We start from the raw sequence: 54429 nt of genomic DNA on the forward strand, positions 1-54429 counted from the left end.
GCCGACCGTTGGTCGGCTGCTCCCACATCGCGCCCAAAGCAGCCGACCAACGGTCGGCTCTACCCCGGAGCGCGACGGCCGCCGACGCGGCCTCTCAGCCGCCCCAAACCAGCGCCAGCTCCAGCGCCACCCAGCCCAGGAACGCCACCAGCAGCACGCCGCCTTCGCGGCGGCTGACGGTCAGGTCGCCACGCAACATCGGGTACAGTACCAGCACGAAGGCGATCGCCGCCGGCAGCTCCAGGCGCACGAACGACGCCGGTACGGCCAGCGGCCGCAGTGCGGCCATGCCGCCCACCACCACCAGCAGGTTGAACAGGCTCGAGCCGATCACGTGGCCCAGCACCATGTCGCCCTGCCCGCGCCGTGCCGCCGCCACCGCCGCCGCCACTTCGGGCAGCGCGGTGCCAATGGCCACCGGCAACAGGCCCACCAGCAACGGCGACCAGCCCAGCCCCGCGCCGAACACCGGCGCGGCCTGCACGATCCAGCGCGCGCCGTAGTACAGGCACACCCCGGCGAACACCACCCGCACCAGGTTGAGGAACAGGCCGGTGCGGGTCATCGCATAGCCGGCGATGGCCTCGCGCACGGGGTCCGATTCCAGCCGCGCGCGGCGCAGCACGAACACCAGCGACGCCACGAAGCCGAGCAGCAGCAGGCCGCCTTCCCAGCGCGTCACCACGCCGTCCAGGCCGAACACGATCAGCGCCAGGCTCGCCAGCGCCACCAGCACCAGCAGCGGCGACAGCAGCCGCGCGCGCACCAGCAGCGGGGCCGCCAGCGCGGCCAGGCCCAAGGTCAGGCCGACGTTGACGATATTGCTGCCCACCGCGTTACCCAGCGCGAGCTCTTCGGCTCCCACCACGAACGCACGCGCGTTGACCACCAGTTCCGGCAGCGAGGTGCCGAAGGCCACCAGCAGCAGCCCGGCCATGAACGGCGAGGCGCCGAAGCGCTGGGCCAGGCCGGAGGCCGCCTTGACGATCGAATCGCCGCCCAGTGCCAGCAGCAGCAATCCCAGCAGGAACCAAGCAGTGGCAGCAATCATCGGCAATCCCCAGGCATCAATGGGCCGATTCTAGAGCCAGACCGCACGCAGGGGGTGAGGAATCGGGCGCCCCTCGGCAGAAGCGGCGCGGCCTGCCCACGGCGCGCGCCGCAGCAGGCTTACGAGCAGCCTTCGACGTAGTCCACCTGCGGGGTCTGGCCGACCCGCCAGGCGCTGACATTGCCGTCGCCGTTGATCTCGAAGTTGATCAGCGCGCCGCCCTCGGTGGCCGGCCGCACGCGCAGGTTGTGGCCCTTCTCGTCGTACTTGTGCGGGGTGACATCGCCGCGGTCGGGGTACAGGGTCTGCAGCTGGCCCAGCGACATACCGACCTTGCCGCCCCCGGGCGCGGTGATGCGGTCGTTGCGCACGTCGTAGCGGACCAGACGCTTGCCTTCGATCATCAGGATCACGTCCTCGGCCTGTGCCCCTTCCGGGCGCAGTGCATGGCAGTAGTCGTCCGGCACCTCGCCCTGCAGCGGCGCCTTCCAGGCGGCTCGCACCGCGTCCAGGGTGCTGCCCAGGGTCAGCGGGCCATAGCCATCCAGCCGCGCCGGGCCGGCGGCGGCCGGGTCCTGCGCTGCGGGCGCTGCGGGCGCTGCAGGCGGTGCGGCGGGCGCGGCCGGCGTTGTGTCGACCGGCGTCGGCACGGCGGCCTCGGCGTCCTTCGACGGGGTTTCAGGGGTGCGGTCGCAGCTGCTCAGTGCCAACGCGATGCCCAATGCCAGAACGCTTCCCAGCTGCTTCATCTGCACTTCCTCCAGTCGGTGGTCGGCAGCCTAGCGCGAACGCTGTGCAGTGGCTGCATGCAGGAACGTGATTGTCATCGCGGTTTCACCTGCCGCGTTCAGGCTCGGCCTGCACCGCATCGACCCCACGCCCATGCAACCGCGCAAGACCGACCTCGCCCGCACCGCCCTGCAGGCCCACCGTGCGCCCCTGGACATGCGCCAGCGCCGCCTGCTGATCCTGTGCGACGGCCAACGCGATCTGCCGCAGCTCACCGCCATGATCGGGCCGGAAGCGTCAGCAATGGTGATCCAGCTGATCCAGGCCGGGTACTTGGTGTCCAGCGCCGCAGCCGAGCCCACGCCACCGCCCGCCCCTGAGCCCGTGCCGACGCCCGCGGCACCGGCAGCAGTCCCGACCGAGCGCCGGCGCTCGCTGGTGGCCGCGCGCATCTACCTGCTGGGCATCCTGGAACTGCAACGGCACCCCCACGCGGCCGCGCTGTTGCATGCGCTGCAGCAGGCACGCAGCGACGAGGCGGTGATCGCCGGCCTGCATACCGCGCTGGATGCGCTGCCCGCGCTCACCTCGCCCGGCTATGCCGAGCGGGTCCGCCAGCGCCTGCTGGAAGTGCTGCCGAAGGAGCAGGTCGACGGGTTCCAGACGCTCGCCGTTTGATCACGCATTGCGCGATGCTGGTTGTGATGAAGACCTTGAATTGGACATGGCCGGACGCTGCGGGCACGGTGTCAGGCATCGCCCGAGCCAGAGGATTCATTGATGTATGATTCCCATGTAACTATTGATTGGGAGTCCATCATGGTCAGCACAATCAAACTGGCGACTGTCCGCGAGCTGGCTGGGGCCGGCAGCGTGCGGGAAACGACCTTGGTTGCGGCAGCCGATGGCTACACGATCACCTTCGCCTTGGAAAACAGCGAGCGGGCCTTGGGCACCAAGGATGGTGCGCCGCGTCTGTTCTCCGGCGTCCAGGCCGCTGCGCGGGTGCTTTCCAAACTGGGCATCACGCGGTATCGCGTGGATGCCACGGCAACGGCAGGCGCCGATCCCATTCGTCGCTCCCGTCCGGATCGGGCACGTGCACTGAAGCAACTGCATGACGATGCCGCGTACCTCGATCAGATCAGGGACGCCGTAGCGGAATCACGTGCAGACGCACGACCCGCATTGTCCAGCACCGAAGCACGCCAGCAGATGGATGCACTGAAGACACGGCTCAGCCGCGATCTTCAGTCGGCAATGAAGCGCCACGCACGCACGAAATGACGGTTGCCTGGAGCAGGCGCGCCATCGAGGACAGAACAGCGCGGTTGGTCGAGGCGCTTGAGCGCGCCTGTGAAGTACCCGACCCGCAGCTGTTCACTGCAGCTGTTGAGCGCGATGACGCGATTGAGCAGGAAGGCAACGCACTGGACGGTGCCGCGCGTTATCGGTCGGGCTGGGTGGAAGGAACGTTCATCTATGCAACTCGCGACGGTAGGCACCTCATTGCCTACCAGCGTGAGGCAGATGAGGTTCGCATTGATCGCGTGCTATTGACCCGACGCCACTTGAACCGCGACTGAGGGCTGGCCCGAATCTCTCCTGGCGTGGACCTGCGGCGTCCCGACGCAACACCCCGACCAACGCGGGGAGAGAATGAGCAGTCAACTGCCCTGCGGCGCCTCGGCGATGACGGCGCTTTCGCACGTTGCCTGCGGTGGCACCTCAGGGCGCGGTCAGCGCCACAATCAACGCCTCTGCAACCGCCGGTTCTTCCACATGGCGCAGGTTGTCCACGTTGAGGATGTCGCCCTGCATCTGCGCGTAGCGGCGAAGGCGGCGCGTGAGCACCTTGGTGGCGGCATCGGCCGGTGCCGCGGACAACGCCTCCAACGCCCGGCGCGCACGTGCGGCGATGTCCGGCAGGAAAACATGGCGCGGATCGCGTGGCGGAATGACGTTATCCAGCCGGCAGTTCTCGAAGGACACGTAGTCCAGAACGCAGGCGCTGAAGTCCGCATCCAGCAAGGCCGGTGTACCGGCGGCAACAAACCTCACGTCCTTCAGCACGCCCTCGAACCGGCAGCCGGTGGTGGCGTGTGCCGGCATGCCGGTGTCGACGATCCGGCAGTTGATGAAGGTGCAGCCGTCGAGCACGCAGGCATCGAAACGGCTCTGGCGGAAATCGCAGGTGTCGAAGACGCAGCCGCGAAACACGGTGTCATTGAGGCCACTGGCGCGAAAGTCGACACGGGTGAACTTGCACGCCTCCATCACGGTGCGCTCGAAGAACCGCACCTCGGACATATCGCAGCCCTCGAAGACGGTACGTTGCAGCGTGCAGCGCTCGAACAGCGGCGCTTCCAGGCTGACGCCGCGCAGGTGCAGACCCTCGATATGCTCGCCAACGAAACRCGCTCTGGCGGGCAGCCGCAACGAGATGGCCGCCTCGTGCAGCAGGTTCAGTGACGCGTGCGGCAGGGTCGCGCTCACGCGGTGAAGTTCGCCTTCAGGCCCTGCCAGCACTGCTGGTAATCGCGCTGCCGGTGCGCGGCGTCCATGGCCTGCGCGGTCGGGCGGATCACCCCACGGGTTTCGAACATGAAGGCCATGGTGTCCTTGATCACGTCCGGTTTGCTCAGGTCAGCCGCAGAGGCCTTGTCGAACGTGGCCGCATCCGGGCCGTGCCCGCTCATGCAGTTGTGCAGCGAGGCGCCCCCGGGCACGAAGCCGGCTGCCTTGGCGTCGTAGGCACCGTGGATGAGGCCCATGAACTCGCTGGCGATGTTGCGGTGGAACCACGGCGGCCGGAACGTGTCCTGCGCCACCAGCCAGCGCGGCGGGAAGATGGCGAAGTCCATGTTGCTGGTCCCCGGGGTGTCGCTGGGCGAATGCAGCACCAGGAAGATCGACGGATCCGGATGGTCGTGGCTGATCGAGCCGATGGTGTTGAAGCGGCGCAGGTCGTAGCGGTACGGTGCGTAGTTGCCGTGCCAGGCGACCACGTCCAGCGGCGAGTGGCCGATGGGCGCGCGCCACAGCTGGCCGCCGAACTTGGCGATCAGCTCGAAGTCCCCCTCGATGTTCTCGAAGGCGGCCTGCGGCGTTTCGAAATCACGCGGGTTGGCCAGACCGTTGGAGCCGATGGGCCCCAGGTCGGGCAGCTTCAGCAGGGCGCCAAAGTTCTCGCAGATGTAGCCACGTGCCTGGCCGTCGGGCAGTTCAACCCGGAAGCGCACGCCACGCGGAATCACCGCCACCTGCTGCGGCTCGATCTCGACCACGCCCAGCTCGGTGAGCAGGCGCAGGCGACCCAGCTGCGGCACGATCAGCAGCTCGCCGTCGGCGTTGTAGAAGTAGCGGCCCTGCATGTCGGCGTTGGCCGCGTACAGGTGGATGCCCACGCCATGGTGCGCGTCGGGCGCGCCGTTGCCGCCCATGGTGTACAGGCCATCGATGAAATCGGTGGGGGTGCCGGGCAGCGGCAGCGGGTCCCAGCGCAGCTGGTTGGGCGACACCGCCCCCGCGGCGAAGTCGCCGTGCAGGTGCGGCTGGGCGTAGACAGTGAACTCACCGTGCGCCAACGCCGGGCGGATCCGGTACAGCCAGCTGCGCCGGTTGCTGCCGCGCGGTGCGGTGAACGCAGTGCCCGACAACTGTTCGGCGTACAGGCCATGCGCCACCCGCTGTGGCGAGTTGCGCCCTACCGGCAGCGCGCCGGGGACGGCCTCAGTGGCGAACTCGTTGCCGAAGCCGGTCTGGTAACCGCGGGCGGTGATGGAGGTGCTCATCTGTGCGTGTCCTGGCGGAGCCTGGGAGGTGTGCGATGGTCGTGCGTTGGAGCAGCCGGGCAGAGCCCGGCTCTACGGGTATGTCCGGCCTTGCAGCAGCCGGGCAGCGCCCGGCGGTACGGAGGGTCCGGCGTGGCGGGCGCCGCGCCGGACCTATGCCGGGTTACGTTACAGCACGCCGCGCTTCATCTGGTCGCGTTCGATGCTCTCGAACAGCGCGGTGAAGTTGCCTTCGCCGAAGCCTTCGTTGCCCTTGCGCTGGATGATCTCGAAGAAGATCGGGCCGATGCAGTTGGTGGTGAAGATCTGCAGCAGCTTGCGCTGCTTGGTTTCCGGATCGGCGTCGATCAGGATCTTGTTTTTGGCCAGGCGCGCCACGTCTTCGCCGTGGCCCGGCACGCGCATGTCGATCACGTCGAAGTAGGTGTCCGGGGTATCCAGGAATTCCACGCCCTGCGCACGCATCGCCTCGACGGTGTCGTAGATGTTGTCGGTGAAGCAGGCGATGTGCTGGATGCCCTCGCCCTTGTAGGCGTCCAGGTACTCGTTGATCTGGCTCTTCGGATCGGACGATTCGTTGAGCGGGATGCGCACGATGCCGTCCGGGGCGGTCATCGCCTTGGACACCAGGCCGGTCTTGAGGCCCTTGATGTCGAAGTAGCGGATTTCGCGGAAGTTGAACAGGCGCTCGTAGTAGTCCGACCACTGCTGCATGTTGCCGAAGTACAGATTGTGGGTGAGGTGGTCGATGAAGGTCAGGCCGAACCCGGTCGGGCGCGTGTTGACGCCTTCGATCGGCGCGTAGTCGGCATCGAACATGCTGCCGTTGGCGCCATAGCGGTCCACCAGGTACAGCATGCAGTCGCCGATGCCCTTGATCACCGGGGCCGGCACGGCCTTGCTGTCCGGCTTGAAGTCGATCGCTTCGGCGCCGTTGCCCAGCGCCATCTGGAACACGTCGTCACCCGGCTTCTGGAAGCGGATGGCGAAACCACAGGCGCACGGGCCGTGCTTTTCAGCGAAGTCCGAGGCGAACGAATCGGGTTCTTCGTTGACCAGGAAGTTGACGTCGCCCTGGCGGTACACGGTGATGGCGCGGCGCTTGTGGCGCAGCACGGCGGTGAAGCCCATCTTGCGGAAGTAGTCGTGCAGTTCGGCGGCGCGGCCGGCCGGCGCGGCGAACTCGACGAACTCGAACCCGTCGATGCCCATCGGGTTTTCGAAGGTGGTGACCTGCATGCCCGGATCGGGTGCGTGGGACGCGGTGCTCGGTTGGCTGTTCATGATGTGGCTCCAAAGCAAAGTCCGCATCGGAAAAAACCAGGTGCGGGAGGCGGGCAGACCCGCGAGAATGCGGTGTCCGGAACTAAGGTTTATAGTTTCACATGAAACCACCATCAAGGTGCACCGCAGCATGAACCCACCCGATCCCAGCAGCCACAGCATCCGTGCCTCGCACGCCCTGCTCGACCTGGAACAGTTCCTGCCGTACCGGCTGAGCGTCCTGTCCAACCGGGTCAGCGGCAATATCGCCAAGCTGTATGGGGACCGTTATGGTCTGGCGATCCCGGAATGGCGGGTCATCACCATTCTGGCGCTGTATCCGGGCTCGTCGGCCAGCGAAGTGTCCGACCGCACCGCGATGGACAAGGTGGCCGTCAGCCGCGCCGTGGCCAGACTGCTCGAGCGTGGCTTCATCAAGCGTGAAACCCACGGCGACGACCGGCGCCGCTCGGTGCTGGCGCTGTCGGCGGCCGGCTTCGAGGTGTACGAGACCATCGCACCGCTGGTGATCGAGATCACCCGCAAGCTGATGTCCGTGCTGAGCGAGGAGGAGGAACAGATGCTGGAGACGCTGATCCTGCGCCTGGCCGGGGAAGGCCTGCAGAAGATGGACCAGGGCTGAGCGACAGGCGTACCCACCAACGGTGGGTACCTACGTAGCGATTGCGCATTCGCGCTTCCGCTCCCACGCTTTGCTGCGCAAAACGCGGGCCCCCCTCACCATCACCCACATCCCCGCGCCTTCGGCGCGCCCCCTTGGACTCCAAGGGGGCTTTCCTCCAGACAGGGTTCCCATCAACGGTGGGTACCTACGCCGGTAGGCAACGACCGTTGGTCGTTGCGCGTCAGCTCAGATGCTTGCGCCGCGCATGCACCCACGGCGCAGCCAGCGCACCGATGGCGCCGCCGGCGAAGGCGAGCGAGGCGGCCACTACCGCCGCCTCGATGGCATTGGGCAGGGCCAGCGCGGCCAGCACCAGCAGGGCCGAGGGCAGGCCGATGAAGGTGGCCATGAAGTAGCCCCAGCGCGGCGCCCAGGTGCCTACCTGGAGCAGGCTCACCGGCATCCACGTTTCGGCCGAGGCGTCCTGTTTGACCTTGGCCGCCACCTTGGTCAGGTCCACTTCCACCGGCCCCTTGCCGGTGCGCGCCACGGCCAGCATCTGCGCCACCTCCTCCACCGGCGGGAACGAGGTCGGCCACGTCATCGGAGCGGTGACCCCGTAAGCGGTCAACAACGGCACGCTGATCCACGGCGCCAGCAGCGGGCGCAGCTTGCGCCGGTCGAGCACGCACCAGAGCTGGCTCACGCCATGGGCCACCACCGCGTACAGCGCCAGCTGACCCGGTTCGGGGTACGGCAGCATGCTCACCCGGGCGGCCATGCTGTCGTAGCCCATCTGACGCAGGAAGCCAGGACGGGTGCGGCCCTCGTGCGCCCAGGCCAGGCCCAGCGCCCCCACCAGATAGGCCTCGGCCGGATCCTTCACCCCGGCACTGGCGCGGTCGTCGCTGGCCAGGAAGAAGGCCAGCGACTTGGGCTCGTCCACGTCGTCGCGGTCCCAGCGGCCGGCGTCGCCCAGCACATGCTTGAGCGGCAGCCGCGCCGGGGCGGTCTCGGCCTTGGCCGCGTTCTGCAGGAACGGCAGCACCGACAGCACGAAGCTCTGCAGGTCCAGCGCGCGCAAACCGCTTCCCTGCCATTCCGGCGGCAGCAGCCCGGCCAGGGCCGGGTTGCGCGCCAGCAGGTCCAGCTGCGCCTTCTGCTCGACCAGCTTCTGCACCGCGGCCTTGAGCATCACGTTGTCGGGCACCGCCACCAGCGGCAGCCGGTAGCGGATGGCGCCAGGGGCCGGCGCATCGTCGTGCGCATCGCCGCCGTCCAACGTGCCGTGGTCGTCCAGCAGCACATCCACCGGGGGCAGGCTTACCCCGCCGGTGACATCAAGGCTGGTGTCCGAAGTGCTGTCGTTGGTGCCCGGCTGCATGCGTATCCGTCCATTGGTGTGCGCCACGAAACACGCGCGGCATGAGGTCCTTGGAGGTAACGGCAGCGGCCTGCGGAAGTTGAGGGGCGGTTTCGGTGCCGGAGCGGTTGATGCGACCATAGCGGCTGGAACAGCGTGCACAGCAGGAAGCCAATGACCTTCTCCAACCGGATGCGATGGGCGTGCTGCACGCTGCTGCTGGCAGGACTTCTCACACCAGGATGGGCGATGGCTTTTTCAAAGACGCTGTATCTGTTTTCCGAGGTGCACGGCACGGTACTGCTGAACGGGCAACCGGCGCAGGGCGTGGAGGTCGAGCAGGACTACCACTGGCGCTGGGGCGAACAGAAGCGCACCACGACCGTGACCACCGATGCGCAGGGGCGTTTCCACTTTGCGGAAGTGACAGGCACGTCATGGACCGCCCGCCTGCTGCCGCATGAGCCGGTGATCGTCCAGCGCATCACGCTGCGCTACCAGGGCAAGGAGCACAAGGGCTGGTACATGGCCAAGCACAACTACGACCGTCTGGGCGAAGTGCCGGGCCGGCCGTTGACGCTGGTGTGTGACCTGGCCGATGAGGCAGTGGCCCATCCGGACACGGAAACCTTCGGCATCTGCGTGCTGCGCTAGCGGCACGCCAGGCCTGGAATCCGGCAGCGGGTCAGAGATGCCGTGATGCATTTGCGACTGCGTTGACAGCCGCTGCGGACGGCATTACGCGGGCGTTGGGGCCCAGCGCCCGACCCRCCGACAGCGCCAGAAAAGCCTGGCTTCCCCTGCTTAYCGCAAGCCGAGCCCCGTAGCGGCCGGTAGGCTCCTGGGCAAAATAAAGGAGGAGGCCGCCCCGCGGCCGGGGGACATTTGCGCCAGGGGCCTACCGGCTGCTACGGGGCCCTCACACGCGCGACCAGCCCGGTCAAAGACGCCGGCCGATCCAAGGCGCCTGCACACATGCCCACCCGCGTAGCGTCGTGCTCACGCTGCGACGGCCCTTGCAACAACACGCTCCCCTCAGATGAGAGAAGAACCAAAAAAAAGCCCCGATGCCGAGAGGCATCGAGGCGTTCTTCTTGACCGATCCACGTTACGTGGACTGCCGCAGCGCTTGGATCACGGCGCCTTGGCAGGCGCCCAGTCCTTCATGAAGGCGAAGAACCGCGTGCGGTTGTACCCCTTCGGCTGACCCTTGTCGGCCTCCAGCTCGCCGGTGAACTGCGAGTGCAGCAGCTTGCCGTCGGCGTCGAGCACGAACAGGTGCGGGTAGCCCTTGATCGCCGGGAACTGCGACAGGAATGCCGCGTTCTCGTTGTCTTCGCTGTAATTGACCTTCATCCACACGAAGTTGGCGTCGCGGAAGCTGCGGATCTCCGCATCGCCCTCGATGAAGGCATCCATCAGGTGGCACCACGAGCACCACTCCCCGCCCACGTCCAGCACGATCCGCTTGCCCCCGCGCTGAGCCTCGACCTTGGCCGTGGCCAGGTCGGCGACCGGATCGCGGGCCGGGTCGAACTGCGCGTTGAGCGCCGCCACGGCGGCGACATCCGCCGCGGCCGGGGTATTGCCCGAGGCCACCGGTACGCTGGGATCAGCGACCGGCGCCTTCTGCTCGGTGGTGTCCACCGGCTGCGCAGGCGCGGTAGCAGGCGCCGACGACGGCGAGCAGGCGGCCAGCAGGCCGGCCACGATCATCGCACCACCCCATGCGTGCATGCGCATCATCGACCTCACTTGACGCCGTGCATCAGCTTGTTGATCAGCGGGGCGAGCAGGAACAGCAGCGCACCGGAAATGATCAACGCCCAGAAACCGAAGGTGTAGCCCTTCAGGGCCGATTCCACGGTCATGCCGCCTTCGCCACTGACCACGCCGGCAAAGATGCCCGACAGGTTGTTGCCGATGCCGGTGGACAGGAACCAGCCGCCCATGCCGAAGCCCACCAGGCGCACCGGGGCCAGCTTGGTCACCATCGACAGGCCGATCGGCGACAGGCACAGCTCACCGACCGACTGGATGACGTAGACCATGAACAGCGTCCAGAACGGGATCTTGCCGTCCACCACCATGCTCGACAGGGCCAGCATCAGCAGCGCGAAGGCCGCGCCGTTGAACAGCAGGCCCAGGCCGAACTTGCGCGGGATCGACGGGTTGGCGCGGCCGAGCTTGATCCAGATCCAGGCAATGATCGGGGCCAGGGTGATGATGGCCACCGAGTTGACCGACTGGAACCACGCGGTCGGGAAGGTCCAGCCGCCGAGCTGGCGGTTGACGATCTCATCGGCCAGGAAGGTGAACGAGCTGCCGGCCTGTTCGAAGAACATCCAGAACATCACGTTGAAGACGAAGATGATCAGCATGGCGATCACGCGATCGCGCTGGACCTTGCCCTCGCGGATGCCTTCAACCAGCAGCAGCACGCCAAGCGCGATGAACATCACGCCCAGGATCCAGGCCAGCGCGGTGGCGCCGGTGGACAGCAGGAAGTAGGCCACCGGGATGGCGACGATCGCGCCCACGAACACCATGATGATGCGGCCGAACCCTTCGGCGCCCACCGGCGGTGCGCCGATGCCCTTCAGGCCGGCACGGCCGACGTAGAACCACGCCAGGCTGATCAGCATGCCGATGCCCGAGGCGATGAAGACCATCTTGTAGGACGGCATCGCCTGGGTGCCGAACACCCGTTCGGCCAGGTACTGGGTAAGCACCGGGGCGATCATCGCGCCGATGTTGATGCCCATGTAGAAGATGGTGAAGCCCGAGTCGCGCCGCTCATCCTTCAGGCCGTACAGCTTGCCGACCATGGTGGAAATGTTGGGCTTGAACAGGCCGTTGCCGATGATGATCGTGGCCAGGCCCAACTCGAACACTTCCTTGTTGGGCATGGCGACCATGAACAGGCCGGCGGCCATGATCACCGCGCCGGTCAGGATCGAGCGTTGGTAGCCCAGCACCCGGTCGGCCACGTAGCCGCCGAAGATGGCCGCGGCGTAGACCAGCGCCAGGTAGGCACCGTAGGTGCGGCTGGCGGCAGCCTGGCCGGCCGAGTCGCCCTCGAAGAACTGCGACACGATGTACAGCACCAGCGCCCAGCGGACGCCGTAGAACGCGAAGCGCTCCCAGAATTCGGTCATGAACAGCATCCACAACGGGCGCGGATGGCCCAGCGTGGTCTTGAAATCCGGCAGCGCCGGGTCGGGAACGGATTTCGCGGCGGCGTCTACGCTCATGCGGGATTCCTGGGTTCGGTGGAAGACATGCACGTCCGATGTGCGAACAGCGCGGGAGAATCCCAGACCAACGGCGTTCACGTCAAATACACGCTGATCCGTGCAGGTGACGGCATGCTCGCTGAACTTGCACCTGCAACCGTCGGGGAGGGCCCGCCAGCGCAGCAACGGCGGGGGCTGCGGGCAGCCCCGTGGTCATCCGGGTGTCATGATGAATAGGGCGATCGGTGCCCGCGCGGACTCAGGCGTCCGGCGGCATCGGGTCGTCGTTGCGGATCGTGGTGCGCACCTGGAACAGCTCCGGGAAGAAGGTCAGCTCCAGCGCCTGGCGCAGGAAGCCGACCCCGCTGGAGCCGCCGGTGCCGCGCTTGAAGCCGATCACCCGCATCACCGTGCGCATGTGACGGAAGCGCCACAGCTGGAACGCGGTCTCCAGGTCCACCAGGTCCTCGCACAGCGAATACTCGCGCCAGAAGCGGTCGGTGTTCTGGTAGATCCGCTCGAACACCGGGTGCAGGGCGTCGTCGGCCACGTGCGGCTGCTGCCAGTCGCGGCCGGTGTACTCGGCCGGTACCGGGTGGCCGAAGCGGGCCAGGTAGCGCAGGAATTCCTCGTACAGGCTGGGCGCGTCCAGCACTTCCTGCAGCTGCGCCTGGCCGGCCGGGTCGTGCGAGAACACCTGCAGCATCTGCGCGTTCTTGTTGCCCAGCAGGAACTCGATGTAGCGGTACTGCAGCGACTGGAAGCCCGAGGACGGGCCCAGCACGTCGCGGAAGCCCATGTACTCGGACGGGGTCAGGGTTTCCAGCACCGACCACTGCTCGGTGAGCTGGCGCAGCACCTGCTTGCTGCGCGCCAGCACCTTGCGGCACTGCCAGACCTCGTCGCGCTGCAGGAAGCCGATGGCCGCGCGCAGTTCGTGGGCCAGCAGCTTCAGCCACAGCTCGGAGGTCTGGTGCTGGATGATGAAGAGCATCTCATCGTGGTGCGGCGGGTTGGACAGCGGCTGCTGGGCGCTGAGCAGCTGGTCCAGCCGCAGGTAGCCGCCGTAGGTCAGGCGCCCCTGCAGATCGGTGTGGATACCGGCTTCGAGGTCGCGTTGGTTCTTCTCGACGGACATGGCGTGGGCCAAATGAGGGGGTCAAAGGGTAGCGCACAGCATGCGCTCCCGGGCGGCGGGTGCCATGCGCCGGCGTGTGGTGCCCAGGCCGGGCCCGGATTCTGCGCGGGCCGACCGGCGGCGGCGGCCACCCGCCCTGCCCCGGCAACCGCCGCTCATGCCCGGTTGCAGCAACTGAATACGTTGCAGTCATTGGCATTTCGCGCCCCTTACGGGGTATATGGGCGTATTGTCCACCGGGACACTTGCTGCGCCGCAGGACGGCTTTTTCGTACGCCTTCCTTAACATGGCAATTCATATCATTTGTAACTTCCTGTCGAAGGTGCAGTACGCAATGACGGTTGCCGCTGAGTTCAAGATCGAATACCTGCAGTACCTGGACACGGACGGCACGCTCGTCCGCGATGACCTGCCCGAGGCCCTGCGCGATCCACGCGCGCTGCTGCCGATGTTCAAGCAGATGCTGTTCGTGCGCGTGTTCGACGGCAAGTCGATCGCGCTGCAGCGCACCGGCAAGCTGGGTACCTACGCGGCCTGCCTGGGCCACGAAGCCGCGCACGTGGGCATTGGCGCCTCGATGCAGAAGGACGACGTGTTCGCACCGTCCTACCGCGAGTACGGCGCGATGTTCATGCGTGGCGTGCGCCCGCACGACGTGCTGATGTACTGGGGCGGCGACGAGCGTGGCAACGACTACGGCGGCAACGCGGCCAAGGACTTCCCGTTCTGCGTGCCGATTTCCACCCAGTGCCTGCATGCGGCCGGCGCGGCGCTGAAGTTCAAGCTCAACAATGAAAAGCAGATCGCGGTGGCGGTGTGTGGCGATGGCGGCAGCTCCAAGACCGACTTCTACGCTGCCCTGAACTCCGCCGGTGCCTACAAGCTCCCGCTGATCCTGTGCATCGTCAACAACGGCTGGGCCATCTCGGTCCCGCGTTCGGCCCAGACCGGCGCCGAAACGCTGGCGCAGAAGGGGCTGGCCGGTGGCCTGTTCTGCCTGCAGGTGGACGGCAACGACCTGATCGCGGTGATGGCCGCCATGCTGCAGGCGCGCGAACGCGCGCTGGCCGGCGACGGCGGCACCGTGCTGGAACTGATGACCTACCGCCTGTCCGACCACACCACCGCCGATGACGCGCGCCGCTACCGCGACGACGCCGAAGTGAAGGATGCCTGGCAGCGCGAGCCGATGCTGCGCCTGCGCAAGTACCTCACCAACGCCGGTGTGTGGAGCGAGGAAGAGGAAGCCGCCTGGACCGCCGAGTGCGGCAAGCGCGTGGACGAAGAAGTGAACCTGTACCTCAATACCCCGGTGCAGCCGGTGGAGGCGATGTTCGACTTCCTGTATGCCGATCCGCCGCAGGACCTGCTGGCCCAGCGTGCGCAGGCGATCGCCCTGGAGCAGCGCCATGGATGAGATCAAGAACGGCGCCTCCAGCGCGCAGACCAACGCCGCCGACAGCGCCGCCGTCGCGCGCGGAGAAGACATCATGACCACCACCCCGATCACCCTCATCGAAGCCATCACCCAGGCGCTGGCCTGGGAGCTGGAGCACGACAAGTCGGTGCTGGTGCTGGGCGAAGACGTGGGCGTCAACGGCGGCGTGTTCCGCGCCACCGCCGGCCTGCAGCAGCGCTTTGGCGCCGACCGCATCCTGGACACCCCGCTGGATGAAACCACCATCGCCGGGCTGACCATCGGCCTGGCCGCACAGGGCATGAAGCCGGTGGCCGAAGCCCAGTTCGACGGCTTCATGTACCCGATGGTGGACCACATCATCTGCCACGCCGCGCGCCTGCGTTACCGCACCCGTGGCCGCCTGCACTGCCCGATGGTGCTGCGCGTGCCGTGGGGCGGTGGCATCCGCGCGCCGGAGCACCACAGCGAAGCCAACGAGTCCATCTTCACCAACGTGCCGGGCCTGCGCGTGGTGCTGCCGTCCTCGCCGCAGCGCGCCTATGGCCTGCTGCTGGCCGCGATCCGCGAACCGGATCCGGTGATCTACATGGAGCCCAAGCGCATCTACCGCCAGTACAAGGAAGTGGTCGTCAATGACGGCGAAGCCTTGCCGCTGGACGTGTGCTTCGTGCTGCGCGACGGCACCGACGTGACCCTGGTGACCTGGGGCGCGCAGGTGAAGGAAGCGCTGGAAGCGGCCGACAAGCTGGCCGGCGAAGGCATCAGTGCCGAAGTGATCGACGTGGCCACGCTGCGTCCGCTCGACTTTGCCACCATCGCCGAATCGGTGGCCAAGACCGGCCGTTGCGTGATCGTGCAGGAGGCGCCGAAGACGGCCGGCTTCGGTGCGGAAATCGCCGCGCGCCTGGCCGAGGAATCGCTGTACGACCTGCTGGCACCGGTCGAGCGCGTCACCGGCTATGACACCCACATTCCGTTGTTCCGCCTGGAAATGAAGTACCTGCCGAGCGTGGACCGGATCGTCAGCGCGGCCAAACGCGCCATTGCGGCAGGCTGACGTGCGGGCCCGCCTCCTCGGCCCGTACCGCAGCCAGTACCCCAACCCGCTCCGGTTCCGCACCGGCCAGATCGTCGAACTGGGTGTTCGTGACGAGGAATGGCCGGCGTTTGCCTGGGTACGCACCGATGACGGGCGTGCCGGCTGGGCACCGGTGGCGTGGTTGCAGTTGCTGGACGAAGGTCGCGCAGAAGCCCTGCGCGACTATGACGCCCGCGAACTGGATGTGGACAGCGGTGAACTGGTCAAACTGCATCATGAACACGGTGGTTGGTGGTGGTCCGAGCGCGCGAACGGCGCGACGGGCTGGTTGCCGGCCCGCGATCTCGAACTGCTGGAAGAGAACTGCACATGAGTGAGAACAAGAATTTCCACCTGCCCGACCTCGGCGAAGGCCTGCCGGACGCCACGATCGTGGAGTGGTTCGTCAAGGTAGGCGACGTGATCGCGCTCGACGCGCCGCTGGTGTCCATGGAGACCGCCAAGGCCGTGGTCGAAGTGCCCTCGCCGTTCTCCGGCAAGGTGCTGGCGCTGGCCGGCGGTGAAGGCGACATCATTCCCACCGGCAGCGTGCTGGCCCAGTTCGAACTGGACCCGAACATGCCGCAGCGCGCCGATGGCCAGGACACCGGCCACAGCCACGGGCATGCCGCGCCGTCGCCCACCCCCAGCACCGGCCAGACCGCGGCCGCGCAGCCGGACAAGGTAGTGGCGTCGGACAACGGTGGCGAGATCGCCAAGCCCGGCGCCGAGCGCGATGACGCCGGCACCGTGGTCGGCGCCATGCAGAGCTCCAATGCCGTGCACGCCGAACAGGCCGTCGCCGTGGGCGGGGTCAAGGCCGTGCCGGCCGTGCGCGCCACCGCGCGCAAGCTGGGCGTGGACCTCACCCGCGTGCGTGCCACCGGCACCGATGGCGCGGTGACCATGGCCGACGTCAAGCAGGCCGCCGCCGATGGCAGCGCCAAGGTCGGCGCTGCGCCGGCACGCGCCGCCGTGGCCGCACCGGCTGCAGCTGCACCGGCACCGGTGGCGCGCGCCGCCGAATCGCGTACGCCGCTGTCGGCCGCCGGTCGCCCGATGCGCACCCAGCCGCCGGGCGTGGTGGCCAAGGGCCAGCCGGAACCGCTCAAGGGCGTGCGCCGCAACATGGCGCGGGTCATGGCCGATGCGCACAGCAAGGTCGTGCCGACCACGCTCAACGACGACGCCGACATCCACGCCTGGGTGCCGGGCAACGACGTCACCGCGCGCCTGGTGCGCTCGATCGTGGCGGCCTGCCAGAAGGTGCCGGCCCTGAACGCGTGGTTCGACGGCGATGCGCTCACCCGCACGCTGCACAACCAGGTGGACATCGGCATCGCGGTGGACACCGACGACGGCCTGTTCGTGCCTGCCCTGCGCAACGCTGACATGCTCGACGCCCGTGGCATCCGCGAGGGCGTGAACCGCCTGCGCGAGCAGGTGGAATCGCGCTCGATCGCCGCGTCCGAGCTGAGCGGCTACACCATCTCGCTGTCCAACTTCGGCATGTTCGCTGGCCGCTACGCGACCCCGGTCGTGGTGCCGCCGTGCGTGGCCATCGTCGGTGCCGGTCGTGCCCGCCACCAGATGACCCCGGTGATGGGCGGCGTGGAAGCGCACAAGGTGATCCCGCTGTCGGTCACCTTCGACCACCGCGCGGCGACCGGCGGTGAGGCGGCGCGCTTCCTGCGGGCGATGCTGGATGATCTGGCGCTGGCCAGCTGATCTGCGCGAGCGGGTAGCTGCCGACCGTTGGTCGGCGGGCAATGACGGATACGACAACGGCCACCGCAAGGTGGCCGTTGTTGTTTGCGCGCCCGGTAGTGCCGGCCGCTGGCCGGCTCCTCCGGATACCGTGCAGCCGACCAACGGTCGGCTCTACCTCGGTGGGTTTCCTGCAGCCGACCAACGGTCGGCTCTACGTCGGTGGGTTCCTGCAGCCGACCAACGGTCGGCTCTACCTCCGGGTGGGGTTCTGTGCAGCCGACCAACGGTCGGCTCTACCCGGCCAGGGCTGCTGCGCCTACGATCTGGACGCCCGGGCGCGGGGCCAGTGCTGCCTCCACCATCGCCGCGGCGATGTTCACCGCCGGGTTGATCCGCCAGGCGCGTGGCAGCACCGGGCCGAGCGCTCCCAGCACCAGGCTGGCCAGGTGCTCGCCGGTGCGGCGTTCGCTGCGTTCGCCGCCGATCAGGCCGGGGCGTACCAGCGTCAGCGAGCGGTAGCCCAGCCCGCGCAGGTCCTGTTCCAGCCGGCCCTTGACCTGGTTGTAGAAGATCCGCGACTGCGCATCGGCGCCCATCGCCGAATTCAGCACGAACGCGTGCGCCCCGTGGGCCTGGGCCAGGGTGGCCACCTGCAGCGGGTAGTCGTGGTCGATCCGGGCGAACACCGCGCGGCTGCCGGCCTGCTTGATCGTGCTGCCCAGCGCGCAGACCACCGCATCCACCGCCCACCAGGTCGCGTCCACCGGCAGCCGCTCGAAGTCGACCACCGGGTTGTGCAGGGCCGGGTCGGCGTGCGCCAGCGGCCGCCGGGTGGGCGCCACCACCGCATCGCAGCGCGGGTCATCCAGCAGCTGCTGCAGCACCTGCCCGCCCACCAGCCCGGTTGCCCCCACCAGCATCACCTTCATCGCACGCTCCCACCGTCAGATTGCCTACCATCGTGGCACAGCTGCCGTGCCCGTCCCGCGTTCAAGCCGGCCTGCACCGCGCCGATACTGTTCCAACCTCTTCCACCCGCCCGGCTGCCCCGCCGGTGACCCGCCAAGGATCCGCGCATGACCGACCCGCACGACGCTCCCCCCAGCCCCGGCACCGCCGTGGGCCGGCTGCTGTCGCGGCGCCAGGTGGAGAGCCGGGTGATCGACACCGCCAGCGTGGACGCGCCCGGCCCCAAGGGCGGCACCAGCGCCATGCTGCAGCGCCTGTTCGCCGGCATCGACAGCCCCGAACCGTTGCTGGCCGCCTTCGCCAACGGCATGTCCACCCTGCCCGGCGAACTGGGCGACATGGGCCTGCGCCTGCAGTCGGCGCAGCGCAGTGCCGACTGGGTCAGCTACGGCCGCGCGATGCGCCAGCTGATCGACAAGTACATCCGCACCATCGAGCAGGACAGCCCCGACGGCCAGCCCGACAGCCTGCGCCTGCGCGAGCTGCTGCGGCACACGCTGGGCGTGACCGTGGCCAGCCTGCTGCAGAACATGCCCGAGCTGCGGGAGGAGCCGGCGCAGATCGCCGCCGACCTGCGCCACTGGCACCCCGGCCAGCCGCTGCAGCCGATCGAACTGCGCCTGCGCGAGCTGACCCACCAGATCGGCGTGCGCAGCGATGGCTGGCAGGAACAGCAGGAACTGCTGCTGAGCCTGTTCGACCTGCTGCTGGACAACATCGGCGAGCTGCTCGACGACAGCAGCTGGCTGCATGGCCAGGTGCATGCGGTGCGCCAGCTGATCAGCGGCCCGCTGGACCGCGACTCGGTGGACCAGGCGCGCGCCAACCTACGCGAAGTAATCTACAAGCAGGGCCTGCTCAAACAGGGCATCGTCGAATCCAAGGCGGCCATGAAGGGCCTGATGGGCGGCTTCATCGAGCGCCTCGACGGCATGGCCGTGAGCACCGGCGAGTACCACGACCGGATCAGCAGTTATGCGCTGGCCCTGAAGGAAGCGCGCAGCATCGCCGATCTCAGCCAGCTGCTGCAGGGCGTGCTGCAGGACACCGGCCGCGTGCAGGAGCAGGCACTGCAGGCGCGCGACCACCTGGGCAATGCACGCCGCGAAGTGGAACAGGCCGAGCAGCGCATCGCCGAGCTGGAGCAGGAACTGCGCGATGTGTCCGGGCTGGTCCGCACCGACCCGCTGACCGGGGCGCTCAACCGCCGCGGCTTCGACGAACTGGTCGAGCGCGAGCTGGCACGGGCCGGCCGCCATGGCCACCCGCTGGCCCTGGCGCTGATCGACCTGGACGACTTCCACCAGACCAACACCGCCCACGGCCACGCCGGCGGCGATGCCGTGCTGCGCCACCTGGTGGCGGTCTGCCAGCTGCACCTGCGCAGCACCGATGCGATCGCCCGCATCGGCGGCGATGAGTTCGTGCTGCTGCTGCCCGAAACACCGGCCGCCGACAGCATGTCCACCCTGCTGCGGCTGCAGCGCTCGCTGGCCCAGCGCCCCTTGCAGCTGGATGACACGCGGGTGCCGGTGCACTTCAGCGCGGGGGTGGCGCAATGGCAGGCCGGCGAACCGGTGGATGGCCTGCTGCGGCGTGCCGATGCGGCCCTGTATGCGGCCAAGCGGGTCGGCAAGAATCGCGTGCAGGCGGCCGACGCACCCCGGTGACCGGCATAACCGCCGAGGCGCTGTGATAACTGCCGCCTCCGCGCGAATCACCCGGGTATGGACATGAACACCCCTGCCGCCCACGACCCGCGCCTGCGCTTCGCCGCGTTGCTCGACCAGCATCGCGGCATCGTGCTGAAGATCGCACGCGGCTACTGCGCGCACCAGGAAGACCGGCTCGACCTGATCCAGGACATCAGCGTGCAGGCCTGGGACGCGTTCGACAGCTTCGACCCGGCGCGCGCCCGCTTTTCCACCTGGCTGTACCGGGTCGCGCTCAACGTGGCCATCTCGCAGGTGCGCCGGCAGCAACTGCGCCAGCGCCACCACGCCGCGCTGGATGAGGACACCTTGCCGGTGGACGAGGGTGCACCGGCCGAACAGCAGCACGCCGTACAGCAGCTGGAGGGTGCGATCCGCGCGCTTCCGCCGCTGGACCGCGCCTTGATGCTGCTGCACCTGGACGATCACGACCACCGCCAGATCGCCGACATCCTCGGCATCAGCACCGCCAACGTGTCCACCCGCCTGCACCGCCTGCGCCAGCAGCTGCGTGCGCGCTTCGACCCCACCGCCTGAGGCCACCGTCATGCATACCGATCCACTCAAGCAGCTGTGGCACCAGGCCGGCGGCGATGCCGACGACAGCGAGGCCACCGCCGCTTTGAACAGCTGGCGCCGCCACCGGCAGTACGCCGCGCAACGCCAGTTGTCGGCATTCAGTGCGGTGCAGGTGGTGCAGCTGCTGTTCTGGCTGGGGCTGTCGATGTATTGCGGCAGCGTGTGGTGGCAGCAGCCACCGCTGGCGGTGATGCTCAGCGCCGTGGCGCTGCACATTTACTGCGTGGCGGTGATCATCGTCAGCGCGGCCCGGCTGCACCTGCGCGGGCAACTGCAGCCCGACCAGCCGGTGCTGCAGCAGTCCCGGCAATTGGCGGTGTTGCGCATGCAAACCGCCGTCGGCGAACTGTTGCTGGGGCTGCCCTGGTGCTGGCTGTGGCTGGCGGTGCCGGTGCTGGTGGCGTGGCAGGCGTGGGGCATCGACCTGTCCGCCTTCGCCGCACGCGCGTTGCTGATCTCGCTGGTGGCCGGGGCGGCGCTGATGACCGCCCTGCTGCTCCTGGCCCGGCGCTGGCAGCGGCAGGCCCCGGCGTCACCCCGCCTGCAGCGCGCGATCGATGCCTTGTCCGGGCGTCGCCTGGCCCGCGCACGCGCCGAGCTGGAGGCGCTGCGCGACTGGAACGGCAGCTGACAGACCGCGCGCCTGTCAGTGCGCCGCTTTCTTGCCGCGCAGCTTCTGGAAGCCCATCACCGCGGCCAGCACGATCGCACCGGCGATCACGCCGACCACCATGTTGCCCAGCGCGTTGATCAGCCAGCCCCACTGGCCTTCACCCCCCAGGGCGACCACGGCGTGGTGCAGCGCCGGCACGTTGTGCACCAGGATGCCGCCACCCACCAGGAACATCGCCGCGGTGCCGGCCACCGACAGGAACTTCATCAACCAGGGCGCGGCGATCAGCAGACCACGGCCGAATGCGGCCAGCCCGGCGCCCTTGCGCGACAGGTACAAGCCCAGGTCATCCAGCTTCACGATACCGGCCACCAGCCCGTAGACGAACACCGTCATGGCCAGCGCGATCACCACCAGCGCGGTGACCTGGTTGAGGAACGGGGCGGCCGAGACCACCCCCAGCGACAGCACGATGATCTCGGCCGACAGGATGAAGTCGGTGCGCACCGCGCCTTTCACCTTCTCGCCTTCCCAGGCCACCATGTCGACCTTCTCGTCGGCCAGCGCCTTGACCCGTTCGGCCTTGTGCTGCTCGTCCTCCTGCTTGGAATGCAGGAAGCGGTGCGCCAGCTTCTCGACGCCCTCGTAGCACAGGAACGCGCCGCCGATCATCATCAGCGGCACCACGATCGGCACCGGGTACCCCTTGCCGCGCAGCCAGGCTTCCAGCGCGCTGATCGCCAGCGCGGCCGGCACCAAGATCGCCTTGTTCACCAGCGAGCCCTTGGCCACCGCCCACACCACCGGCAGCTCGCGATTGGCATTGACCCCGGTAACCTGCTGCGCGTTCAGCGCCAGATCGTCGCCCAGCACGCCGGCGGTTTTCTTGGCCGCGACCTTGGTCAGGACCGACACGTCGTCCAACAGCGTGGCAATGTCATCGAGCAACGCAAACAGGCTGGCACCGGCCATGGCAATCCAATAGATCAAGCGGGAAGCGTGGATTCTGCCCGATCCTGACCCGTTCGCGGTAGATGCCGGCGGATTCACCGCCCCACTACCTGCCCGCCCGCACACTGCCGGGGACACCCGTCCTGGAGCCCTGCTTGAATACCACGCCCGTCGCCCCCGGCTCGCCATCGCTGGTAAAAGGCATGAACCGCCGCAGCCAGATCCTGCGCCTGCTGCTGCGTTACCGGAACTCCGGGGTGTTTTCGGGCATGAACCTGGACGCCCGCGCGGTGCACGACATCCCGCCGGAGGGCAATCCGGAGCAGTTCGTCACCGACCTGGAATCGCTCGGGCCCACCTTCGTCAAACTGGGGCAGATGCTGTCCACCCGCCCGGACATGGTGCCGGTGGAATTTGCCACCGCGCTGGAACGCATGCAGGAAAAGGTGGCCCCGATTCCGGTCGAGCGCATTGCACAGATCATCGAGCAGGAGCTGGGCGCGTCGGTGTCCAAGCTGTTCGCCAGCTTCGACCCGGTGCCGCTGGGGTGCGCCTCCATTGCGCAGGTCCACCGCGCGCAGCTGCATGATGGCCGCGAGGTGGCGGTAAAGGTGCAGAAGCCGGAAGTGGCCGCGCAGCTGCGCTCGGACCTGGAGGTGCTGCGCAGCTTCGCGCTGGCCGCCGACCATCTCACCCAGGTGGGCCGCCGGGTGCGCCTGCGCGACTGGCTCAACGAGTTCGCCAAGACACTGATGCAGGAGCTGGACTACCAGGCAGAGGCGGAAAACCTGCAGCGCTTCGGCCAGCATCTCAAGCCGTTCAAGCCGCTGTGGGTGCCGCAGCCGATCTGGGACTACTGCAGCCACCGCGTGCTCACCATGGAGCTGGCCAACGGCGTGCGGGTGGACATGATTCCCGATGTGCGCCGCACCGAAGAACCGATGGCGCCGCTGGCCGCCGCGTTGATCCGCGGCTACATCGACCAGATCTTCGTGCATGGCGAGATCCATGCCGACCCGCACCCGGGCAACCTGCGCGTCACCCCGCAGGGTCGCCTGGCGATCTTCGACCTGGGCATGGTTGCGCACATGCCACCGCGCCTGCGCGAGCGCCTGCTCAAGCTGCTGTTCGCTGCCGTGGACGGGCGTGGCGAGGAAGTGGCCGATGAGATCATCGGCATCAGTACGCGGCTGGAATCGTTCGACGAAGAACGCTACCTGCGCGAAACCGGGCAGATGATTGCGCGCTATGCCGCCAACACCAGTTTCTCCGAAGGCCGCGTGGTGCTCGACCTGGTCCGCATCGCCACCGCCAGCGGGCTGCGGACGCCGCCGGAACTGAGCCTGCTCGGCAAGGCGTTGTTGAACCTGGAAACGGTATGCCGGCTGCTGTCGCCCGACCTGGACACCCGCCGCATCGTGGAGAAACAGCTGCAGCACGTGATGCGTGCGCGCCTGAAGAAATCGCTGTCGGCGGCCAACCTGGCCAGCGAAGCCATGGAGATACAGCAGCTGCTGCGCGAAGGGCCGCGCAAGATGTCCGACATCCTTGCCCTGCTGGCCGAGAACCGCCTGCAGATGAAAGTGACCGGGCTGGAAGAATCGCGGCTGATGGAAAACCTGCAGAAGATCGCCAACCGCGTGTCGGCCGGCATTGTGACCGCCGCGTTGATTCTTGCCGCGGCCATGATGATGAAAGTGGATACCGGCTGGCACCTGTTCGGCTATCCGGCCATCGCATTCACCTTGATGCTGATCGGCGTGGCATTGGGCCTTGGCATCATCCTCAGTGCGCTGATCTTTGATCGTCGTGCGCGTTCGAAGGAAGAGCGCGGCCATCGATGATGCCGCGCTGCACTGCATTTCTTCACGTGTGTTTTACACCTGGAAACACGATGCGTTGTAGCGCATCTTCAGCATCCTGAAACAAACATTTCAGTCAGGTTCGTGCATGCATGATCGGGTCATCGGCTTGTCATGCAGATGTGGTTGGACAGCCGGTCGGATGGGAAATACGTCGTCATGGCGTCCATCACCAACTGTCTCCACTACCGATACCGCCGATGCTCTGGATCCTGCTGCTGACTCTGTTGCTGCTCTCCTGGTTGCTGCTCGCCTCGCGCAAGTGGATATGGTGGAAGGCCAGCCTGATGTCCGTGCTGCTGGTATTGCTGAGTACGTGGTGGTTGATCAACAAGCTGTCCGGCGATGGGCTCAACGCGGCCACGCTGTATCACTTGGGTGCCGACATGGAAGGCGCGGGCGTAGCGGACTTCAAGGATTACATCGCCGCCTACATCGCGCTGTTGCTGGTTTCGCTGCTGCCATTGGCGGCCGCACGCATGCAGCGCTGGCGCCGCATCGAGCACGGCAAAGCAGTGTTCGGTGGTTTCGTCGCGATGTGGCTGGTGGCCATTGCAGTCAGCCCGCTGTACAGCGACGGCCTGCGCCTGTACCAGCAGATGCGCCCGGTGGACTACACCGTGATCGCACCCGAGTACACCATTCCGCAACAGGCGCTGGCCAAGCCGCGCAACATCGTGTGGATCTACGGCGAAAGCCTGGAGCGCACCTACCTCGATGAAACCACCTTCCCGGGCCTGATGCCCAACCTCAACCGGCTGGCTGGCCAGGCGCTGGATGTACGCGGGCTGGTCTCGGCCGAGGGCGGCGGCTGGACCATCGCCGGGCTGGTGTCGTCGATGTGCGGCGTGCCGCTGACCACCGCCAAGGACGATGAGAACAGCATGGGCCGCATGGGCAGCTTCCTGCCCGAAGCGGTGTGCCTGGGCGACTACCTCAAGCAGCAGGGCTACACCAACCACTACCTGGGCGGCGCCAACGGGCAGTTCGCGGGCAAGGGCCAGTTCCTGGCCACGCACGGGTACGACGCGGTGGACGACCTGGCCTGGTTCAAGACGCAGAAGGTGGGGCGCTCGCACTTCTCCACCTGGGGCGTGCACGACGACGTGCTGCTGGACAAGGCGTATGACCGCTTCGAGCAGCTGTCCAAGGCCGGCCAGCCGTTCATGCTGACCACGCTCACCATGGACACCCACCATCCGGCCGGGCACCTGCCGGTGGCCTGCAAGCGCACCCGCTACCAGAGCGAGTACGGCAACATCGGCCTGCTCAACGCCCTCAAGTGCACCGATGGCCTGATCTCGAAATTGGTCGATCGCATCCAGGCCAGCCCGTATGGGCAGGACACCCTGATCGTCATCGCCTCCGATCACCTGGCCATGCCCAACGACCTCAGCCATGTGCTGGCCAATCAGAAGCGCGAGAACCTGCTGCTGTTCCTGGGCAAGGACATCGCCCCGCGCCAGCTGGCCACCACCGCCGGCTCCACGCTGGATTCCGGTGCCACGCTGCTCAGCCTGATCGACCCGGCTATCAAGGCGATCGGCTTCGGCCGCTCGCTGCTGGATCCCGAACGCACCGACAGTGCCAGCGCTGCGGCGCTGCGTGACAACGGTAAGGACTACCCGCGTTACCTGGCCTTCTCGCGTTCGCTGTGGCTGGGCGACAAGACCCGCCAGCTGCGCATCGATGACGACAACCAGGTGGTGATCGGCCTGCAGCATGTGCAGCCGCCGGTGCTGCTGGAATACGACAAGCAGTTCGACCTGAAGTCGGTGTACCTGGAAAACACGTCCAAGCAGTTCGATGATGCCGACCCGGCCAATACGCTGGCCTACGTGGACCGCTGCACAGCGTTCGAGGATGGCTCGGCCGATGGCGACTGGTGCGCGATGCTGGTCAACCGTGACAAGGGCATCAAGCTGTACCGCGACGATGCGCTGCGCACCGGCTTTGCGGTGGATGGTCCGCTGGAACCGTTCAACGGCCCGCGCCCGAGCATCCGCCAGGCGCACATGATCACCCAGAAGGGGCGCCGCACCCGCGCCGGCCAGTACATGCTGCAGTTCGTGGCCAAGCAGTCGCCCGATCGCGGTTTCTGGATCGAAGCGGTGTCCTCGCAGCGCAAGGTGGTGGTGGCCCAGCAGTGGGTGCAGCCCGATGCCGAAGGCCGCATCAGCGTGCCGTTCGGCCTGGACCACGAAGTGGACGACCTGGAGATCCGCGCGTGGTTGAACCACGCCGAGAAGCTGGCCGTGGACAACTTCGCCCTGGTGCCCTCGCGCCGCGGCAACCGCGGGTAAAACCCCGGTAGATGCCGACCGTTGGTCGGCATGCCGTGCCATCGTCGGTTGTTCGGCCGCCATGGTCGCTGTCCGCGCCCCCACGGTAGGTGCCGACCGTTGGTCGGCATGGCGTGGCATCGCCAGGTGTTCGTACCGACCAACGGTCGGTACCTACCGGGATTTGGTTGGTATCAACGCCGACACGGTCGATGTCGACCGTTGGTCGGTATGCCGTGGCATCGTCGGGTGTTCGTACCGACCAACGGTCGGTACCTACCCGGATTTGGTTGGTATCCACGCCGACACGGTCGGTATCGAGCGTTGGTCGCCATGCCGTGCCATCGTCGGTTGTTCGTCCGCCATGGTCGCTGTCCGCGCCCCCACGGTAGGTGCCGACCGTTGGTCGGCACGCCATGGCATCACCGGGTGTTCGTACCGACCAACGGTCGGTACCTACTGGAACGTGGTTGGTATCCACGCCGACACGGTCGGTATCGAGCGTTGGTCGCCATGCCGTGGCATCGTCGGTTGTTCGTCCCGACATGGTCGCTGTCCGCGCCCCCACGGTAGGTGCCGACCGTTGGTCGGCACGCCATGGCATCACCGGGTATTCGTACCGACCAACGGTCGGTACCTGCCTACTCCTGCGGCGCGGCCGGATCGCGGACCAGGTGGATATCGGTCGGCGAGGACAGCGCGATATGTGCCGCCGCGAACTTCTGCAGCATCGTGAAGTACAGGTCGCTGCGCACGCCATACACCGCGCGCGGGCCGGACACGTAGGCAAAGCTGTTGATCGCCACCTGCCCGTTGGCGATCGAATCAATGAACACCGACGGTGCCGGCTCGGCCAGCACGCCCACGTGTTCGCTGTAGCAGTCCAGCAGGATCTGCCGCACCGCCGCCACGTCGGTGCTCAGCGGCACCGCGAACTGGATCTGGATGCGCCCCTGCGCATTGCCCATCGTCATGTTGCGGATGGTCTTGGTGATCAGCTCGGAGTTCGGCACGATCAGGGTGGATTTGTCGCCCACCTGGATCTCGGTGGAGCGCACGCTGATCCGCTTGATGTCCCCTTCCTGGTCGCCCAGCTTCACCCAGTCGCCAATCTTCACCGGGCGCTCGGCCAGCAGGATCAGGCCGGACACGAAGTTCTGGGTGATCGCCTGCAGGCCGAAGCCGATACCCACCGACAGCGCACTGACCACCAGCGCCAGCTTTTCAAAGCCGATGCCCAGCGCGGTCAGCCCCCACAGCACCGCCGCGATGATGCCCAGGTAACGGGTGACGGTGCTGATCGAGTTGCGCGCCCCGGCATCCAGATCGGTCTTGGGCAGGTAGGTGTTGGTCAGCCAGTTCTGGAAGGCCTGCATCACCGCCCACACCACCAGGAAGGCCAGCACGGCATACAGCACGCTGCTGGGCTTGAGCGTGGTGGTGCCGATGGTCAGCCCGTTGGACAGCGAGTCCATGGCGCTGAAGAACGCATTGAGATTGCCGAACGGCGCGGTCAACGCCAGCACCGCCAGCAGGATCACGCCGATGCGCAGCACCGCCGACAGCAGCACGCCGGCCTGTTCCACCTTGGCATCGTTGAGCCCGGTGGTCAGCACGATGCTCTTGCCTACCCGGCTGGTAGGCGACAGCAGCCACAGCGACAGGTCGTCGGCGAACTTGAGCAGCAACGAGGCGGCCAGCAGCACCACCGCGCCCCACACCAGCTGCTGGGCCACGAACAGCGCCAGGTTGAGATAGCCCAGCAGCGTGGCGATCACCGCTGCGGCCACCACCACGTGCCCGGCCAGCCGCGCCAGCACGATCCAGCCGCTCTTGCGCACCGGCACCTTGGGCTGCTTGGCCCCGGCGTCGACCTGCGCGTCCAGCTTGGCCTGCGCCTCGTCGGTCTGGCGACGGTGCAGGCGCGCCAGCGACACCAGGATGGCCACGATCAGCGCCATGTAGGTGATCGCGATCAGGCCGTCCACCGCCACCGTGGTGATCTCACTGGTGCGCGAGGCCCGGTTGATCTCCACCAGCAGGATGCTCAGGAAGGTCAGCCCGGCCGCGCCCCAGGCGTATTTGCGCAGCCGCCATGCTGCGCTGTCATCCAGGCTCAGCAGGCGCCACGACGGCCGCCTGGGCACCAGCAGGCAGGCGCTGAGCGCGGTGATGAAGGACGCCACGAACGTGGCCACCTGGAAGTGCAGCGCCAGCTGTTCCAACCGCGGCGGGATCGCCCCGATGGAGTCCAGCGCAGCCACCAGCACCACCGCCGCGAACCCCGGCAGCAACGTGCCCACCGCCAGCAACCACACCGCCAGCCCGGACCGGCGCAGGCGCCCGTCGGGGGCGCGCTCGGAGGCGGCATAGCGGCGGCCAACGGCGCGCAGCCACAGCCGCAGCGGGAAGAACATCAGCAGCGCCAGCGCCAGCCCGGTCAGCGGCGCGCCCCAGCCGTGTTCGGCAATCGCCTTGCGTGCCGCGGTCTCGCCCAGGCGGTACAGCACCACCAGCCGCGAATAGTCGGCCGGCACGTGCACCGCGAACTGCTTCCACAACGAGGGCGACAGCGGCGAGTTGACCTTGCGCGCCAGGTCCTCGCTGAACTGGGTGACGCGCATCTTCTCGATATCCGCGCCCACCTGCTTGGCGTCGCCGGCCAGCAGCTTGGCCCGTGCGATGGCCGACGCCAGGTCGCTGCGCTGCTGGTTCAGCGCCTTGCGCTGGGCGGTGATGTCGCGCGCCTCGGTGGTGCCTTCGGCTACCTCGCCCAACTGGGCCACGCGGGCGTCCACCTGCTCTAGTTGCGGTTGCAGGGCGTTGCGCGCCGCATCGGCGTCGCGCTGTACGGCCAAGGCGCGGTCGGACAGGGTCTTGAGCGTATCGGGGGTATCGGCACTGTCGAGGGCCGCCTGGATCTGCTTCAGGTCCTTGCCGGCTTGTGCCAGCTGGACAATCGGATCATCGGCAGCGGCATCGTCGCCCTGCGCCAGCGCCAGGGGCGCCACGCTGAGCCAGGCGCAGAGCATCAACCAGGCCAGCGGCCGCAGGAAGGAACGGAATGAACGGGAAGACAAGCCGGCGCACCAACAGGATTCGCGCGGACCACCGCGCCTGCGCGAACTATAAACCGGGCTTCGTTCACGCCGGGTATGCGCGCCCGGCCTGCCGCCGTCAGTACTTCAGGCGCAGCTCTTCCACCTGCGGCCGCAGGCTGGCATACCAGTCCTGGAATTCCTCTTCGCTGATCTCATCGGGCGCATACACGGCCACCTCGTCCCAGGCGTGGTCGGTCGGCAGCGGTTGGCGTGGGCCGGCGCGCAGCGAGTACGCCACGCCCTCGTGGTCCACCACGTCCTCGGCCGCCTCCCAGCGCGCGCGGGCAAAGTCGGTCGGGCTCTTGAGCAGGATCACGTGGTACATCGGCACCTCCATCGCAGTGAAAACAGGCAGGCTTCGCCCGCCCACAGAATAGCGCCGCCTGCCGCGCCGGTGCATCACGCACGGGCAACGCAACGTTCTCCACGCCGCGCCCGCGCGGGCTTCACCTACCCGTGGCGGTGGGCGCGGCATGGTGGCTGCACCTTCTCTTCGCGCACCCCATGAACACACACGCCGACCTCAAGACCGTTCCGGACCTCAAGCTGCCGCGCTACCTGGGCACCTGGTATGAAATCGCCCGCCTGCCGATGAAGCACGAGCCCGATGGGTGCACCGATGTGTCGGCCCATTACAGCCTGAAGGAAAACGGCCACGTGGCCGTGCTCAACCGCTGCCGCATGGACGGGGAGATCGAAGAAGCCGAAGGCGAAGCCTGCCCGGTGGACAACGACAGCGCGCGGTTGGAAGTCAGCTTCCTGCCCAAGGGCCTGCGCTGGATTCCCTTCACCAAGGGCGACTACTGGGTGATCCAGGTGGCGCCGGACTACAGCGTCGCACTGGTCGGCAGCCCCGATCGCAAATACCTGTGGCTGCTGTCGCGCACCCCCGCGCTGGATACCACCGTGCAGGACCACTACCTGGCCCAGGCCCGTCAGCAGGGCTTTGACCTGGGGCCGCTGATCCAGACCCCGCATACCGGCCACCCCACCGCCTGAGCCCTGCATGGACCTGAAAAGTGGTTACCCGTTCTGGGCGGTGCGCAACGGGTTGATGCACGCCTTCCCGCCCCTGCGCGACGACCTGCAGTGTGATGTACTGGTGGTGGGCGGCGGGATCACCGGCGCGCTGATCGCCAACGAACTGTGCGCCCACGGCCACGATGTGGCGGTGATCGAACAACGCGACATCGGCTGGGGCAGCACCGCCGCCAGCACCGCGCTGCTGCAATACGAGATCGATACCCACCTGATCGACCTGGCCCGGCAGTACGGCGAAACCGCCGCCGTACAGGCCTACCAGGCCTGCGCCGCCGCGATTCCCGCGTTGCGCGAGGTCGCCCGCGGTCTCAAGGGGGTGGACTGCCATCCCATGCACAGCCTGTACTACGCCAGCAAACGCCGGCACCGCGCCGTCCTGCAGGAAGAATTCGCGCTGCGCCAGCGGCATGGCTTCGACGTGCGCTGGCTGGACCGTGATGCGGTACAGGACGAATTCGGCGTGGACGCGCCGGGCGCCATCCTCAGCGGGCTGGCCGCGCGCGTGGACCCCTACTGCCTGACCTACCGGCTGCTGGCGCGGTTGCAGAAGAACGGCTGCCAGGTGCACGACCGCACCACCCTGGCCACGCTGGTGCCCACCGCACGCGGGGTAACCGCCACCACCGCCGAGGGCGTGCGCATCCGCTGCGGGCACGTGGTGATGGCTGCCGGCTACGCCAACCAGCACTGGCTGAAGCCCTCGGTGGCGCGCAACCGCAGCAGCTACGCCTTCATCACCGACCCGATCCCGGCCGACCTGCTGGGGCCACTGGCCCAGACCATGGTCTGGGAGTCCGCGCGGCCCTACCTGTACATGCGCAGCACCGGCGACCAGCGCCTGCTGATCGGCGGTGAGGACGATGCGGTGGACATTCCGGCCCGGCGCGACCGGCGCGTGGACGCCAAGGCCGCGCGCCTGCTGAAGAAGGTGGGCAAGCTCTTTCCGCACCTGCCGCTGCAGCCGGCCTTCTCTTGGGCGGGCACGTTTGCCGAGACCGCCGACGGCCTGCCCTTCTTCGGTCCGCACCCGCAATGGGGGCCACGGGTCCTGTTCGGCATGGCCTACGGCGGCAACGGCATCACCTATTCGATGATCGGCGCCGGCCTGCTGCGTGCCCGCATCGAGCGCCGCAAGCACCCGCTGGCCGCGCTGTTCGGGTTCGAGCGGCTGGAGTAAAGTTCCCCTGGAGGCGCTGCCATGACAGGCATCGTTCAAGCAGCCGGTGATAGCGTCAGCGCTGTCGGCGGCCTGCGTGCTGCCCGCCCGTTCCGGAGCCCATCATGATCCGCTCGCTTTCGCTGCTGCTGTGCCTGCTTGCCCCCGGGGTTGCCCTGGCCCAGTCCGCGGCAGGGGCCACCGGCCCGCAATCAGCGACCGGTCTCAACCTGGCCGTCCCGGAAGCGCCCATGCAGTACCTGGGCGATGGCTCGCTGCGCGGCGACCCGCCCGGCACCTTCTACGGCGACAAGAGCGGCCGCCGCCTGAGCGACCGTGGTGCGGCCAACGGCATCGCCGATGTCACCGACGACAAGCTGCGGGTCAACGGCAGCATCACCACCGGCATCGGCTACGCCAAGAACTTCGGCAATACCCATTACAACGCGGCCGAAGTGAACCTCAGCAAGAACTACACCACCGACGAAGGCAAGACCCACAACGTCAACCTGAACATCCGCGTCAGCGAGGGCAAGGGTCCGGGCTTCGGCCCCTACGGTGGGTATGGCGGCTATGGCTACGGCCCTGGCCCGGGCTACTGGGACTACCCGCCGCCGTACGGCTGGTGAGGTAACGCACCACAGCGAAACGGCCGGTCACCCCGGCCGTTTCTGCATCCGCATCACCGGCGGCGCGGGGCTCAGTCCCACCAGCCTTCGCGCTTGCTCGACAACACGCGCCCGTCGTGGCCACTCATGCGCACTTCCACGCGCTGGTTGCGCGCGTTGCGGGCCTCCAGCTTCCAGGTGGCACCGTCGCGTTCGAAGGACTCCACCTGACGGAAACCGGCCTTCTGGGCCACGGCCAGGATCTGCCCGGCGTCGAGCAGCGCGCGGGTGCTGCGCGGGTCGAAGATCTCACCGGTGGCCGGGTCCACGATCACTTCTTCGAAGCTGCCATCGGCACGGGTGACGTCCGCTTCCCACAGGCCATCGTCGCGTTCCAGCTCATGCACCTGGGTGTAGCCGGCGGCGCGCAGCTTGGCCTGTACGTCGGCAGCGCTCAGGTCGGCGGCGAAGGCCGGGGTGGATACCAGCGCGGTGGCAAGGGCGGCGGCCAGGATCAGCTTGTTCATGGGGGATCTCCAGAAGGGGCCGGTCGATTCCGGCACCGCCAGTCTGGCAAGCGCACCTAAGCGGACCATGAGCCCGGCTGTTAGGCAATGTTTAGACGGGCGGCGTATACCGTGTGGCATGTCCATGACCGCTTCCCTGTTGCTTCCCGTGCTGCTGGCGCTGAGCCCGCAGGAGCCCGTGCGCGTGCACGACGGCGGCAGCCGCCAGCAGGAGGCGGTGCGCCAGGCCGTGCGCCAGGGCCGCCTGGTACCCCTGCAGCAGGTGGTGGCCGACGCGCTGCGCCGCTACCCCGGCAAGCTGGTGGAAGTGGAACTGGACGACGGCAAGTACGAGATCGAGATCCTGGGCGCCAACGGCGTGGTGATGGAGCTGGATTACGATGCCGCTACCGGGCGCCTGTTGAAGATGGAAGAAGATTGATGCGGATCCTGCTTGCCGAGGACGATGCCCTGCTGGCCAACCGGCTGCAGGCCCTGCTGGAAGAGGCCGGCTACCTGGTGCTGCACAGCGCCGAGGGCCGCCAGGCCGAAGAGCTGGGCCAGATCGAAGACATCGCCGCGGCGGTGGTCGACCTGGGCCTGCCCGGGCTGGATGGCCTGAGCATCATCGAGCGCTGGCGCCAGGCCGGGCGCGGCTTCCCGGTGCTGGTGCTGACCGCCCGGGCGCGCTGGCACGACAAGCTGGCCGGCTTCGATGCCGGGGCCGACGACTACCTGACCAAACCGTTCCAGCCCGAAGAACTGCTGCTGCGCCTGCGTGCGCTGATCCGGCGCAGCGCCGGCCATGCCAGCCCGCGCCTGCAATGCGGACCACTGCTGCTGGACGTCAACGCCGGCCGCTTCGAGCTGGACGGCGAACTGCTGCACCTGAGCCCGCAGGAGCAGCGCATCCTGAGCTACTTCCTGCACCATCCCGACGTGGTGATCAGCCGCTCACGGTTGGGCGAACACGTGTACGAGGCCGGCTTCGATCCCGATTCCAACACGCTGGACGTACTGATCGGGCGGATCCGCCGCAAGCTGGGCAGCGACCTCATCCACACCCATCGCGGGCAGGGCTTCCGCCTGTCGGCGCAGCCATGAACACCGGCTCGCTGCGTACCCGCCTGCTGCTCGCCGGTGGCGTGGGCCTGGTGCTGGTGTCGGCGCTGGCCACCTGGTGGCTGGGGGCGATGTTTGAGCGTTCGGCACGCAGCGCGCTGGACCAGCGCCTGGGCAACGAACTGATCGCGGTGCTGGCGCTGGCCGAAAGCGATGCGCAGGGCCGCCTGCAGCTGCGCCGCGAATTGTTCGACGAGCGCTACCAGCGGGTGTTTTCCGGTACCTACTGGCAGGTGCAGGACGCCAAGGGCCAGCCGCTGGGGCAATCGCGCTCGTTGTGGGATGAAACCCTGGCCACCCCGGCGACACTCCGCACCGGGCCGGCGCAGGCCTTCGACACCACCGGTCCGCTGCATGCCCCCCTGCGTGCGCTGGCCCAGCAGGTCACGTTGCCGCGCGTGCCCACGCCGCTGCGCGTGGTGGTGGCCACCGACCGCAGCGATCTGGATGCCCAGGTCAGCGCGTTCCGCCAGCGCACGGCGCTGGCGCTGGCCGTGCTGGTGGCGCTGTGGTTCGCGGTGCTGGTCACCCAGGTGCATTACGGCCTGCGCCCGCTGGCCGAGCTGAGCCGCATCGCCGGCCAGGTCCGCAACGGTGACAACGTGCGCTTTCCGCAGCAGGGGTTGGTCAGGGAGGTGGCGCCGTTGGCGGTGCAGCTCAACGACCTGCTCGACCACCATCAGCGCATGGTGGTACGTGCGCGTCGCAGTGCCGAGGACCTCGCCCATGCCTTGAAGACGCCGCTGACGGTGCTGATGACCGAAGCCGAGGGCGATGGCAGCGACTGGCGCCAGACCCTGCGCAGCGAAACCGCGCGCATGCAGGCCAGCATCGAACGCTACCTGGCGGCCGGAATCGGTGCCGACAGCCAGCAGCGCACCGTGGTGGCCCCGGTGATGGGCGCGCTGTGCAGTTTGATGCAGCGTGTGCACAACGAACGTGGGCTGGTGTTCGAACAGGACCCGGATGCGCAGGGTCTGTTTGCCGGTGCGCGCGAAGACCTGGAGGAAATGCTCGGCAACCTGCTCGACAACGCCGGCAAGTGGGCCGCGCATACGGTGCGTGTCAGCGTGCGCCACGTCGGTAATGAACTGCACATCCGCGTGGATGACGACGGCCCGGGGCTGCCGGACGCGGAGCTGCAGCACGTGCTGGAGCGTGGCGTGCGGCTGGACGAGCGTGCCTCCAGCAACGGCCTGGGCCTGGCGATCGTGGCCGACATCGCCGAGAGTTACGGCGGCACCTTGGTGCTGGCCAATACGCACCCGGGACTGCGCGCGACGTTGACGCTGCCGGCGGGTTGACCGGCGGTCGGCCCTACCGGACCCAAATGCGGGTAGAGCCGACCGTTGGTCGGCTGCATTTCGCGACCGACCGAACGCGCCAGTGCTGGTAGAGCCGACCGTTGGTCGGCTGCGTTTCGCGAACAACCGAACGTGTCCGTGGCGTACGTCAGCCGACCAACGGTCGGCTCTACCCGGGCTGAAATCGCGGACGCTCGTGTGGTCGGCTGCACCTCGCGAACAACCGAACGCGCCAGTGCTGGTAGAGCCGACCGTTGGTCGGCTGCATTTCGCGAACAACCGAACGTGCCCGTGGTGCACGTCAGCCGACCAACGGTCGGCTCTACCCGGGCTGAAATCGCGGACGCTCGTATGGTCGGCTGCATTTCGCGAACAGCCGAACGTGTCCGTGGTGTACGTCAGCCGACCAACGGTCGGCTCTACCGGGGGTGATCGGATGGTCGGTGTTTCAACGAGCCTGGTGCATCCACCAGCAATCAATCGCGTCCAGCACAATGTGGATGATCAGCCCGATGCCGAACAACCGTGTTTTCTTCGGTACACACAGGCCCGCATAGACCGCAATCGCGGGCGCGGTATGCAGCGGATGGAAGCCAATGCTGCAGCGGTTCGGGGCGTAGATCGGGTCGGCCAGCAGGTGGTCCAGGTCGATGATCCAGCCCAGCAACAGCAGCGCCCACGCCGACAGAAAGCGCTTGCGCCAGAACATCCACGCCAGCAACGCCGGCACGGCGGCATGCAGGAACAGATGGAAGATCGCGCGTGCGCTCATGAGCCGGCTGCCGTGTTGAAAAAGGAAACCAAGCCGCTACGTAGCGCCGGGCTCTGCCCGGCGGTATGCCGGGCAACGGGAAGCGTGCCGCAGCAAGCAGCCGGGCAGAGCCCGGCGCTACGCGGGTGCCGCTGGCTCAGGCCAGCGGCTCGTCGGACAGGTAGGTGTACCCGGTCAGGCCCGCTTCCAGCGCGTCGGACAGCTCCTGCGCGCGCTCCGGCGACAGCTTCGCCGCCGCCACGCGTTCGGCATAGCTGGCACGCAGGTCGGCCAGGCTGTAACCCACGTAATCCAGCATCACGTCGGTGGTGTCGCCGCGGCGCTGCTGGGTAATCGCGTAGCCATCGGCATCGGCCAGCACTTCCACCGCGTCGGTATCACCGAACAGGTTGTGGATGTCGCCCAGGATTTCCTGGTACGCGCCGACCATGAAGAAGGCGATGCGGTAGCTCTCGCCCGGGTTCAGCGCGTGCAGCGGCAGCGAGCTGTCCAGGCTCTCGTTCTCGACGTAGGTCTTGACCATGCCATCGGAATCGCAGGTCATGTCGGCGATGATGCCGCGGCGCTGCGGCGCCTCGTTCAGGCGCTCGATCGGCACGATCGGGAACACCTGGTCGATGGCCCACGCATCGGGAATCGACTCGAACACGCTGAAGTTGACGAAATACTTGTCCACCAGGCGTTCGTTCAACTCGTCCAGCGCCGGGCGATGGCTCTTCTCGTCGTAGCTCAGGCGCGCACGCACCGCATGGGCGATGGCGTAGAACAGGTCATCGATGCGCGCCCGCTGCGGCAGGTCGATCTGGCCCAGCGCATAGCTGGACAGGCCTTCGGCATGGAAGTGCTGCGCTTCCTGGAACAGCTCCACCGCCGGGCGCTCGTCGAGCTCGGCGTGGATCTCGCGCAGGTGGCGGATCGCTGCCGGCTCGTCGTCGTGCTGGTCCGGCACGCGGCCTTCCTGCGCCTCTTCCACTTCGGACACGTTGGCAATCAGCACCGCGTGGTGCGCGGTCATCGCGCGGCCGCACTCGGTGACGATCCGCGGCGGGGTCAGGCCGTGTTCTTCGCAGGCATTGGCCAGCGGCTGCACGATGTTGCTGGCGTACGAATTCAGCCCGTAGTTGATCGAGCAGAAACTGCGCGAGCGGGTGCCTTCGTAATCCACGCCCAGGCCGCCGCCGACGTCCACGTGGGTGATCTTCGCGCCCAGGCGCGAGAGCTCCACGAAGTAGCGGGTGGCTTCGCGCATGCCGTTGGCGATGTCGCGCACGTTGGAGATCTGCGAGCCCATGTGGAAATGCAGCAGACTCAGGCAGTCGGCGTATTCGGTGTCGCGCAGCGACTTCCACAGGTCCAGCAGCTGGCGCGGGGACAGGCCGAACTTAGCCTTGTCGCCGCCGCTGTTCTGCCACTTGCCCGCGCCCAGCGAGGCCAGGCGCATGCGCACGCCCAGGCCCGGCTTCACATCCAGCGCCTTGGATTCCTCCAGCACCAGCTTCAGCTCGGACGGCTTCTCGATCACGATGAAGGTCTGCAGGCCCAGCTTGCGGCCGATCAGGGCCAGGCGGATGTACTCGCGGTCCTTGTAGCCGTTGCAGACGATCAGCCCGCCCGGGCGCGACAGCGCCAGCACGGCCATCAGCTCGGGCTTGCTGCCCGCTTCCAGACCGAAGCCCTCGCCGTGGTGGCTGGCCAGGGTGCCGGCCACGCCACGGTGCTGGTTGACCTTGATCGGGTACACGGCGGTGTAGCCGCCCGGGTACTCCCAGTCGGCCTGGGCCTGCGCGAACGCGGCCTGCAGCTTGCCCAGGCGCTGGCCCAGGATGTCCGGGAAGCGCACCAGCAGCGGCAGCTTGGCACCGGCCTCGCGGGCGGCGTCCACGATCTTGGGCAAGGACACCACCGGGCCGTCCTGGCCAGTCGGTCTCACCACCATGTGTCCTGCCTGATCCACGTCGAAGTAGCCATCCGCCCAATGCGGAATCGAGTAGGTCTTGCGGGCTTGGTCGAGGGACCAATCGGTCATTTCAGTGGGCCTGGTTGGTAAAAAAGGGGGTGCATGATAACGCCTATGTGGCGACAGCTCCGTTATCATGCGCGCCCGCGCCCGTGCTCAGGCTTCAAACCTGAACGGGCAACCCGTCCGGACGTGGCTTGCGCCACGCGGCACCGCCGCCAGCCCGGCTCCAATACCCTTCCGAACAGGACTGCTATTCCATGACTGACAACAACAACTGGTACATCGAGCATTTCGAGCGCACCGGCTCGGCCATCGGCTACCGCCTGACCGGCAAGCTGGATGAAGTGCAGTCGCCGTTCCAGAAGATCGAGATCTTCGCGACCACCGACTGGGGCAACCTGATGACCATCGATGGCGCCATCATGCTGACCAGCAAGGACAACTTCTTCTATCACGAGATGATCAGCCACCCGGTGCTGTTCACCCACGCCGCGCCCAAGCGCGTGGTGATCATCGGCGGCGGCGACTGCGGCACCMTGCGCGAAGTGCTCAAGCACCCGGGCGTGGAGAGCGTGACCCAGTGCGATATCGACGAGCAGGTCACCGTGATGGCCCGCAAGCACTTCCCGGAGCTGTGCGATTCCAACGACGATCCGCGCGCCGAGCTGATGTTCGATGACGGCGTGGCCTACATGGCCAACTGCCCGGCCGGCAGCGTGGACGTGGTGATCGTGGACTCCACCGACCCGGTGGGCCCGGGCGAAGGCCTGTTCAACAAGGCCTTCTACGAGAGCTGCTTCAAGGCGCTCAAGGACGACGGGATCCTGGTGCAGCAGTCCGAATCGCCGCTGATGCAGCTGGACCTGATCAACGAAATGCGCACTGAGATGGGCAAGGCGGGCTTCGGCTCGTTCAAGACCCTGCCGTTCCCGCAGCCGTGCTACCCGACCGGCTGGTGGAGCGTGACCTTGGCCCGCAAGGGCGAGAGCAGCTTCGACTTCCGCCAGGCCGATTCGGCTGGCAAGGCGTTCGATACGCTGTACTACACCGCCGCGCTGCACACCGGCGTGCTGGTGACCCCGCCGTTCGTGGCGGCGGCCCTGAAGGGCTGATGCGGTAAGCGTCGGTGTCGATCGTTGCCGCGCTGCGCGCGGCCAGCCGACCAACGGTCGGCTCTACCGGTCGGTGCCGGCGTCGGCGTTGACCCGGTCGGTGCCGGCGTTGGCATTGACCCGATCGGTGCCGGCGTTAGCGTTGACCCGGTCGGCGTCGGGTTCGGCATTGACCGGAAAACCCCGCGATGGCGGTAGGCACCGACCGTTGGTCGGTGCGGCCCCCATCCACGCACGCAACAAAAAACCCGCGCTGGCGACAGCGCGGGTTTTTTGTGCCCGGTAGTGCCGGCCGCTGGCCGGCAACCCCATGAACCCCTGGCCTCAGATCGCCCAGATCCCGGCAATCACCGCCAGCACCAGGCCCCACTTGATCACCTGGTAGGCCACCACGCTGCGCTCGCGCAGCGCCTTGGCCTTCAGCCGCACCTTGTACACGCCGCCAAACGCCTTGTTGACCCCACCGGTGGGGTCGCCCGGCAGGTTCGGCGAGGCGCCACCGGCCAGCAGCGTGGACGCCACCGCGCGGTTGAACAGGCCCGGCAGGCCGAAGCGCAGCGGGCGGGCGATGTCGCAGAACAGGATCACCCGGTCATCGGGCGTCTCGTTGTGCGCGTGGTGGATGTAGGTCTCATCGAACATCATCCACTCGCCATCACGCCAACTCTTCTTGATGCCATCCACCACGATGTAGCAGCCATCGTCGTTGGGCGTGGTCAGGCCCAGGTGCAGGCGCAGCGAGCCGGCGAACGGGTCGCGGTGCGGTCGCAGCTCGCTGCCCGAGGGCAGCTGGGCGAACATTGCCGCGCGCACGTCCGGCAGCGATTCCAGCAACGCGGTGGTCTTCGGGCACAGCGTCTTGGCCGACGGGTGCGACGGGCCGTACCACTTCAGGTAGAAGCGCTTCCAGCCGCGGCGGAAGAACGAATTGAAGCCGGCATCGTTGAACGTGCTGGACGCGGCGATCTTGTCCGCATCGCGCAGCGCCAGCGCCTCGTCGCGGATCATCTGCCAGTTCTGGCGCAGCGGTTCCAGCTGCGGGAATTCCTTGCCCGGGTCCAGGAACGGCGTGGTCGGCACCTTCGAGAACATGTACATGATCACGTTGATGGGGGCCATGAAGCTGGAGTGGTCCAGCAGCTGCCGCGACCAGCGCGCGCGCACCTTGCCGCGGAAATGGATATACAGCACGCAGGCGATGAACAGCGCTGCCAGCACGATCTTGGTCATCAGTCTTCCTCCGGCGGGGCCGGAACCGAAACGTGGGGGCGATGCACGGCAGAAACCGGCACCGGTAAGGCGTCAGGGGGCGGGGACGTGCCAGAGAGGGGCGGCCGCCCATGTCGCGATCAACGGCGTATGGTCGGCACCGGGTGCGCCGGGGTCAAGCGGCCGGTAAGGCCTGTTCAGCGCGCCGTGCCTGAACGCGGGGCCTAGACTACCCCGATGCACCGCCACCCCGTCACCGCCGCCTACCCGCCCCTCAGCGAGGCCTACCAAGGCTTTTTCGACCCCGTGGCCGGCGTGCAGGCACCCCGCATGTGCCGGATCGACGGCCCGGACGGCCCGCTGCACCTGGATCGCCACGGCCCGCCCGACGCCGGGTTGACCGTCATCCTGGTGCACGGTGCCGGCGGCTACGGACGGATGTTCGCGCCGCTGGCCCAGCGCCTAGCGGTGGCCGGGCACGAGGTGCTGGCGCCGGACCTGCCCGGCTACGGGCTCAGCGGCGGGGCATGGGCGCAGGTGGACTACGCCGCGTGGAAACGCACGCTGCTGGCGTTGATCGAGGCCGAGCATGCGCGGCGACCGCGTCCCATCGTACTGCTGGGTGCCAGCATCGGTGGCTACCTGGCTTACCTGGTGGCTGCCGAATCGCCCTGGGTGCGCGGCCTGGCCGTGACCACCCTGGCCGATCCGCGCGACCCGCACGTGCAGGCCGCGCTGGTGCGCCACCCTTGGATGCGCGCCCTGCTGCCGGCCCTTCGCCCGTTGAGCCGGCTGACCCGTGGGCTGCGCCTGCCGGTGCGCTGGTTCACCCACATGGACCGTATGTCACGCGATCCCGCCCTGACCGCGCTGGTCTGCCGCGACCCGCTCGGCGGCGGCAACCGGGTCCCGCTGGGCCTGCTCGCGTCCCTCTTCGACACCGACCCGGCCCTGGAGCCGGAGCAGTTCGACCGCTGCCCGGTGCTCATGGTCCACCCGGCCTGCGATGCCTGGACACCCGTGGCGATCAGCGACCGCTTCTTCGACCGGCTGGCCGCGCCCCGCGAGCGGGTGCTGCTGGACCAGTGCGGTCATTTCCCGATCGAGTCCCCCGGCGTTGACCAGCTGCGCCACGCACTGCTGGCGTTCCTTGAACGCATTGCCCGGTCGGACGTTCCCGCAAGCGCTTGATCGGGAACGAAATTCTAGCGAGTGATACAGAATTGTCCGATTCTGCGTGACGAACTGTTCCACCCCCGGCTACGACATTTCTCCGACATTCTCTGGATTGGTGTACTGGTGAGTATTAAAATTAACGAAATCTTGATCCCCACCCCTCCCCAGTAGCAGCACCGGTACGCCTGACGCTTTGCGCCGACCACCGGGTCGCCCAAAGAACGCCATGAATACTCCTGTTGCTTCGTGTGTCGGCACCGACACCGCCCCGGCCGAGCTGCTCAAGCGCGGCGAACGCCTGCTTGAACCGGACGTCTACCGCACCTGCCTCAACGGCCAGCAGGCCGTGGTCAAGGACTACACCCGTTACCGCGGCACGCCGCTGTCGCCAGTGGCGCGCCTGCTGGTGCGCCGCGAGGCCCGCATCCTGCAGCGCCTGAGTGGCTGGAAGCATGCCCCGGCCCTGCTGGGCACCATCGGCGGGCTGGCGCTGGGCATGGAGTTCATTCCCGGCCAGACCCTGAGCGCGGCCCAGTCGGTCGGCGTGGAGGTCTTCGAGCAGCTGCAGTACGCCCTCACCCGCCTGCACGCGGCCGGCATTACCCACAACGACCTGCATGGCACCAACGTGATGGTCAGCGGCGGGGTACCGGTGCTGGTGGACTTCACCTCGGCCTGGCGCAGCCCGCGCTGGCTGCCGGTGCACCCGGTGTCGCGCCAGCTGCGCCGCAGCGACATGAAGAACCTGCTGAAGATGCGCCAGCGCCTGACCGGCCTGACGCCCACGCCGTCGCAGGCCGCACTGGTGGCCGACCCGCGCTGGGTGGCCAGCCTGCGCGTGGGCTGGAAGCGCTTCTACCGCTGGTTCAAGGGCCACGCATAACCCGGCCGCTGTTCCCCGCAGGCCGGGCGCGCGCCCGGCCATGCCAACCCGACCCGCTTACAGCGCTACGTAACGTTGTGCCGGGCTCTGCCCGGCAAACACAACTTACAGCGCGTCAGCGTCCAGCTCACCGGTGCGGATGCGCACCACGCTGCCCAGGTCGTACACGAACACCTTGCCGTCGCCGATCTTGCCGGTGCCGGCGGCCTTCACGATGGCCTCCACCACTTCCTCGACCTGGCCGTCGGTGACCGCCACCTCGATCTTCACCTTGGGCAGGAAGTCGACCACGTACTCCGCGCCGCGGTACAGCTCGGTATGTCCCTTCTGGCGCCCGAAGCCTTTCACCTCGGTGACCGTGATCCCGGTGACGCCGCGCTCGGCCAGTGCTTCGCGCACGTCGTCGAGCTTGAACGGCTTGAGCACCGCCATGACCATCTTCATTCTGCTTGGCTCCTGTATTCCGGCGAGCGAGGATAACGCCTGTCCGCCGGTGAACGCGATGCGCGCGGTCAGTGCCGGCGCCGGCGTGGCGGACTATCCTTAGCGTATACCCTGCGGAGCAGTAGCATGATCGACCTCAACCACCTTGATGACCTGGCCCGTCGCCTGAGCGACATGGTCCCGCCGGGACTGCGCCAGTCGCGCGAGGAACTGCAGGCTACCTTCAAGACCGCGCTGCAGGCCGGGCTGGGCAAACTGGACCTGGTCACCCGCGAGGAATTCGACGTACAGCGCGCGGTGCTGCTCAAGACCCGCGAAAAGCTGGACGCGCTGGAGAAGACCGTGGCCGAGCTGGAAGCGCGCGGCAGCGACACCCCGGCAGGCTGAGCCCGGCCCGCATCAGGCCGTTTGCAGCACAAATCGCTCGATCGCCAGCGCCACGCCATCCTCGGCGTTGGTGGCGGTTTCGAAGCGCGCCGTCTGTTTCACCGCCTCGATGGCGTTGCCCATCGCCACGCTGGTCCCGGCGAACTGCAGCATGGTCAGGTCGTTCTCCTGATCGCCGAGTGCCATCACGTTGGCCGCGTCCACGCCCAGGTGCGCGGCCAGCTTCTGCAGGCTCGGCCCCTTGCCCGCCCGGTGGTCGAACACTTCCAGGAAAAACGGCGCACTCTTGAGCACCGCGAAACGCTCGGTCAGTTCCGATGGCAGGCGTGCAATCGCCGCGTCCAGCACGTGCGGCTCGTCGATCATCATCAGCTTGATGAACTGCATTGCCGGGTCCATGTCCTCCACCCGCCGGTACGACAACGGCACGTGCGACAGGTGCGAATCGGCCACCGTGTAGATGCTGATGTCCTGGTTGGGCGTGTACATGCGCCGGCCATCCAGCGCCTGGAAGTGGATGCCCAGATCGCGTGCGATGCGTTCGCAGAACAGGAAGTCGTCGAAGCTCAGCGGGTACTCGACCACGCGCTGGCCACTGCCGAGGTTCTCCACCACCGCACCATTGCAGGCGATGCAGAACTCCGCATCGCCCTCGATGCACAGCTCAGCCAGGAACGGTGCCAGCCCGGACACCGGCCGGCCGCTGGCCAGTACCACACGCACGCCCTGCGCGCGGGCCGCGGCAATGGCCTGCTTCACCCGCGGCGTGAGCTTGTGGGCGGGGTTGAGCAGGGTGCCGTCCATGTCGATGGCGATGAGGCGGACCGGGCTGGGGTGGTGCGGCATATCCATCAGGTTGAATGTTCGGGCGGTGCAGGGGGGCGTCCAGTCTAGCGGCAGCGGATGAACGCCCGCGACCGCAGAAGCCCGACGCCACGCCGGTGCGAATGCCTACATACCGGCCTGCACGCACCCGCCATCATCGCCCCCATCCCAAGTAACCCCGGTAACCGCATGAGCCTGGCGCTGGTCCACAGCCGTGCCCGCGCAGGCGTCAACGCGCCTGCCGTCCGCATTGAAGTACTGCTCTCCGGCGGCCTGCCGCACACCCAGATGGTGGGCCTGCCGGAAACCGCCGTGCGCGAATCGCGCGACCGCGTGCGTGCCGCCATCGTCTGTTCGCAGTTCGAGTTTCCACAGCGCCGCATCACCATCAACCTGGCCCCGGCCGATCTGCCCAAGGAAGGCGGTCGCTTTGATCTGGCCATCGCGCTCGGCATTCTGGCCGCCAGCGGGCAGATCGATACGCAGGTGCTGTCGCGCTACGAATTTCTGGGCGAGCTGGCGCTGACCGGTGAACTGCGCGGGGTGAACGGCGTGCTGCCTGCCGCCCTTGCCGCCGCCCGGCTTGGCCGCACGTTGATCGTGCCACCGGAAAACGCCGCCGAAGCCGGCTTGGCCGGGCACGCCGATGTGCGCGTGGCGCGGACGCTGCTGGAAGCATGCGCCGGGCTGGGCGAACGCACGTTGCCCAAGGCCCTGCCCGCCGACGTCGCCAGCCTGCCCATGCCCGACCTGCGCGACGTACGCGGCCAACCGCAGGCACGACGGGCACTGGAAGTAGCCGCTGCCGGGGGCCACCACCTGTTGCTGATCGGCACGCCGGGCTGCGGCAAGACGCTGCTGGCCTCACGGTTGCCCGGCATCCTGCCCGACGCCACCGAGCTGGAGGCACTGGAGACCGCCACGGTGGCGTCCTGCACCGGCGGCGGCATCGACACCGCGCGTTGGCGGCAGCGCCCGTACCGATCCCCGCATCACACGGCCAGCGCGGTGTCGCTGGTGGGCGGCGGCTCGTTCCCGCGTCCGGGCGAAATATCGCTGGCGCACAACGGCGTGCTGTTCCTGGATGAGCTGCCCGAATGGAGCCGGCACGCCCTGGAGGTGCTGCGCGAGCCATTGGAGTCGGGCCAGGTGGTCGTCGCGCGCGCGTCGCGCAGTGAGGCGTTTCCCGCACGCTTCCAGCTGGTGGCTGCGATGAATCCCTGCCCCTGTGGCTGGGCCGGCGACCGGAGCGGGCGCTGTCGCTGCGCGGTCGATGGCATCCAACGCTACCGCGGTCGCGTGTCCGGCCCGCTGCTGGACCGCATCGACCTGCATGTGGAGGTGCCGCGATTGGAGCCGCACGAACTCCGCGATGACACGCCGTGCGGCGAAGACAGCAGCACGGTGCGGGCGCGGGTCGTGGCGGCACGCGAAGTGCAACTGGGCCGCAGCGGGAAGGCCAATGCACAGTTGCAACCCGGAGAGCTGGCGCAGCATTGCCGGCTGTCCACACCGGACAGGCAGCTGCTGGAAGATGCTGTGGAACGGCTGCAGCTGTCCGCGCGGTCGATGCATCGCATTCTTCGCGTGGCGCGGACGGTGGCCGACCTGGAGGGGAGTGAGGAGATTCGGACGGCGCACGTGGCCGAGGCGATCGGGTATCGGCAGTTGGATCGGGGTGGGGGTGGATGAGCTATCGCAATCGCTCAGCACCACGAAAAATCCAAGCTCACGAGAATACACTGCACGTTAATGCATAGGGCTAGATGCACCAGGACATCGCCGTTTCGGCAGCGGCTTCACTACGCCTTGAGCAGCTTTTTGATCCTGACCCAGCACGGCGCAATGATGAACATGGAGATGACCGACCAGTTCTGCCGCAGCTGCATGCCAACGAGCAGGATGAATACATCAACGCCAATCACATTTACCAGCAGCACCACCGACAGCAGCTCCGGATTGGACAGGAACAGGAGCACCGTGGCGAAGCCAATCAGGGCGCCCCACTTCCTGGCAAAGGGTGAACTCAGTTTTTCGCGGAGATAGCCCATTGTCTCAATCGGTCCCGGACCGGTCTGCGTGCAGCCACAGTCTGGCTGCCCTGCGCAAGCACCGAAGAGGATGACTTTTCCCTTGGGCAGGGAGGTTTCTTTTCAAGGTACTTGAGCTCGACTCTTTCACCGATGCAGCCCTGTATCTCATCCGGATAGCACTCATGAATTTCTGTCCAGTAACCGCTACCAAGATAGCCGACCGTCAGAAGGTCACCGTTATGGTTCGCGATGCATTCTTGCCGTGCGCAGGCGTTCGCCCAGCGCACGCAGCTGGCGTTGGGCACGCGGCATCAGAGGGGGAGTTCGCTTGGCCATGCAAGATTAAATTGCATCTCCGAGATTGAATTGCAATTTAATTTTGCATTCACCATCAAATTTCAGGTGGGGCGCAATGGCGGGGCCTGCCCTGGCCTGGGAGAAACCGTAACTATTGATTCCAGCGCAAAAGAAATTCCCGCATTCCCCGCTTACTCCGCAAAGATCCAGCCACCAGACTGTCCGGCATCCGAACCACCGGCCTCCACTGGATCTCCCCATGTCCCCCGTCTCGCACGCATCCAACGCCAGCGCCCTCTCCCGCCTCACCGCCGGCGGCTTCAGCATCGGTGTGGAAGCGCCGCTGGACAACGACTGGACACCCGCCGGCGAACTCGCCCGCCGGAACAGCGGCCGGCTGCCCGGCGAACCGGACATGCAGCGCCATGCGGGCCTGGCCAAGCTAGTGGACCAGCTCGGCTTCCGGGCGTTGTGGGTGCGCGACGTGCCGGTGTACGACCCATCCTTCGGCGATGCCGCGCAGGTGTTCGAGGTGTTCAGCTACCTTGGCTACCTGGCCGGCATCACCCAGAACATCCTGCTGGGCACCGCCGCCGTGGTGCTGCCCATCCGCGAGCCGCTGCTGACCCTCAAGGCGGCCGCCACCGTGCAGCAGCTCAGCGGCAACCGGTTGCTGATGGGCGTGGCCAGCGGTGACCGCCCGGTGGAATACCCGCTGTTCGGCCGTGACTTCCCCAGCCGCGGTGCCAGCTTCCGCAATCAGATAGCGCTGCTGCGCGACCACGCGCGCGCGCACCTGCCCGAACCGCTGGACCTGCTGCCCCGCCCGTCCGCGCCGCTGCCGCTGCTGGTGGCCGGGCTGTCGCAGCAAACCCCTGCATGGATCGGCCAGCACATGGATGGCAGCCTGGCCTTCCCCGGCACGCCGGCGGAGCACGCACATCGCGTGGCCGCGTGGCGCGCGGTGGCCGGTGCCAAACCCTATGCCAGCTTCATCCACCTGGAGCTGGATGCGCGCCCCGACGCGCCCATGAAGCGCTGGCGCTTCGGCTTCAGTGGCGGCCGCACCGCGCTGATCCAGGAGCTGCAGGCCATGCGAGCTGCCGGTGTGGACCACATCGGCCTGCACGTGCGCCGCAACCAGCGCCCGCTGGATGACACCTTCCACGAAATCGCCGAGTACGTCCTGCCGCTGTTCCACACCTGCACGGCCACCGACAACGCGCCCGGCGCGGTAACGCGGGCAACCGCAGAGGCCTGAGCACGACCGCTTTCCCCCCTCCCCCTTTTCATCGAGACACCCATGCGCATTTCCGTTCCCGGCCGGCTGGGCTTTGGCACTGCCCCACTAGGCAACATGTACCGCAACATCCCCGAGCAGGAAGCCCTCGACACCGTCGAGGCCGCCTGGCAACAGGGCATCCGCTACTTCGACGCCGCCCCCATGTACGGCGCCGGCCTTGCCGAGATCCGGCTGGGCACGGCGCTGCAGCAGCACCGGCGCGACGACTACGTGCTCAGCACGAAAGTGGGGCGCTTGATCCTGGATGAGCGCGAAGACACCACCCAGCGCGACCTCGGCGAGAAGGGCGGCCTGTTCGAGCACGGCCTGCCCAACAAGATCGTCTACGACTACACCGCCGACGGCACCCTGCGCGCCCTCGAGGCCAGCCTGGCGCGCCTGAAGACCGACCGCCTGGACATCGTGTGGATTCACGATCCGGCCCGCGACTTCCACGGCGAAGGCTGGCGCGACGTGTTCGACATCGCCATGAACGGCGCGGCCAAGGCCCTGACCCGGCTGCGCGAAGAAGGCGTCATCAGCGCTTGGGGGCTGGGCGTCAACCGCGTCGAGCCCTGCGAAATGGCGCTGCAGCAGGCCGACCCGGACGGCTTCCTGATCGCCGGCCGCTACACCCTGCTGGACCACGCCGACGCGCTGCGCGCCCTGATGCCGGCCAGCACCGCGCGCGGCTTGGGCATCGTGGTGGGCGGCCCGTACAACTCCGGCATCCTGGCCGGCGGCACGCACTACGAATACCAGCAGGCCACGCCAGAGATCCTGGCCCGCGTGGACGCCCTGCGCGCGGTGTGCGCCGAGTTCAACGTGGACATCCGCGCGGCCGCGCTGCAGTTCTCGCTGGCGCATCCGGCCGTGGCGGCGGTGATTCCCGGCGCCAGCCAGCCGAGCCGCATCGCAGAGAACCTGGCGATGCTGGATGCGGAGATTCCGGCTGCGTTCTGGCAGGCGCTGCGCGCGCGTGGGTTGGTGGCGGTGGATGCACCGCTGCCGCAGGCGGGGTAAGGCAAGTTGCTGCGGCGTGGGAGATGGCCGTCATTGGCGGCCCCCGCGATCTTTTCCGGCCGGAACCGACCGGCCCGAAAAATCCTTTCAATCGTGAGGATTTCTCTCCCTTTAGCGACGGAATGCTTGTTAATCCTTACAAACATAAGGAATTTGATCAGAAGGGGCCATGTGCCGACTGAATCCTCACGTTCATAAGGAATATGGCGTACTCTCCAGCTTCAAGCCAAGAGATCCACACGATCGCGAGGATTCCTCATGAAGGTCAAGCTGCAACGCGCCGAAGATCTGGGTGCCTTGGTGCGCGCCACCCGCAAGTACCAGGGCATGCGGCAGGACGACACCGCAGAGGGTATTGGCGTCAGCGAGAACTTCCTGGCCAAGGTCGAACGCGGCGGCGGAACCGTGCAATGGCAGAAGCTGTTCAATGTGTTGAGCGAGCTCGGTCTGCAGGTTGAGATCGACGTTCCGGATGCTGCCATGGCGCGGCTGCACGAGCAGCCGAAGAAGAAGGCACGCACGCCGTGAACCCAACGCCCCCCAGCACCGGTGAGGCATCGGCCGCAGACAGCGTGGCGATGGAAGGCATGCATGCACCCGAGCGTTCACTCCTGGCCACCATCGAGGGCCAGTCTGTGGGCACCCTGCAGGAGCACCGCAACCTGTGGCGCTTCGAGTACACGACGGCTTGGCGTGACACTCCCGATGGATTCGATCTGTCGCCGTGGCTGCCGCGCCGCGATGCACGCATTGTCGATGGCGGCACGTCGCGGCCGGTGCAGTGGTACTTCGACAACCTGCTGCCCGAAGAGCACCTGCGTGTACGCATCGCCACCGAAGCGAACATCGCAGGCAACGATGACTTTGCCCTGCTGGCTCACGATGGCGCCGAGTCGGCCGGTTCACTGACGCTGCTGCCGCCCGGCAAAACGCTGGCACCGGGCACCCGGGTGCCCTTGTCAGACGCGGAGCTGTCCCGCCGCATCGGCAAACTGCCGCGGTTCTCGCTCAGCAGTGGTGCGGAAAAGCGCATGTCGCTCGCCGGTGCGCAGCACAAGCTGGCGGTGATTGAAGACGGTGGCCTGTACCAGCCAGTCGGCGATGCAGCGTCCACGCATATCCTCAAGCCCGACAGCAGCGATCCCGATTACCCCCACACGGTGATCAACGAGTGGTTCACCCTGCGGCTGGCGCGTGCCATGGGTTTGGCAACCCCCGATGTGCAACGCCGCTACGTGCCCGAGCCGGTGTTCCTGATCGCGCGCTTCGACCGCGAGGTCACCGGCGACGGCGTCCGTCGCCTGCATGCCATCGACGGCTGCCAGCTGCTCAACCTGCCACGTAGTGCCAAGTACGCCTCTGCAACCGTGCAGAACCTGGCCGCCATCGTGGAGCATTGCCGCGAGAAACTCAGCGCAAGGCGTCGCCTGTTCGACTGGTTGGTCTTCAATGTGTTGACCGGCAACGATGACGCCCATTTGAAGAACCTGAGTTTCAGCGTGGGCAAGGACGGTATCGACCTGGCGCCGCACTACGACCTGGTCAGCACCGTGGCGGGAAGCACACGCGCCTACAAGCAGGAGCATGCGGCGTGGCCACAGGCATCAACCGTGGCGGGAGACATCATGGGGGTGAAGCGCTTTGCCGACATCACGCCAGAGGTGCTCATCGAAGCAGCGGTGGCGCTGAAGCTGCCGGCACGCATGGCGCAGCGACGGGTGGCCACCATGGCCGCCACCATCGTGGGCGAAGCCGAGGCGCTCTATGCCACCGTCGAGCAGGAAAACCAGCAGTGGGCCAGCGTTGCCGGGGTCACTCGGGAAGGTGAGATGCGCATGCTGCGCACCATCATCCACGTAGTCATCAAGCACATGGCCGCACAGCTGCAAGCGCCCACACCAGCGTAGCCACTAGACGCCTGCCCCGCACCGTCGCACCATGGCAGGCATGCGCATTGAACAGCTCACGCTCCCCACTGCCGACGTTGCCGCCACGGCCGCCTATTTCGCCGACGTGCTGCAGCTTCCCGTGCATGACGCAACGGTCACGCTCGGCTGGAGCCAGCTCCACCTCATCCCCGCAGGCACCCTCCCCGTGGGCGGTGTCCACCTCGCCTTCAACGTGCCGCACAACCGCTTCGCCGCCGCCACCGCCTGGCTGGATGCGCGCGCCACGCGCCAGCGCAACGCCGAAGGCCAGGAGCATTTCACCTTCGAAGGCCGGTGGGATTCCGAATCCATCTACTTCACCGGGCCCGATGACCTCATCCTCGAACTCATCGCCCGCCGTCGCCTGCCCGCGTCGGAGCGCACCGGCGCGTTCCACGGCAGCGAAATGACCTGCATCAGCGAAGTGGGCGTGCCGACCAACGCCGTCGCCGCGCTGCAGACCCGGATTGAAACCACCTTCGGCCTGGTGCCGCTGTCCACGCCCACGCCCTACTTCGCGCCCATGGGCGATGACGAAGGCCTGCTGATCGTGGTGGATGCCACCCGCCGCTGGTTCCCCGAGCAACGTTGGCTGCCCAATGCGCAGGGCCTGCAGGTGCGGCTGAGCGGCGTGCATGCCGGTGCGGTGCTGGAAGATGCCGCACTGGGCTGGCGCGTGCAGTCCGCGTAACCCGGCGCTACCAGCTGCCCGAGGCACCCCCGCCGCCACTGCGCCCGCCACCGCCGGACCAGCTGCTGGACGAGCTGGACGAACTGCTGGACGAGCTGCTGCTCGAGTCGCGGTCGCTGCGCCGCGTGCGCCGCCCACCCTTGCCCCGGCTGCCCGGCTGCGGGCGCTGGTGGAAGCCCATCACCATGGTCCAGGTGATGTAGAGGAAGAAGCCACCGGCAATCACCATCACCAAGCCCGCGTCATCGCCGAACTTCGCATAGGTGCGATGGACCAGCCACGCGTACACCGCCGATACCCCGCACAGGAACACCAGCCGCACGAAGAACCCCAACTTGCCGGTGCGCCAGCTGGTGCGTAGCGCGGCCACCCACAAGGTGACCAGGCCCACCGCGATGGACAGCACAAACACCAGCAGCACATGCAGCGCCAGGCTGGGAACCGGCCGGCCCATCGACACACTGGCCACGCTGGCCCCGACCGCGGCCACCAGCAGGAATGAGAGCACCCAGCGCGCCCGGCGGCTGTCCACCCACAGCCAGCCCAGCACCATGGCCACCGGCACCAGCATGCCCATGGCGATCGCCAGCGCGGCGGTAGCACCGGGGGTGATCAGCGCGCAGGCCAGCGCGCCCACGCACACCACCGCAAGCATGAGCGACGGAACGCGCCACCAGCGGCTGGGCACGCCACGCTGCCCCGCGCGGCGGGCCCATGCACCCACCAGCGCCCCGGCCAGCAGCGCCAGCGCCACGATGCTGTCGCCACGGCGCCAGTCCTGCGGCAGGCGCACCACGTTGTCGGTCTCGGCAGGCAGCGGCAGCGCCTCGCCGTCGATCAGGCCCACCAGCAGCGCGCTGCCATCGAGGATGCCCTGGCCGGGTTCGCCCTCGCGCAGCCGCGGAATGATGGCCTGGTCGATGATGCGCTGCGCATACGCATCGGGGATGGCCCCTTCCAGCCCGTAACCGGTCTGGATGCGCACGCGGCGGTCGCCCATCGCCAGCAGCAGCAACACCCCATCATCCACGCCCTTGCGGCCGATCTGCCACTGGTCGAACACACGCTGCGAATACGCTTCGATGCCCTCGTCACCGGCGCTGTCGACCACCAGCACCTGCAGCTGCGCACCGCGCCGTGCCTGCAGCTCCAGCGCCTGGGTGCGGAGGTGCTGGGCTTCATCGGCCGACAGCACCTGCATGGTGTCCACCACCGGGTCGTGCAGGTCGGGGATGGGGGTGGGCGCGGCCAGCGCCAGTACCGGCAGCAGGCACAGCACCATCACCCACTGCCACAGTTGCGTCGTCCTGGCGTGCATCACAGCGTCCGGTTGCTTGATGCCCGCATGCTACGCGATGCGCCGCAGCCCGGCGCAAACGAAGAAGCCCCGCATTACGCGGGGCTTCCGGGGGGGCCTTGCCGGTGGCCGTCACTCCTCCTCGTCCTGCCACCCCTGCTGCTGGTTCTGGTTGCGCTGCTGCTCTTCCTGCTGCTGTTGCTGCTGGTCGCGTTGATTCTGGGAATCCTGCTTGCGCTGCTGGGTCATGGAAGGTCTCCGGAGCCCACCGACGGAATGCCGGGGTGGGGCAATGCTGTGCAGCGCCGGGTTAAGGACGCGTGGGAGAAACCTCAGAAAATCGTCAAGCCAGCCGCACCCACGCGTGCCCATGCCGCGCAGTGCCTGCAATGGCTGCGTTTGCGGGGGAATGGCCGTGCATATGGCGGTGCGTAATGGCCACATACTCCGCCCGCCGTGCCTGCTCAGCTGCGTGAATGGGCTACCTGTGCAGCAGCGAGGCAGCCGCCTATGATGGCCGCCACCCTCGCCCCGCCCGGAAAGGAATGCCCCATGCGAGGACTCACGCTCAGCGCCGCCTCGGTTGCCGACACCGACGTGCTGCACCGTCTGCTGCAGCTGTATTACTTCGAAGCGTCGGCCTGGAGCGGCGAGCAGATCGCCCCCGACGGCACCTACGACTGCGCCCGCGCCGATGTGGAAGCCAACCTGCGCGAGACGCCCACGTGGGCGCAGTTGCTGTGGCTGGACGGCGTGCTGTGCGGGTTCGTGCTCGTGGACGAGGTGGAGCACGAGGGCCAGCGTATTCCCGAACTGGCCGACCTGTTCGTGCTGCCCACGCACCGCGGCAAGGGCATCGCACGCGAGGTGGTTGCCCGCTTGGTGCTGCCGGGCAGTGGCCGCTGGTTGCTGGCCACGTTCCGCAACGACACGGCGGCCCATGCGTTCTGGCGCAGGAACCTGCCGAAGATGGGCCTGACCATCGAGACGCCGGCGCCGCCCGACGACTCGGACTTCCACTTCTTCCTGATCAGCGCAGCGTAGCCCCCGCCTGCACCCCTACGCCGACGGCGGCTGGCGTCCGGCCACCGCGTTGAGCCAAGCGTGCTTGAGGAAATCGCGCACGGCCTGGAAGCGCGGCGTTTCATACAGCGAGCGGTGCGTCCACAGCCACACGTCCTGGGTGAGTGCCGGCGCATCGCGCACGCGCACCAGGCCGCCCACGTGTTCGGCCACCGTGCGTTCAATCACGCCAAGCCCGCCGCCGGCGGTCACGCCGTCCAGCACGCCCACCGAATAGTTGCAGCGCAGCCACGGGCGGTTGGCGCCGGGCAAGGTGCGCAGCCAGCGTTCCACCTCGAACTCCACGCGCGGCTCGTCCAGCCCCACGAATTCCAGTTCATGCCACGCCTGGTTGGCGATGGCTGTCTGCCGCCGCGCGGCGTAGGCCTGGTTGGCGTACAGCGCGTACTCCACCCGCCCCACGCGGTCGCCGCGCAGGTCGGTGGTGTCGGGCGGGCCGTAGCGCAGCAGCGCATCGGCCTCGCGGCGGGCCAGGTTGTAGGGCTCGCGCGAGGTGAGCACCTCCACGCCCAGGCCAGGGTGCAGGCGGTTCAGCCCGGGCAGCAGGGTGATCAGCAGGAAGCTGGCCCATTCGTCGGCGTTGATCCGCACCGTGCCCACCAGCTCCTTGGGCGTATCGGCCTCGCGGGCGATCTCGTCGGCGGCCTCTTCCATCTGCTCGGCCAGCGCGAACACCCGCTGCCCCAGCTCGGTGGGAATGCAGCCGGTGGACGTGCGCTCCACCACCTTGCCGCCCAAGCGCTCTTCCAGCGCATCCAGCCGGCGCGACAGCGTGGCCGTGCTCATGCGCGCGGCCTTGGCGGCTTCGCGCAG

General features: G+C 67.6%; 54 protein-coding genes and 1 pseudogene (1 of these 55 only partly in view). 31 read left to right on the forward strand and 24 right to left on the reverse strand.

The window, feature by feature from the left end:
- Positions 1-94: 94 nt before the first annotated feature.
- Positions 95-1051 (reverse strand): sodium:calcium antiporter, encoded by a 957-nt coding sequence (locus tag AC1DCJ_RS07040; protein ID WP_478070526.1) that lies wholly within the window; start codon positions 1049-1051, stop codon positions 95-97.
- 119 nt (positions 1052-1170) lie between these two features.
- Positions 1171-1800, reverse strand: coding sequence for a hypothetical protein (locus AC1DCJ_RS07045; protein WP_478070527.1), 630 nt, complete (start codon positions 1798-1800; stop codon positions 1171-1173).
- Between the two features lie 133 nt (positions 1801-1933).
- Between AC1DCJ_RS07045 and AC1DCJ_RS07050 the strand changes: the two genes are divergently transcribed.
- From AC1DCJ_RS07050 to AC1DCJ_RS07060, 3 genes are all read left to right on the forward strand, one after another.
- Positions 1934-2458: a hypothetical protein gene (locus tag AC1DCJ_RS07050; protein ID WP_428712132.1), complete on the forward strand. Its 525-nt coding sequence runs from the start codon at positions 1934-1936 to the stop codon at positions 2456-2458.
- 102 nt (positions 2459-2560) lie between these two features.
- Complete coding sequence (locus AC1DCJ_RS07055) at positions 2561-3067, forward strand: hypothetical protein (protein WP_478070528.1); 507 nt, start codon at positions 2561-2563, stop codon at positions 3065-3067.
- Positions 3064-3366: a plasmid stabilization protein gene (locus tag AC1DCJ_RS07060; RefSeq protein WP_478070529.1), complete on the forward strand. Its 303-nt coding sequence runs from the start codon at positions 3064-3066 to the stop codon at positions 3364-3366. Before AC1DCJ_RS07055 ends, AC1DCJ_RS07060 begins: the two co-directional genes overlap by 4 nt.
- A gap of 142 nt (positions 3367-3508) precedes the next feature.
- Here the strand turns inward: AC1DCJ_RS07060 and AC1DCJ_RS07065 are convergent, their stop codons facing one another.
- From AC1DCJ_RS07065 to hppD, 3 genes are all read right to left on the reverse strand, one after another.
- Positions 3509-4276 carry a pentapeptide repeat-containing protein gene (locus tag AC1DCJ_RS07065; protein ID WP_478070530.1) on the reverse strand — a complete coding sequence of 256 codons (768 nt, stop codon included), beginning with the start codon at positions 4274-4276 and terminating at the stop codon, positions 3509-3511.
- Positions 4273-5574 carry a homogentisate 1,2-dioxygenase gene (gene hmgA / locus AC1DCJ_RS07070; protein WP_478070531.1) on the reverse strand — a complete coding sequence of 434 codons (1302 nt, stop codon included), beginning with the start codon at positions 5572-5574 and terminating at the stop codon, positions 4273-4275. Before hmgA ends, AC1DCJ_RS07065 begins: the two co-directional genes overlap by 4 nt.
- A gap of 168 nt (positions 5575-5742) precedes the next feature.
- Positions 5743-6858, reverse strand: a complete 1116-nt coding sequence (gene hppD, locus AC1DCJ_RS07075) for a 4-hydroxyphenylpyruvate dioxygenase (protein ID WP_181406166.1) — start codon at positions 6856-6858, stop codon at positions 5743-5745.
- Positions 6859-6988: 130 nt separating this feature from the next.
- Between hppD and AC1DCJ_RS07080 the strand changes: the two genes are divergently transcribed.
- Positions 6989-7480 (forward strand): MarR family winged helix-turn-helix transcriptional regulator, encoded by a 492-nt coding sequence (locus AC1DCJ_RS07080; RefSeq protein WP_128095606.1) that lies wholly within the window; start codon positions 6989-6991, stop codon positions 7478-7480.
- 223 nt (positions 7481-7703) lie between these two features.
- On the opposite strand, the gene AC1DCJ_RS07085 is transcribed toward AC1DCJ_RS07080, so the two are convergent.
- Complete coding sequence (locus AC1DCJ_RS07085) at positions 7704-8846, reverse strand: hypothetical protein (RefSeq protein WP_141057824.1); 1143 nt, start codon at positions 8844-8846, stop codon at positions 7704-7706.
- A gap of 228 nt (positions 8847-9074) precedes the next feature.
- Here AC1DCJ_RS07085 and AC1DCJ_RS07090 point away from each other — a divergent pair, with 228 nt between their 5' ends.
- On the forward strand, positions 9075-9479 hold the full coding sequence (locus AC1DCJ_RS07090) for a DUF4198 domain-containing protein (protein WP_258317393.1): 405 nt from the start codon (positions 9075-9077) through the stop codon (positions 9477-9479).
- A gap of 480 nt (positions 9480-9959) precedes the next feature.
- Here AC1DCJ_RS07090 and AC1DCJ_RS07095 read toward each other — a convergent pair whose 3' ends face one another.
- From AC1DCJ_RS07095 to AC1DCJ_RS07105, 3 genes are all read right to left on the reverse strand, one after another.
- On the reverse strand, positions 9960-10562 hold the full coding sequence (locus tag AC1DCJ_RS07095) for a thioredoxin family protein (RefSeq protein ID WP_394343872.1): 603 nt from the start codon (positions 10560-10562) through the stop codon (positions 9960-9962).
- Between the two features lie 14 nt (positions 10563-10576).
- Positions 10577-12079 carry a peptide MFS transporter gene (locus AC1DCJ_RS07100; protein WP_478070532.1) on the reverse strand — a complete coding sequence of 501 codons (1503 nt, stop codon included), beginning with the start codon at positions 12077-12079 and terminating at the stop codon, positions 10577-10579.
- 241 nt (positions 12080-12320) lie between these two features.
- On the reverse strand, positions 12321-13199 hold the full coding sequence (locus AC1DCJ_RS07105; protein WP_038685763.1) for a tryptophan 2,3-dioxygenase: 879 nt from the start codon (positions 13197-13199) through the stop codon (positions 12321-12323).
- Between the two features lie 335 nt (positions 13200-13534).
- On the opposite strand from AC1DCJ_RS07105, the gene pdhA reads away from it, so the two are divergent.
- From pdhA to AC1DCJ_RS07125, 4 genes are read left to right on the forward strand one after another with little or no spacing between them, the layout of a single operon-like run.
- The gene (pdhA, locus tag AC1DCJ_RS07110; RefSeq protein ID WP_038685762.1) at positions 13535-14617 is read left to right on the forward strand and encodes a pyruvate dehydrogenase (acetyl-transferring) E1 component subunit alpha; all 1083 of its coding nucleotides are present in this window, start codon (positions 13535-13537) and stop codon (positions 14615-14617) included.
- Complete coding sequence (locus tag AC1DCJ_RS07115; RefSeq protein ID WP_141057826.1) at positions 14610-15677, forward strand: alpha-ketoacid dehydrogenase subunit beta; 1068 nt, start codon at positions 14610-14612, stop codon at positions 15675-15677. The genes pdhA and AC1DCJ_RS07115 overlap by 8 nt, the downstream gene beginning before the upstream one ends.
- A gap of 1 nt (position 15678) precedes the next feature.
- A complete protein-coding gene (locus AC1DCJ_RS07120) occupies positions 15679-16032 on the forward strand; it encodes an SH3 domain-containing protein (protein ID WP_038685760.1) in 354 nt (117 codons plus the stop codon).
- On the forward strand, positions 16029-17426 hold the full coding sequence (locus tag AC1DCJ_RS07125; RefSeq protein ID WP_478070533.1) for a dihydrolipoamide acetyltransferase family protein: 1398 nt from the start codon (positions 16029-16031) through the stop codon (positions 17424-17426). Before AC1DCJ_RS07120 ends, AC1DCJ_RS07125 begins: the two co-directional genes overlap by 4 nt.
- A gap of 275 nt (positions 17427-17701) precedes the next feature.
- Here the strand turns inward: AC1DCJ_RS07125 and AC1DCJ_RS07130 are convergent, their stop codons facing one another.
- Positions 17702-18337 (reverse strand): NAD(P)H-binding protein, encoded by a 636-nt coding sequence (locus tag AC1DCJ_RS07130; protein WP_478070534.1) that lies wholly within the window; start codon positions 18335-18337, stop codon positions 17702-17704.
- 147 nt (positions 18338-18484) lie between these two features.
- On the opposite strand from AC1DCJ_RS07130, the gene AC1DCJ_RS07135 reads away from it, so the two are divergent.
- The 3 genes from AC1DCJ_RS07135 to AC1DCJ_RS07145 are packed head-to-tail and all read left to right on the forward strand — an operon-like array spanning position 18485 to position 21299.
- Positions 18485-20047, forward strand: coding sequence for a GGDEF domain-containing protein (locus AC1DCJ_RS07135; RefSeq protein ID WP_428712152.1), 1563 nt, complete (start codon positions 18485-18487; stop codon positions 20045-20047).
- 57 nt (positions 20048-20104) lie between these two features.
- Positions 20105-20626, forward strand: coding sequence for an RNA polymerase sigma factor (locus tag AC1DCJ_RS07140; RefSeq protein WP_478070535.1), 522 nt, complete (start codon positions 20105-20107; stop codon positions 20624-20626).
- Between the two features lie 10 nt (positions 20627-20636).
- Positions 20637-21299, forward strand: a complete 663-nt coding sequence (locus AC1DCJ_RS07145) for a hypothetical protein (protein WP_478070536.1) — start codon at positions 20637-20639, stop codon at positions 21297-21299.
- A gap of 15 nt (positions 21300-21314) precedes the next feature.
- On the opposite strand, the gene AC1DCJ_RS07150 is transcribed toward AC1DCJ_RS07145, so the two are convergent.
- Positions 21315-22253 carry a DUF808 domain-containing protein gene (locus AC1DCJ_RS07150; protein ID WP_314404575.1) on the reverse strand — a complete coding sequence of 313 codons (939 nt, stop codon included), beginning with the start codon at positions 22251-22253 and terminating at the stop codon, positions 21315-21317.
- A 182-nt stretch (positions 22254-22435) separates the two neighbouring features.
- On the opposite strand from AC1DCJ_RS07150, the gene AC1DCJ_RS07155 reads away from it, so the two are divergent.
- Positions 22436-24076 (forward strand): ABC1 kinase family protein, encoded by a 1641-nt coding sequence (locus AC1DCJ_RS07155; RefSeq protein ID WP_394343873.1) that lies wholly within the window; start codon positions 22436-22438, stop codon positions 24074-24076.
- A gap of 218 nt (positions 24077-24294) precedes the next feature.
- Complete coding sequence (locus AC1DCJ_RS07160; protein ID WP_478070537.1) at positions 24295-26397, forward strand: phosphoglycerol transferase I; 2103 nt, start codon at positions 24295-24297, stop codon at positions 26395-26397.
- Positions 26398-27017: 620 nt separating this feature from the next.
- Here AC1DCJ_RS07160 and AC1DCJ_RS07165 read toward each other — a convergent pair.
- Positions 27018-29408: a DUF3772 domain-containing protein gene (locus tag AC1DCJ_RS07165; RefSeq protein ID WP_478070619.1), complete on the reverse strand. Its 2391-nt coding sequence runs from the start codon at positions 29406-29408 to the stop codon at positions 27018-27020.
- Between the two features lie 145 nt (positions 29409-29553).
- Complete coding sequence (locus AC1DCJ_RS07170; RefSeq protein ID WP_038691707.1) at positions 29554-29802, reverse strand: hypothetical protein; 249 nt, start codon at positions 29800-29802, stop codon at positions 29554-29556.
- Positions 29803-29981: 179 nt separating this feature from the next.
- Between AC1DCJ_RS07170 and AC1DCJ_RS07175 the strand changes: the two genes are divergently transcribed.
- From AC1DCJ_RS07175 to AC1DCJ_RS07185, 3 genes are all read left to right on the forward strand, one after another.
- Positions 29982-30476, forward strand: coding sequence for a lipocalin family protein (locus AC1DCJ_RS07175; protein ID WP_137190637.1), 495 nt, complete (start codon positions 29982-29984; stop codon positions 30474-30476).
- Positions 30477-30483: 7 nt separating this feature from the next.
- Positions 30484-31695, forward strand: coding sequence for an NAD(P)/FAD-dependent oxidoreductase (locus tag AC1DCJ_RS07180; RefSeq protein ID WP_478070538.1), 1212 nt, complete (start codon positions 30484-30486; stop codon positions 31693-31695).
- Positions 31696-31799: 104 nt separating this feature from the next.
- Positions 31800-32303 carry a hypothetical protein gene (locus tag AC1DCJ_RS07185; protein WP_137190639.1) on the forward strand — a complete coding sequence of 168 codons (504 nt, stop codon included), beginning with the start codon at positions 31800-31802 and terminating at the stop codon, positions 32301-32303.
- Positions 32304-32374: 71 nt separating this feature from the next.
- Here the strand turns inward: AC1DCJ_RS07185 and AC1DCJ_RS07190 are convergent, their stop codons facing one another.
- The gene (locus AC1DCJ_RS07190) at positions 32375-32809 is read right to left on the reverse strand and encodes a PepSY domain-containing protein (RefSeq protein WP_137190640.1); all 435 of its coding nucleotides are present in this window, start codon (positions 32807-32809) and stop codon (positions 32375-32377) included.
- A 124-nt stretch (positions 32810-32933) separates the two neighbouring features.
- Here AC1DCJ_RS07190 and AC1DCJ_RS07195 point away from each other — a divergent pair, with 124 nt between their 5' ends.
- Genes AC1DCJ_RS07195 through AC1DCJ_RS07205 form a run of 3 tightly spaced genes read left to right on the forward strand, consistent with a single transcriptional unit; the run spans position 32934 to position 35214 of the window.
- A complete protein-coding gene (locus tag AC1DCJ_RS07195) occupies positions 32934-33230 on the forward strand; it encodes a PepSY domain-containing protein (protein ID WP_038685748.1) in 297 nt (98 codons plus the stop codon).
- Positions 33230-33892 carry a response regulator transcription factor gene (locus AC1DCJ_RS07200; RefSeq protein WP_038685747.1) on the forward strand — a complete coding sequence of 221 codons (663 nt, stop codon included), beginning with the start codon at positions 33230-33232 and terminating at the stop codon, positions 33890-33892. The genes AC1DCJ_RS07195 and AC1DCJ_RS07200 overlap by 1 nt, the downstream gene beginning before the upstream one ends.
- Positions 33889-35214 carry a sensor histidine kinase gene (locus AC1DCJ_RS07205; RefSeq protein WP_478070539.1) on the forward strand — a complete coding sequence of 442 codons (1326 nt, stop codon included), beginning with the start codon at positions 33889-33891 and terminating at the stop codon, positions 35212-35214. Before AC1DCJ_RS07200 ends, AC1DCJ_RS07205 begins: the two co-directional genes overlap by 4 nt.
- A 448-nt stretch (positions 35215-35662) precedes the next feature.
- Here AC1DCJ_RS07205 and AC1DCJ_RS07210 read toward each other — a convergent pair whose 3' ends face one another.
- Both AC1DCJ_RS07210 and speA read right to left on the reverse strand, forming a co-directional pair.
- Positions 35663-35986 (reverse strand): DUF6122 family protein, encoded by a 324-nt coding sequence (locus AC1DCJ_RS07210; RefSeq protein ID WP_137190643.1) that lies wholly within the window; start codon positions 35984-35986, stop codon positions 35663-35665.
- 136 nt (positions 35987-36122) lie between these two features.
- Positions 36123-38012: an arginine decarboxylase gene (speA, locus tag AC1DCJ_RS07215; RefSeq protein ID WP_038685744.1), complete on the reverse strand. Its 1890-nt coding sequence runs from the start codon at positions 38010-38012 to the stop codon at positions 36123-36125.
- Between the two features lie 191 nt (positions 38013-38203).
- On the opposite strand from speA, the gene speE reads away from it, so the two are divergent.
- A complete protein-coding gene (speE, locus tag AC1DCJ_RS07220; protein WP_478070540.1) occupies positions 38204-39058 on the forward strand; it encodes a polyamine aminopropyltransferase in 855 nt (284 codons plus the stop codon).
- Positions 39059-39121: 63 nt separating this feature from the next.
- Here speE and AC1DCJ_RS07225 read toward each other — a convergent pair whose 3' ends face one another.
- Entirely contained in the window at positions 39122-39370 is a 249-nt protein-coding gene (locus tag AC1DCJ_RS07225) for a hypothetical protein (protein ID WP_478070541.1), read from the reverse strand.
- A 12-nt stretch (positions 39371-39382) separates the two neighbouring features.
- Positions 39383-40288 carry an aspartyl/asparaginyl beta-hydroxylase domain-containing protein gene (locus AC1DCJ_RS07230; RefSeq protein WP_038685742.1) on the reverse strand — a complete coding sequence of 302 codons (906 nt, stop codon included), beginning with the start codon at positions 40286-40288 and terminating at the stop codon, positions 39383-39385.
- Between the two features lie 216 nt (positions 40289-40504).
- Here AC1DCJ_RS07230 and AC1DCJ_RS07235 point away from each other — a divergent pair, with 216 nt between their 5' ends.
- Both AC1DCJ_RS07235 and AC1DCJ_RS07240 read left to right on the forward strand, forming a co-directional pair.
- Positions 40505-41458, forward strand: a complete 954-nt coding sequence (locus AC1DCJ_RS07235) for an alpha/beta hydrolase (protein ID WP_478070542.1) — start codon at positions 40505-40507, stop codon at positions 41456-41458.
- A gap of 211 nt (positions 41459-41669) precedes the next feature.
- A complete protein-coding gene (locus AC1DCJ_RS07240) occupies positions 41670-42326 on the forward strand; it encodes an RIO1 family regulatory kinase/ATPase domain-containing protein (RefSeq protein WP_038685740.1) in 657 nt (218 codons plus the stop codon).
- Positions 42327-42431: 105 nt separating this feature from the next.
- On the opposite strand, the gene AC1DCJ_RS07245 is transcribed toward AC1DCJ_RS07240, so the two are convergent.
- Positions 42432-42770: a P-II family nitrogen regulator gene (locus AC1DCJ_RS07245; protein WP_038685739.1), complete on the reverse strand. Its 339-nt coding sequence runs from the start codon at positions 42768-42770 to the stop codon at positions 42432-42434.
- A gap of 126 nt (positions 42771-42896) precedes the next feature.
- Between AC1DCJ_RS07245 and ubiK the strand changes: the two genes are divergently transcribed.
- Entirely contained in the window at positions 42897-43157 is a 261-nt protein-coding gene (gene ubiK / locus AC1DCJ_RS07250; protein ID WP_313424869.1) for a ubiquinone biosynthesis accessory factor UbiK, read from the forward strand.
- Positions 43158-43169: 12 nt separating this feature from the next.
- On the opposite strand, the gene yidA is transcribed toward ubiK, so the two are convergent.
- Positions 43170-44009 (reverse strand): sugar-phosphatase, encoded by an 840-nt coding sequence (gene yidA, locus AC1DCJ_RS07255; RefSeq protein WP_478070543.1) that lies wholly within the window; start codon positions 44007-44009, stop codon positions 43170-43172.
- Positions 44010-44171: 162 nt separating this feature from the next.
- On the opposite strand from yidA, the gene AC1DCJ_RS07260 reads away from it, so the two are divergent.
- Positions 44172-45674 (forward strand): YifB family Mg chelatase-like AAA ATPase, encoded by a 1503-nt coding sequence (locus tag AC1DCJ_RS07260; protein ID WP_478070544.1) that lies wholly within the window; start codon positions 44172-44174, stop codon positions 45672-45674.
- Between the two features lie 110 nt (positions 45675-45784).
- Here AC1DCJ_RS07260 and AC1DCJ_RS07265 read toward each other — a convergent pair whose 3' ends face one another.
- Positions 45785-46033, reverse strand: a complete 249-nt coding sequence (locus AC1DCJ_RS07265) for a hypothetical protein (protein ID WP_320488974.1) — start codon at positions 46031-46033, stop codon at positions 45785-45787.
- 54 nt (positions 46034-46087) lie between these two features.
- Positions 46088-46260: pseudogene (locus AC1DCJ_RS07270) on the reverse strand (transposase); the annotation flags it as partial.
- 311 nt (positions 46261-46571) lie between these two features.
- Between AC1DCJ_RS07270 and AC1DCJ_RS07275 the strand changes: the two are divergent.
- The 5 genes from AC1DCJ_RS07275 to AC1DCJ_RS07295 all read left to right on the forward strand — a co-directional run bounded on the left by AC1DCJ_RS07275 (position 46572) and on the right by AC1DCJ_RS07295 (position 51236).
- Positions 46572-47573, forward strand: coding sequence for a TIGR03571 family LLM class oxidoreductase (locus AC1DCJ_RS07275; protein ID WP_478070545.1), 1002 nt, complete (start codon positions 46572-46574; stop codon positions 47571-47573).
- A 42-nt stretch (positions 47574-47615) separates the two neighbouring features.
- On the forward strand, positions 47616-48617 hold the full coding sequence (locus AC1DCJ_RS07280) for an aldo/keto reductase (RefSeq protein WP_478070546.1): 1002 nt from the start codon (positions 47616-47618) through the stop codon (positions 48615-48617).
- A 258-nt stretch (positions 48618-48875) separates the two neighbouring features.
- Positions 48876-49145 (forward strand): helix-turn-helix domain-containing protein, encoded by a 270-nt coding sequence (locus AC1DCJ_RS07285; RefSeq protein ID WP_137190667.1) that lies wholly within the window; start codon positions 48876-48878, stop codon positions 49143-49145.
- Entirely contained in the window at positions 49142-50524 is a 1383-nt protein-coding gene (locus AC1DCJ_RS07290) for a HipA domain-containing protein (RefSeq protein ID WP_478070547.1), read from the forward strand. The genes AC1DCJ_RS07285 and AC1DCJ_RS07290 overlap by 4 nt, the downstream gene beginning before the upstream one ends.
- A 40-nt stretch (positions 50525-50564) precedes the next feature.
- Positions 50565-51236: a VOC family protein gene (locus AC1DCJ_RS07295; protein ID WP_478070548.1), complete on the forward strand. Its 672-nt coding sequence runs from the start codon at positions 50565-50567 to the stop codon at positions 51234-51236.
- 7 nt (positions 51237-51243) lie between these two features.
- Here the strand turns inward: AC1DCJ_RS07295 and AC1DCJ_RS07300 are convergent, their stop codons facing one another.
- Positions 51244-52554 carry a TPM domain-containing protein gene (locus AC1DCJ_RS07300; RefSeq protein ID WP_478070549.1) on the reverse strand — a complete coding sequence of 437 codons (1311 nt, stop codon included), beginning with the start codon at positions 52552-52554 and terminating at the stop codon, positions 51244-51246.
- A gap of 531 nt (positions 52555-53085) precedes the next feature.
- On the opposite strand from AC1DCJ_RS07300, the gene AC1DCJ_RS07305 reads away from it, so the two are divergent.
- The gene (locus tag AC1DCJ_RS07305; protein WP_478070550.1) at positions 53086-53577 is read left to right on the forward strand and encodes a GNAT family N-acetyltransferase; all 492 of its coding nucleotides are present in this window, start codon (positions 53086-53088) and stop codon (positions 53575-53577) included.
- Positions 53578-53592: 15 nt separating this feature from the next.
- On the opposite strand, the gene AC1DCJ_RS07310 is transcribed toward AC1DCJ_RS07305, so the two are convergent.
- Positions 53593-54429: the 3' portion of a LysR family transcriptional regulator gene (locus tag AC1DCJ_RS07310; RefSeq protein WP_478070551.1), read on the reverse strand. 60 nt of this gene lie beyond the right edge of the window; only the last 837 of its 897 coding nucleotides appear in the window; its start codon lies off the right edge, out of view; its stop codon occupies positions 53593-53595.

It is taken from the genome of Stenotrophomonas sp. 10N36 (assembly GCF_056395005.1).

What these genes read in the sequence shown, in the direction of transcription:
- AC1DCJ_RS07040 (WP_478070526.1), bottom strand. Translation starts at nt 1,051, where the DNA reads ATGATTGCTGCCACTGCTTGGTTCCTGCTGGGATTGCTGCTGCTGGCA.
- AC1DCJ_RS07045 (WP_478070527.1), bottom strand. Translation starts at nt 1,800, where the DNA reads ATGAAGCAGCTGGGAAGCGTTCTGGCATTGGGCATCGCGTTGGCACTG.
- AC1DCJ_RS07050 (WP_428712132.1), top strand. Translation starts at nt 1,934, where the DNA reads ATGCAACCGCGCAAGACCGACCTCGCCCGCACCGCCCTGCAGGCCCAC.
- AC1DCJ_RS07055 (WP_478070528.1), top strand. Translation starts at nt 2,561, where the DNA reads ATGTATGATTCCCATGTAACTATTGATTGGGAGTCCATCATGGTCAGC.
- AC1DCJ_RS07060 (WP_478070529.1), top strand. Translation starts at nt 3,064, where the DNA reads ATGACGGTTGCCTGGAGCAGGCGCGCCATCGAGGACAGAACAGCGCGG.
- hmgA (WP_478070531.1), bottom strand. Translation starts at nt 5,574, where the DNA reads ATGAGCACCTCCATCACCGCCCGCGGTTACCAGACCGGCTTCGGCAAC.
- hppD (WP_181406166.1), bottom strand. Translation starts at nt 6,858, where the DNA reads ATGAACAGCCAACCGAGCACCGCGTCCCACGCACCCGATCCGGGCATG.
- AC1DCJ_RS07080 (WP_128095606.1), top strand. Translation starts at nt 6,989, where the DNA reads ATGAACCCACCCGATCCCAGCAGCCACAGCATCCGTGCCTCGCACGCC.
- AC1DCJ_RS07085 (WP_141057824.1), bottom strand. Translation starts at nt 8,846, where the DNA reads ATGCAGCCGGGCACCAACGACAGCACTTCGGACACCAGCCTTGATGTC.
- AC1DCJ_RS07090 (WP_258317393.1), top strand. Translation starts at nt 9,075, where the DNA reads ATGGCTTTTTCAAAGACGCTGTATCTGTTTTCCGAGGTGCACGGCACG.
- AC1DCJ_RS07095 (WP_394343872.1), bottom strand. Translation starts at nt 10,562, where the DNA reads ATGCACGCATGGGGTGGTGCGATGATCGTGGCCGGCCTGCTGGCCGCC.
- AC1DCJ_RS07100 (WP_478070532.1), bottom strand. Translation starts at nt 12,079, where the DNA reads ATGAGCGTAGACGCCGCCGCGAAATCCGTTCCCGACCCGGCGCTGCCG.
- AC1DCJ_RS07105 (WP_038685763.1), bottom strand. Translation starts at nt 13,199, where the DNA reads ATGTCCGTCGAGAAGAACCAACGCGACCTCGAAGCCGGTATCCACACC.
- pdhA (WP_038685762.1), top strand. Translation starts at nt 13,535, where the DNA reads ATGACGGTTGCCGCTGAGTTCAAGATCGAATACCTGCAGTACCTGGAC.
- AC1DCJ_RS07115 (WP_141057826.1), top strand. Translation starts at nt 14,610, where the DNA reads ATGGATGAGATCAAGAACGGCGCCTCCAGCGCGCAGACCAACGCCGCC.
- AC1DCJ_RS07125 (WP_478070533.1), top strand. Translation starts at nt 16,029, where the DNA reads ATGAGTGAGAACAAGAATTTCCACCTGCCCGACCTCGGCGAAGGCCTG.
- AC1DCJ_RS07130 (WP_478070534.1), bottom strand. Translation starts at nt 18,337, where the DNA reads ATGAAGGTGATGCTGGTGGGGGCAACCGGGCTGGTGGGCGGGCAGGTG.
- AC1DCJ_RS07135 (WP_428712152.1), top strand. Translation starts at nt 18,485, where the DNA reads ATGACCGACCCGCACGACGCTCCCCCCAGCCCCGGCACCGCCGTGGGC.
- AC1DCJ_RS07140 (WP_478070535.1), top strand. Translation starts at nt 20,105, where the DNA reads ATGGACATGAACACCCCTGCCGCCCACGACCCGCGCCTGCGCTTCGCC.
- AC1DCJ_RS07145 (WP_478070536.1), top strand. Translation starts at nt 20,637, where the DNA reads ATGCATACCGATCCACTCAAGCAGCTGTGGCACCAGGCCGGCGGCGAT.
- AC1DCJ_RS07150 (WP_314404575.1), bottom strand. Translation starts at nt 22,253, where the DNA reads ATGGCCGGTGCCAGCCTGTTTGCGTTGCTCGATGACATTGCCACGCTG.
- AC1DCJ_RS07155 (WP_394343873.1), top strand. Translation starts at nt 22,436, where the DNA reads ATGAACCGCCGCAGCCAGATCCTGCGCCTGCTGCTGCGTTACCGGAAC.
- AC1DCJ_RS07160 (WP_478070537.1), top strand. Translation starts at nt 24,295, where the DNA reads ATGCTCTGGATCCTGCTGCTGACTCTGTTGCTGCTCTCCTGGTTGCTG.
- AC1DCJ_RS07165 (WP_478070619.1), bottom strand. Translation starts at nt 29,408, where the DNA reads ATGCTCTGCGCCTGGCTCAGCGTGGCGCCCCTGGCGCTGGCGCAGGGC.
- AC1DCJ_RS07170 (WP_038691707.1), bottom strand. Translation starts at nt 29,802, where the DNA reads ATGTACCACGTGATCCTGCTCAAGAGCCCGACCGACTTTGCCCGCGCG.
- AC1DCJ_RS07175 (WP_137190637.1), top strand. Translation starts at nt 29,982, where the DNA reads ATGAACACACACGCCGACCTCAAGACCGTTCCGGACCTCAAGCTGCCG.
- AC1DCJ_RS07180 (WP_478070538.1), top strand. Translation starts at nt 30,484, where the DNA reads ATGGACCTGAAAAGTGGTTACCCGTTCTGGGCGGTGCGCAACGGGTTG.
- AC1DCJ_RS07185 (WP_137190639.1), top strand. Translation starts at nt 31,800, where the DNA reads ATGATCCGCTCGCTTTCGCTGCTGCTGTGCCTGCTTGCCCCCGGGGTT.
- AC1DCJ_RS07190 (WP_137190640.1), bottom strand. Translation starts at nt 32,809, where the DNA reads ATGAACAAGCTGATCCTGGCCGCCGCCCTTGCCACCGCGCTGGTATCC.
- AC1DCJ_RS07195 (WP_038685748.1), top strand. Translation starts at nt 32,934, where the DNA reads ATGACCGCTTCCCTGTTGCTTCCCGTGCTGCTGGCGCTGAGCCCGCAG.
- AC1DCJ_RS07200 (WP_038685747.1), top strand. Translation starts at nt 33,230, where the DNA reads ATGCGGATCCTGCTTGCCGAGGACGATGCCCTGCTGGCCAACCGGCTG.
- AC1DCJ_RS07205 (WP_478070539.1), top strand. Translation starts at nt 33,889, where the DNA reads ATGAACACCGGCTCGCTGCGTACCCGCCTGCTGCTCGCCGGTGGCGTG.
- AC1DCJ_RS07210 (WP_137190643.1), bottom strand. Translation starts at nt 35,986, where the DNA reads ATGAGCGCACGCGCGATCTTCCATCTGTTCCTGCATGCCGCCGTGCCG.
- speA (WP_038685744.1), bottom strand. Translation starts at nt 38,012, where the DNA reads ATGACCGATTGGTCCCTCGACCAAGCCCGCAAGACCTACTCGATTCCG.
- AC1DCJ_RS07225 (WP_478070541.1), bottom strand. Translation starts at nt 39,370, where the DNA reads ATGGGGTTGCCGGCCAGCGGCCGGCACTACCGGGCACAAAAAACCCGC.
- AC1DCJ_RS07230 (WP_038685742.1), bottom strand. Translation starts at nt 40,288, where the DNA reads ATGACCAAGATCGTGCTGGCAGCGCTGTTCATCGCCTGCGTGCTGTAT.
- AC1DCJ_RS07235 (WP_478070542.1), top strand. Translation starts at nt 40,505, where the DNA reads ATGCACCGCCACCCCGTCACCGCCGCCTACCCGCCCCTCAGCGAGGCC.
- AC1DCJ_RS07240 (WP_038685740.1), top strand. Translation starts at nt 41,670, where the DNA reads ATGAATACTCCTGTTGCTTCGTGTGTCGGCACCGACACCGCCCCGGCC.
- AC1DCJ_RS07245 (WP_038685739.1), bottom strand. Translation starts at nt 42,770, where the DNA reads ATGAAGATGGTCATGGCGGTGCTCAAGCCGTTCAAGCTCGACGACGTG.
- ubiK (WP_313424869.1), top strand. Translation starts at nt 42,897, where the DNA reads ATGATCGACCTCAACCACCTTGATGACCTGGCCCGTCGCCTGAGCGAC.
- yidA (WP_478070543.1), bottom strand. Translation starts at nt 44,009, where the DNA reads ATGGATATGCCGCACCACCCCAGCCCGGTCCGCCTCATCGCCATCGAC.
- AC1DCJ_RS07260 (WP_478070544.1), top strand. Translation starts at nt 44,172, where the DNA reads ATGAGCCTGGCGCTGGTCCACAGCCGTGCCCGCGCAGGCGTCAACGCG.
- AC1DCJ_RS07265 (WP_320488974.1), bottom strand. Translation starts at nt 46,033, where the DNA reads ATGGGCTATCTCCGCGAAAAACTGAGTTCACCCTTTGCCAGGAAGTGG.
- AC1DCJ_RS07275 (WP_478070545.1), top strand. Translation starts at nt 46,572, where the DNA reads ATGTCCCCCGTCTCGCACGCATCCAACGCCAGCGCCCTCTCCCGCCTC.
- AC1DCJ_RS07280 (WP_478070546.1), top strand. Translation starts at nt 47,616, where the DNA reads ATGCGCATTTCCGTTCCCGGCCGGCTGGGCTTTGGCACTGCCCCACTA.
- AC1DCJ_RS07285 (WP_137190667.1), top strand. Translation starts at nt 48,876, where the DNA reads ATGAAGGTCAAGCTGCAACGCGCCGAAGATCTGGGTGCCTTGGTGCGC.
- AC1DCJ_RS07295 (WP_478070548.1), top strand. Translation starts at nt 50,565, where the DNA reads ATGCGCATTGAACAGCTCACGCTCCCCACTGCCGACGTTGCCGCCACG.
- AC1DCJ_RS07300 (WP_478070549.1), bottom strand. Translation starts at nt 52,554, where the DNA reads ATGCACGCCAGGACGACGCAACTGTGGCAGTGGGTGATGGTGCTGTGC.
- AC1DCJ_RS07305 (WP_478070550.1), top strand. Translation starts at nt 53,086, where the DNA reads ATGCGAGGACTCACGCTCAGCGCCGCCTCGGTTGCCGACACCGACGTG.